Raw genomic sequence first — 57,671 nt, forward strand, 5'->3', positions numbered from 1 at the left:
CAAAATTTGGGAAAACCCCCGCATCGAAAGATGCGGGGGTTTTCTGCGTTCCGGGGATATATCCGCCCCGAGGGGGCGGCAGGCGGATTCGATTCAGAGTCGGCCGGCCGCCTTCAGAGCGAGGTACGCATCCGCCAGGGCCGGGGCCAGCTCGTCCGGCGTAGCGTCCACGACCGTCACTCCATGACGACGGAGCTGTTCCGCCGTGCGTTGACGTTCGCTCTGTGCTTGAGCGGCCGCTGCGGCCTCGTACACCGCCTCGGCGTTCCCCCGGGCCTGCGCCATCTGTGCGACGTGCGGGTCGGCAACAGAAGCGACGAGGACGGTGTGGCGCTGAGTGAGCTGCGGGAGCACGGGCAGCAGGCCCTGCTCCACCGGTGCTGCGTCGAGTGTCGTGAGCAGCACGATCAGAGAACGTCGAGGGGCCGTACGCAGGGCCGTCGCTGTGAGGCCGCGGGCGTCGGTCTCCACGAGTTCCGGCTCCAGCGTCGCCATCGCGTTCACCAGGGACGGCAGGACATCGCCGGCAGACCGGCCCTGGACCAGGGCACGGACCCGGCGGTCGTAGGCCAGCAGGTCCACGCGGTCACCGGCGCGGGACGCCAGAGCCGCGAGGAGCAGGGCCGCGTCCAGGGAGGCGTCCAGACGTGGGATGTCGCCCACGCGGCCGGCCGAGGTGCGGCCGGTGTCGAGAACCACGAGGATGTGGCGGTCCCGTTCGGGGCGCCAGGTGCGGACGGCCACCGTGGACTGGCGGGCAGTGGCGCGCCAGTCGATCGAGCGGGTGTCGTCGCCGGGGACGTACTCGCGCAGGCTGTCGAACTCGGTGCCCTCGCCGCGGGTGAGCACGCTGGTGCGGCCGTCGAGTTCACGCAGTCGCGCGAGTCTCGACGGCAGGTGCTTGCGGCTGGTGAACGGCGGCAGGACGCGTACCGTCCAGGGAACGTTGTGGGTGCCCTGGCGGGAGAAGAGCCCGAGGGGGCCGTAGGAGCGGATCGTCACGCGGTCGGCCTGACGGTCGCCGCGGCGGGTGGGGCGCAGCCGGGTCGTCACGCGCCGGCGTTCGCCGGCCGGGATCGTGACGCGGTGGCGGGAGCCCTCGATCTCGGTGCCCGGCTGCCAGCTGCTGGGTGGCCACGCGTCACGCAGGCGGGCCCGCAGAAGACGGCGGGACGGGTTCGTGATCGTGAGCGTGACATCGGCACTCTCGCCGAGACGTGCGGACGTGTCGCCGGAGCGGGACAGGACGAGCCGTCGTACGGGTGCCGCGAGCGCGGCATCGCAGGCGCAGGCCAGGGCCAGGGGAGCGTTGACCGCGAGGATGCCCGTCCAGCCGGGTTCCAGGATGCCGACGGGGATCGAGCCGAGGGCCGCGAGCAGGGCGGCGCGTCCGGTGAGCGCCATCAGCGGGGGACCGGGACGTGGGCCAGGACGGCATTGATGACGGAGTCCGCGGTCACGCCCTCCATCTCGGCCTCGGGGCGCAGCTGGACCCGGTGGCGCAGGGTGGGCAGGGCGAGGGCCTTCACGTCGTCGGGGATGACGTAGTCGCGGCCCGTCAGCCAGGCCCAGGCCCGGGAGGTGGACAGCAGGGCGGTGGCACCGCGCGGGGAGACGCCGAGGGTGAGGGACGGCGACTCGCGGGTGGCGCGGCAGATGTCCACCACGTAGGCGGTGATCTCGGGAGAGACGGTCGTCTTGGCGACCGCGGTGCGGGCCGCGTCGAGGTCGGCCGGACCGGCGACAGGGCGAACACCGGCTGCGTGCAGATCGCGCGGGTCGAAGCCCGAGGCGTGGCGGGTGAGGATGTCGATCTCGTCCTGGCGCGCGGGCAGAGGGATCGTCAGCTTGAGGAGGAAACGGTCCAGTTGGGCCTCGGGGAGGGGGTATGTGCCCTCGTACTCGACGGGGTTCTGGGTCGCGGCGACCAGGAACGGCTCTGGGAGCGGGCGCGGGGTGCCGTCGACCGTGACCTGGCGTTCCTCCATGGCCTCCAACAGGGACGACTGGGTCTTGGGCGGAGTGCGGTTGATCTCGTCCGCGAGGAGGAGGTTGGTGAAGACCGGACCCGGCTGGAAGGAGAACTCGGCGGTGCGGGTGTCGTAGACGAGGGAGCCGGTGACGTCGCTCGGCATCAGGTCCGGGGTGAACTGGACGCGTTTGGTGTCGAGTTCGAGTGCGGATGCGAGCGTGCGGACGAGCAACGTCTTGGCGACGCCGGGAACTCCTTCGAGGAGAACGTGCCCGCGGCACAGGAGGGCGACGACGAGTCCGGTCACGGCGGGGTCCTGGCCGACCACGGCTTTGGCGATCTCGGCGCGCAGGGCTTCCAGAGAGGCCCGCGCGGCGGCCGAGCCCCCGGTGTTCCCGGCGTTGTCAGTGGTCGGGTCCATCATGGACGGCGTACCTCTCTTTCGAGGGTGTCGAGTTGGTCGGTGAGGGCGATCAGGGCCGCGTCGTCGCCGGGCGGCGGTCCGAAGAGGAGCGGGTGCAGGGTCTGTCCGTCGCCGTGGAGGTGGGTGGACAGGGCGGGGAGCAGGGCTTCGGGCGCGTGCGCCTGGGCTACGGGGACGCCGACGAGGGGGGCGAGGCGCGTGCGGGTGGTGGAGCGAAGAGCGGCGGCCGCGCGGTCGCGGGCGTTGGCCTTGCGGTAGAGGCGAGCGCGGCCTTCGACGGTTTCGGAGGCGCGGATCGCGACGGGGAGTTTTTCGGGCACGAGGGGGCCGAACCGGCGTGCCCGCCAGAAGGCGGCGAGAACTGCGGCGATGAACAACTGCAGGGTGCCCCAGAGCCAGCCCGAGGGAAGCAGGTCCAGGAAGCTCTTCCGTTCGCCGGTGCCGGCGGCGGAGGTGTCGGAGAGCGAGGGGAGGTACCAGACCAGATGGGGGCGGGAGCCGAGGAGTTGGAGGGAGAGCGAGGCGTTGCCCTGCTTGTCGAGGCGCTTGTTGAAGAGGATGTCGGGCGCGCCGAGCACGACGGTGTCGCCGCCTCCGGAGGCCGCCGGGAGGCGCAGCAGGGTGGCGAGGCGCTGGCTGAGGTAGCAGGAGTCGGCATTGAGGTGGGTGGTGGTGTAGCGGATGCCACCGGTGTCGGCGCTGCCCGCGCGCCGGGCCTCGGGCAGGGTGCAGTCGGGGGCGAGCGTCGAGTCGAAGCTGGTGGCGGGGTCCGCGGTGACACCGGGTGCGAGTCGCTCGACGGACGAGCTGCCGGCGGCGACGAGGACGGTGCGGCCGCCGGCTTCCGCCGTCGCCGAGTGCAGCCTGGTCTGTTGACGGGGGGTCAGGAGGTCGGGGGCGGCGACGAGGAGCGTGGTGTCTGGTCCGGCGGCGGCGCGTGCCGCGTCGAGCGAGGTGACCACGCGCGTGGACACGCCCCGGTCGGCGAGGAGTTCGGAGACGGCGCGGCTGCCATAGGGGTCGGCGGAACGCGGGTCGAGTTCGCCGTGCCGGGCCTGGGAGCGGACGGCGGCGATCGCGATGGCCGCGACCAAGATCAGCACGACGGCGAGGACGATGCCCCGCGCGCGGGTCCACACCTGGCGGGCGCTGGGCGACGCCGAGGTGGTGGGCAGCGTGGCCTCGGCGGTCATTCGGCGGCCCCCTGGTCGGTGTGGTGGGCCGTGCTGGTGGCGCTGCTCGTGAGTGTCGGCCGGCTGCGCTCCAGGTCGCGGTCGAGTTCGGCGATGCGCCGGTACGACTGCTCGCTCGCCCTGCGTCCGCCGTATGTGACGTCGTCGAACTCCCGGGCGGCGGAGCCCAGTCGGTCCGTGTGGGCGGGGAGGGTGCGGCCGGCCTCGGCGGCCGCTTCGTCGGCGGTGCGGCCGGGCCGGACGTCGAGCAGGGTCCGCTCCTCCAGGGAGCGGACGATGGCCCGCATGCGTTCCTGGACGGCCTGGTTCCAGTGGCCCTGGGCAGCGTGTGCCTCGCTGGCCGCGCGGTGCTCGGCGGCGCTGCGCGGGCGGTCCTCGAACAGGGCCGCCGCGGAGACCGGTTGGCGGCGCGGGGTGCCCAGGCGCCACCACAGGGCAGCCAGGACGGCGACGATGAACAGGACCACGACGAGCAGGCCGAGTGTGCCGCCGGGTGTCGCCGATGCGGCCGTGCTGAACAGCCTGTCCAGCCAGTCCCAGAAGGCGTTCAGGGCGCGCTGGATCAGGCTGGGGTCGTTCTCGTGGTACATCCGCTTGGACAGCTCACGGCGCGCCGCTTCCCGCGCGGGATCGCGCGGAATGGTCACGGGCGGCTCGTCGCCCGAGCCGCCGACTGCCAGGACGGTGGTGTGCGCCGCGCCCAGCAGTCCTCGTACGGCCGATCCGGCGGGGCCCGGCAGGGCCGGTGCCGCCGTGAGAACTCCCCCCGTCAGGCTCACCGCATCAGCTCCCGGGGACGGGGCCGGGGGCACCGGTGCCGTAGCCCTGGACGCCGGCGGCGCGGGCCAGTTCGAGGTCGAGGGCCTCGCGGCGGATGCGCTGGTCGATGTACAGGAGCACGGTGACGCCCGCGTTGATCGGGAGCGTGAGCATGGAGCCGATCACCGAGCCGATGCCGCTGATGATCAGGAAGGTCCAGCCGGGGTTCTGGGCGTCGGCGGCGAACAAGCTCGCCGTGCCGTCGCCGCTGACGGCGGCCGCGATGAGGGCGAAGGGGATCACGACGAGCGACGAGACGATGTTGGCGATGATCCCGGCGAGCAGCTGGATGCCGAGGACGCGCCACCAGGAGCCGCGCACCAGCTTCACGGAGCGGCCCATCGACTTCACGATGCTCTGCCGCTCCAGCATCAGCGCGGGCGAGGCCAGGGAGAAGCGGATCGCCAGCCACACCGCGACGACGACGGCAGCGAGGATGCCGAGGACGAGCAGCGCGATGCTGGCTCCCTCGTTTCCGCCGGCGACGGCGACGATGATGCCGGGGAGGGCGCCGCAGAGCACGACGCCGACGGAGATGAGGCCCAGCAGGATGAGCAGACCGAACAGCTTCGGCACCTGCGGGCGGGCGTCCCGCCAGGCCTCGCCGGCGCTGACCGGCTTGCCGAGCACGGCGCGGCTGGTGACCGTCGTGAGCAGGGCGGTCGCGATGATGGTGCCGACGACGGTGATCACGGCGACGACACCGGCGCCGGCCATGAGCGCGCCGAAGGCCCGGAGTACCTCGCTCGCCGAGGCGCTGGGGTCGTTGAGGGCGTCGGTGGTCTCGCTGTCGTTCAGCAGGAAGCCCTGGAGGAGGATCACGCTCAGCTCGGTGAGGACCGCGACCGTGAGCGAGATACCGAGGACCGTGCGCCAGTAGGTGCGCATGGTGGAGACGGCGCCGTCGAGGATCTCGCCGACACCGAGCGGGCGCAGGGGGATGACGCCGGGCTTGGCCGCAGGCGGGGGGCCGCCCCAGCCGCCGCCCCAGGCCCCGTAGCCACCGGGGGTGCCGTAACCGCCGTGGCCGCCGGGAGGACCGCCGTACGGGCCGCCTACCTGCCCGCCGGGCTGCACGCCGCCCCAGCCCGGGCCGGGCGGTGGGGGCGGCGGGGCCTGGCCGGGGCTCGGCGGGCCCGTGGGCGCGGACCACTGACCGGGCGGGGGCTGCTCGTTGGACCACTTCGTGCCTGGGCCCTGTGGGTCTATGCCAGGCTGTGCGGCCGGTTCGGCGGGGCCAGGACGGTCGGCGGGCCCGGCGGGGCCGGACGCGCCGGGTTCCCGCCCGTCGGACGACGGGTCGGATCCGGGCGAGGCCCAGCCCGGAGTGTCTGTCATCGAAGCTCCTTCACGGTGCCCGTCCGCGGTCGCGACGGCAGGTTGGCAGACATCGTGCCATGGGGTGGTCATCGCATGACCGGCCGCGGTAGGGGCTGCACTCCTTCAATTGTCCGCCGGATACGGGGCAGACTGACCGCATGGCTGATCAGCACGCGCAATCCGGCGAGGACAAGCGGCCGACCGAGATCCCCGTGATCCGATGGGAGGAACCACCCGAAGGTCCCGTAGTGGTCCTTCTCGATCAGACGAGGTTGCCTGCCGAGGAGGTCGAGCTGGTGTGCACGGACGCGTCGGCGCTGGTGGAGGCGATCCGTTCGCTCGCCGTGCGCGGTGCGCCGCTGCTCGGGATCGCGGGTGCGTACGGCGTCGCGCTCGCCGCCGCGCGGGGCTTCGAGGTCGAGGAGGCCGCGCGGGCGCTCGAGGGTGCCCGGCCCACCGCGGTGAACCTCTCCGTCGGGGTGCGCAGGGCCGAGTCCGCCTACCACGCGGAGCTGGCCAGGACCGGCGACTCCGGTGCGGCGGCGACCGCGGCTCTGGCCGCGGCGCGGACGCTGCACCGGGAGGATGCCGAGGCCAGCACCCGGATGGCCGCACACGGCCTGGCGCTGCTGGACGAGCTGCTGCCGGGTGGCGGGCAGCGGATCCTGACCCACTGCAACAGCGGATCGCTGGTGTCGGGCGGGGAGGGGACGGCGTTCGCGGTGGCTCTCGCCGCGCACCGGGAGGGGCGGCTGCGGCGGCTATGGGTGGACGAGACGCGTCCGCTGCTGCAGGGGGCCCGCCTGACGGCGTACGAGGCGGCTCGCCACGGCATGGCCTACACCTTGCTCACCGACAACGCGGCCGGTTCGCTGTTCGCGGCGGGTCAGGTGGATGCGGTGCTGATCGGGGCGGACCGGATCGCGGCCGACGGTTCGGTGGCGAACAAGGTGGGGAGCTATCCGCTCGCCGTGCTCGCGCGCTACCACCATGTGCCGTTCATAGTGGTGGCGCCGGTGACGACGGTGGATCCGCAGACGCCGGACGGCGCGTCCATCGAGGTCGAGCAGCGCCCCGGCTTCGAAGTGACCGAGGTCACAACACCCCAGGGGGCGGCGACGGGAGCAGGAGGCGGGATTCCGGTGGCGCCCCTGGGGACCCAGGCCTACAACCCGGCGTTCGACGTGACGCCTCCCGAGCTGGTGACGGCGATCGTCACCGAGGAGGGAGCCGTTTCGCCGGTGACGGCCGAGGCGCTCGCGGAGCTGTGTGCGCGGTCGCGTCAGGTGACGACAGGCTAGTCATGGGCCCCGGACCCATGGGGCGACAACCGACGTAGCGCGGCAGGGCGGTCACCGACAGCATCGGCGGGCCCCGACTCTCAGGGGCAGACAGTGACGGCCCCGTACGACTATCGTCACCGGCCAGTGACCTCGCTCACCAGCGCCTCTGTCACTGTTACGAGAATGGGATGATGTCGTTTATGAAGGGACGAGTCCTTGTCGTCGACGACGACACCGCACTGGCCGAGATGCTCGGCATCGTGCTGCGTGGTGAAGGTTTTGAGCCGTCTTTCGTAGCCGACGGCGACAAGGCGCTGGCCGCTTTCCGTGAGACCAAGCCCGACCTGGTGCTGCTGGACCTGATGCTGCCCGGCCGGGACGGTATCGAGGTGTGCCGCCTGATCAGGGCGGAGTCCGGGGTGCCGATCGTGATGCTCACGGCCAAGAGCGACACCGTCGATGTCGTCGTGGGCCTGGAGTCGGGCGCCGACGACTACATCGTCAAGCCGTTCAAGCCGAAGGAGCTGGTGGCCCGGATCCGGGCGCGGCTCAGGAGGTCGGAGGAGCCGGCGCCGGAGCAGCTCACCATCGGTGACCTGGTGATCGACGTGGCCGGGCACTCGGTGAAGCGGGAGGGGCAGTCGATCGCGCTGACCCCCCTGGAGTTCGACCTGCTGGTCGCGCTCGCGCGCAAGCCGTGGCAGGTGTTCACGCGTGAGGTGCTCCTGGAGCAGGTGTGGGGCTACCGGCACGCCGCCGACACCCGCCTGGTCAACGTGCACGTTCAGCGGCTGCGCTCCAAGGTCGAGAAGGACCCGGAGCGGCCGGAGATCGTGGTGACCGTCCGTGGTGTCGGTTACAAGGCCGGACCGAGCTGACATGTCCGGGGACAGGACCGCTTCGGCCCCCGGCGCGTCCGGGGCCCGTCCGGGGCGGTCCGTCGGCCGGACGGCGGCGGGTTCGCGCTGGGGACGCCTCTTCGAGGGCGGGTTGCTGCAGGGCGGGGTCCAGGGCAGCCCGGTCGTCCGCCTGTTCATGCGCTGGGTCCGCCGTCCGCTGCTGCCCGTGATGCGGCTGTGGCGGCGGAACATCCAGCTGCGGGTCGTCGCCACGACCCTGCTGATGTCCCTGGGCGTCGTTCTGCTGCTGGGATTCGTCGTGATCGGGCAGGTGCGCAACGGCCTGTTGGACGCAAAGGTGAAGGCGTCGCAGAGCCAGGCCACCGGCGGGTTCGCGGTGGCCAAGCAGAAGGCCGACGAGGCCGCCAGCGGCACGGGCGCGGGTACCGGCGGCGGTGACGGCACCGCCACGGCCGACGGACGGCAGTCGCAGAACGTCATCCAGTGGATGAGTGACCTCGTCGAGTCGCTCTCCAGCGGCGGCGCCGGCGCCTTCGACGTCGTGACGCTGCCCGTGGGCGACGACAGCGGCGGCGGGCGCAGCCCCCGCGGCTCCGGAAACGTCAACCCCTCCTCCAGCGTGCCCGCAGACCTGCGCGACCGGATCAACAGCAGTACGACGGCCGCTCAGAACTACACGCGGATCGTCTACTACAACGGCAAGGAGTCCCAGCCGGCGCTGGTCATCGGCAAGCAGGTCAACGACCCCAACGGGCACCCGTACGAGCTGTACTACCTCTTCCCGCTCACGCAGGAGGAGAAGTCCCTCAGCCTGGTCAAGGGCACGCTCGCGACCGCCGGGCTCTTCGTCGTCGTACTCCTGGGTGCCATCGCCTGGCTCGTGGTGCGGCAGGTCGTCACGCCGGTGCGGATGGCGGCCGGGATCGCGGAGCGGCTGTCCGCCGGGCGGCTGCAGGAGCGGATGAAGGTCACCGGCGAGGACGACATCGCGCGGCTCGGCGAGGCCTTCAACAAGATGGCGCAGAACCTCCAGCTGAAGATCCAGCAGCTGGAGGACCTCTCGCGGATGCAGCGGCGGTTCGTCTCGGACGTGTCGCACGAGCTGCGGACGCCGCTGACGACCGTGCGCATGGCCGCCGACGTCATCCACGAGGCGCGTGAGGACTTCGATCCGGTGACCGCGCGCTCGGCCGAACTGCTCGCCGACCAGCTGGACCGGTTCGAGTCGCTGCTCGCGGACCTGCTGGAGATCAGCCGCTTCGACGCGGGCGCGGCGGCGCTGGAGGCCGAACCGATAGACCTCAGGGAGGTCGTGCGGCGCGTGGTCGGCGGGGCGGAGCCGCTCGCCGAGCGCAAGGGGACCCACATGCGCGTCATCGGCGACCAGCAGCCCGTGGTCGCCGAGGCCGACGCCCGGCGGGTGGAGCGCGTACTGCGCAATCTCGTCGTCAACGCCGTCGAGCACGGCGAGGGCAAGGACGTCGTCGTCAAGCTCGCCTCCGCGGGAGGCGCGGTCGCCATCGCGGTGCGCGACTACGGCGTCGGGCTCAAGCCCGGCGAGGCGACCCGGGTCTTCAGCCGCTTCTGGCGGGCCGACCCGGCACGCGCGCGTACGACCGGCGGTACGGGCCTCGGGCTGTCGATCGCCCTGGAGGACGCCCGGCTGCACGGCGGCTGGCTCCAGGCCTGGGGCGAGCCGGGAGGCGGCTCCCAGTTCCGGCTGACGCTGCCGCGGACCGCGGACGAACCGTTGCGCGGCTCGCCGATACCGCTGGAGCCCAAGGACTCGCGGCGCAACCGCGGACTCGACGACGCCGGCCTGCCCCGAGGGGGCGAGGAGAAGCGGGCGACCGTTCCGGTGCAGCCGGGCGGCGGTCAGGGACCGCCGCTGCCGGCGCGCGCCCCGATCGCCCCGCGCCTGGCCGCCGTCACCCCCGCTGCCGACCCGACCGCCCTGCCCGGCAACGGCAACGGCGCACGCGTGGTCCCCCGGCCCACCGGCGGTGCTCGGCGCCCCGACGACAGGCCCGCGGCCGGTCCGGCACCCGACACAGACGCAGGCCGTCCGGATCCGGCCGGGCCGAAGGACTCGACCGAGCCAGGGGAGGCATTTCGTGGGCGCTGACCGCGAGGGGGGCGTCCGGCGCAGGCCGGGACGCGCGGTGGCCTACGCGGCCTGCGGGGTCGTCCTGCTGGCCGGGTGCGCCTCGATGCCCGACAGCGGAGACCTGCGGGACGTCGAGTCCACGCCACGGCAGGACACCGGGGTGCGCGTGTTCGCCATGCCGCCCGCCGACGACGCCCAGCCCGGCGAGATCATGCAGGGCTTTCTGGAGGCACTGACCAGCGACGATCCGCAGTACGACACCGCGCGCAAGTATCTGACCGCCGACGCCGCGCGCGTGTGGCAGCCGGAACAGTCGGCCACCGTCCTCGCGAACGGGCCGAGCATCGTGACCGACGACCACCAGCCCGCCGGCCGAGAGCCGACCGACAGTCTCACCTTCGTGCTGACGGGCAACAAGGTGGCCACCGTCGACGGACAGCAGGCGTACGCGCCCGCCGACGGGTCGTACCGCAACAAGGTGCACCTCACGAAGGACGCGAAGAGCGGGCAGTGGCGCATCGATTCGCTGCCCCAGGGCGTCGTCATGGCCAAGTCGGACTTCCAGCGCAACTACACGTCCGTCAACAAGTACTACTTCGCCTCCACCACGACCGTCAGGGCCACCGGGCAGCCGATCGCGGTCGCCGACCCGGTGTTCGTCCGCGGCAAGGTGGACCCGATGACCCAGGTGGTGCGGTCGCTGCTGAGCGGGCCCACCAGCTGGCTCGGGCCGGTGGTCAGGTCCAGCTTCCCGACCGGAACGGCCCTGCAGAAGGACGTGCCGGGGCTGACGCCGGACGACCAGAACCGGCTGACGGTCCCGCTGAACTCCAAGGCTGCCCGGGTCGGGGCTGCCAAGTGCACGGAGATGGCGACCCAACTGCTGTTCACGCTGCGGAACCTGACGCCGACGCTGGAGTCGGTCGAACTGCAGGGGCCCGGCGGACACCGGCTGTGCGACCTCACCGAGGAGCGTGCCGAGTCCGCCGCCTGGCACGCCTCGGCGCAGCGCCCCGAGTACCTGTACTTCCTCGACGGTAAGCACCGGCTGGTGCGGTTGCCGACCGGGAGCGCCGGGACCAGCGCCGTTCCGGTGCCGGGCCCGCTCGGGGAGGGCCAGAGGGAGCTGCAGTCGGTGGCCGTCTCACGGGACGAGCACACCGTGGCCGGGGTCGGCGCCGACGGCAGGGGGCTGTACGTGACCTCGCTGGCGACCGGCGGCTCGCCCGGGGATGCGGTGGTCACCAGCCATGGGGCGACCGCGACCGACCGGCTGACCACGCCGAGCTGGGACGCCCGCGGCGACCTGTGGGTGGCTGACCGCGACCCACGCCATCCGAAGCTGTACGTCCTGGACCAGGGCTTCGGCAAGCCGGTGGAGGTGACCATCCCGGACCTGGCCGGACGCATCCAGGACGTGCGGGTGGCCGCCGACGGGGTGCGGGTGGCGCTGGTCGTGGAGAAGGACGACAAGCAGTCGCTGCTCCTCGGCCGGATCGAGCGCGGGGACAGGTCGGGGGCGCGTCCCGCGGTCGTCGAACTGCGCTCGTCCGCCCCTGACCTGGAGCAGGTCACCGCCATGTCCTGGGCCGGGGACAGCCGGCTCGTCGTGGTCGGCCTGGAGCAGGGGGGCGTGCATCAGATGCGGTACGTCCAGGTCGACGGCTCCACGCTGGACGGTCCGGCGCCCGCCGCCCTGTCCGGTGTCAAGGCGATCGCCGCGTCCGAGGACGAACGGGTGCCGTTGGTGGCCTACTCGGAGGACGGGATCGTACGACTGCCGTCCGGGGCTCAGTGGCAGAAGGTGGACAAGGACGGGACGGCACCGGTCTATCCGGGCTGAGCCTGTCCGAGGCCGGGAGGCCCGGGCGGGATGTCCGCATCGCTGTCACCCGTGTGGGTGATGAGCCACGAGCGTTCTTCCGGGGTATCCACAGGGCGTTTTCCACAGGGGTGGTCGGTCGTCCCGGGGGTTGGCACAGTGGTGGGCATGCGGAGGTGGTGGCAGGACCTCACCGACCTGGTGCTGCCGGCCGAGTGCGCAGGCTGCGGGGCACTTCGTACGGAGCTGTGTCCGCGGTGCCGCAGGGCCCTGGGCGGAGCCGCGCCGCGGCGGGTTCGGCCGGTCCCGGAGCCGGCCGGGCTGCCGGTGGTGCACGCGGCGGCCGCGTACGCGGGTGAGGTGCGGGCGCTCCTTCTCGCCCACAAGGAGCGGGGTGCCCTGGCGCTCGCGAGGCCCCTGGGCACGGCCTTGGCGGGGGCCGTACGCGCGAGCCTCCGGCCCGGCGGGCCCGATGGCGTACGGGCCGGACGGCTGGGGCCCGATGGCCTGCCGATGGGACAGCTGGGGCTCGATGACGCGGCGGCGGGCGGTCGGGGGCCAGGTGCCGTGGCGGGACGGCAGGCGCCAGGGGCCGTGGTGCTCGTCCCTGTGCCCTCCGCCCGGTGGGCCGTGCGGGCACGCGGGCACGATCCGGTGCGCCGCATGGCACTCGCGGCGGCCGGGGAGCTGCGGCGCACCGGGACACCGGCCCGGGTGGCCGCCGTGCTGCGGCAGCGGCGGGCCGTGGCCGACCAGGCGGGGCTGGACGCCCGGCAGCGCCTGGAGAACCTCGCGGGCGCGCTGGAGGTGACGGCGGGCGGGGTCCGGCTGCTCGGCGGGGGCCGGGTCGTGGTCGTCGACGACCTGATGACGACCGGCGCGAGCCTTGCGGAGGCGGCGCGGGCCCTGCGGGAGGGAGCTGGATTCCGCCGTGATGGGGGTACGACCGTGTATGAGGCCGCTTCTCGGGAAGGAAGGGGGGAACGACGGATCGGAGTACGGTCGGGGAGAGAGAAGTGGGTGCATGGTGCACCGGAAAAGACGGTGCCGAACGCCATCGGAGAGGTGCTCCATGCGGCCGTGATCGCTGCTCCGTGGGATTCTTTCGAAATAGGCAGGAACTGAGCCTGCACGTGCATCGTTGCAGGTAGTGAGAGGGTTAATTCACCTGAACGGAGGTACGCCGCAGTAGAGGGTGACGACATCCGTCCGGGCGAGATATGTTCGGTTGTGAGGAAAGGCGCAGGCCGCACCTCTCATATCCGAGTGCTGTGCTGCGGGTTTTCCGAATCATCCGCGGCCTCGGGGTGGAGATCTTGCCCATGGGGGAGGAGGAGGTGGAAGTCACCGAGTCCGAGGTTCCGGGGCTCACCGGAACCTGGTGCAAAAGGGAGACGCTCCGCCGCTGGAGCGGAGCGATCCGGGAACGGAGTTCTGCGTGGACATCGTCGTCAAGGGCCGCAAGACCGAGGTGCCCGAGCGGTTCCGCAAGCACGTGGCCGAGAAGCTGAAGCTGGAGAAGATCCAGAAGCTCGACGGCAAGGTGATCAGCCTCGACGTCGAGGTGTCCAAGGAGCCCAACCCCCGTCAAGCCGACCGGTGCGACCGAGTGGAGATCACGCTCCGCTCCCGCGGCCCGGTGATCCGGGCGGAGGCAGCGGCCAGCGATCCGTACGCGGCACTCGACCTGGCGGCGGAGAAGCTGGACGCTCGGCTGCGCAAGCAGCACGACAAGCGTTTCTCGCGCCGCGGCGCACGTCGGATCTCGGCGGCCGAGGTTCCCGACCACGTCCCGGGCGCGGCGACGCTCAACGGCAACGGCCTCCCCGTCCACGAGGACGAGACGGACGGAGTGCCGACCAAGAAGATCGGCTCGCTGGAGGTCAAGGGCGAAGGTCCCCTGATCGTCCGCGAGAAGACCCACGTCGCCTCCCCGATGAGCCTCGACCAGGCCCTCTACGAGATGGAACTGGTCGGCCACGACTTCTACCTGTTCGTCGACTCGGAGACCAAGGAACCGAGCGTCGTCTACCGGCGACACGCCTACGACTACGGCGTCATCCACCTCAGCACGGACCCGATGGTCACTGAGGCGCAGCCCCCGGCGGCAGGGGGCACGCTGGGTGGCTGATCCACCCGGCCGAAGCTGAGCCTGTGCCCCTGGAAGCGCGTGTGCGCCCCCAGGGGCACCGGTGTGCGACCAGTTCGCGCCCCGCTCGTCACCTCGGTGTCGTCCAGGCATGAAATCATGGCCGGACCGGCCCAACCGGTGGGCCGCTGCCTTGGGTTGGCGATGGCACAGAACCACAGGCCACAGCCTTCAGGGGGAGGAACGATGGCGGACACCTTCGGACCGATGCGAGACGCTGACGCCGACGACGGTGTCATCGGCACAGGCCCGGACCCGGGCTCCTCGCGCAAGGAGCCGATCAGAGTCCTGGTCGTGGACGACCACGCCCTCTTCCGCCGTGGCCTGGAGATCGTGCTCGCGGCCGAGGAGGACATCCAGGTCGTCGGCGAGGCGGGCGACGGCGCCGAAGCCGTCGACAAGGCAGCGGACCTGCTGCCCGACATCGTGCTGATGGACGTACGGATGCCCAAGCGCGGCGGGATCGAGGCCTGCACCTCCATCAAGGAGGTCGCGCCCAGCGCAAAGATCATCATGCTGACGATCAGCGACGAGGAGGCCGACCTCTACGACGCCATCAAGGCGGGCGCGACCGGATATCTCCTCAAGGAGATCTCCACGGACGAGGTGGCCACCGCCATTCGCGCGGTGGCCGACGGGCAGTCGCAGATCAGCCCGTCCATGGCGTCCAAACTGCTCACCGAGTTCAAGTCGATGATCCAGCGCACCGACGAACGCCGGCTGGTGCCCGCGCCGCGGCTGACCGATCGCGAGCTGGAGGTCCTCAAGCTCGTCGCCACCGGGATGAACAACCGGGACATCGCGAAGGAGCTGTTCATCTCCGAGAACACCGTGAAGAACCACGTCCGCAACATCCTGGAGAAGCTGCAGTTGCACTCCAGGATGGAAGCGGTGGTCTACGCGATGCGGGAGAAGATCCTCGAGATCCGCTAGGCCTAGGGCGGCCTAGCCGATGAGGGTGGCGAGTTCCCGGGTGAGGGGCTCGCGGAGTTCGGGTGCGTCCACGCGTTCCACGCGGACGTCCGTGCAGTTCACCCAGGTCGCCGCCTCGACCAGAGCCTGCGCCACCGCAGGGACCGCCTTCGGCCCGTCCAGGGTGACCTGCTTGGCCACCAGGGTGTGGCCCTCGCGGGCCGGGTCGACTCGGCCGACCAGCAGGCCGCCGGCCAGGACCGGCATCGCGAAGTAGCCGTAGACCCGCTTCGGCTTGGGGACGTAGGCCTCCAGACGGTGGGTGAAACCGAAGATCCGCTCCGTGCGCGCACGCTCCCAGATCAGGGAGTCGAACGGGGACAGCAGTGTGGTGCGGTGACGGCCGCGCGGCGGTGCGGCGAGCGCCTCAGGGTCCGCCCAGGCCGGCTTGGACCAGCCCGCCACCTCGACCGGCACCAGACCCGAGTCGGCGATCACCGCGTCGACCTGTTCGCCCTTGAGACGGTGGTAGTCCGCGATGTCCGCGCGCGTGCCGACCCCGAGGGACTCACCGGCCAGCCGGACCAGACGGCGCACGCACTCGGTGTCGTCCAGGTCGTCGTGCAGCAGCGTGTCCGGGATCGCGCGCTCGGCGAGGTCGTACACCCGCTTCCAGCCGCGGCGCTCGACGCACACCACCTCGCCGTACATCAGCGCGCGCTCGACGGCGACCTTGGTGCCGGACCAGTCCCACCAGTCGTTGGTCTTCTTCGCACCGCCCAACTCCGTGGCCGTCAGGGGGCCTTCCGCGCGCAGCTGCTTGACGACCTGGTCGTAGGCGCCGTCGGGAAGCTCGTGGTTCCAGTGGGGGCGGTTGCGGTAGGCGCGACGGCGGAACGCGAAGTGGGGCCACTCCTCGACCGGGAGGATGCACGCCGCGTGCGACCAGTACTCGAAGGCGTGAGTGTCCTTCCAGTAGGCGGCCTCGACGGTCTTGCGGCCGACCGAGCCGAGGCGGGCGTACGGAATCAGTTCGTGGGAGCGGGCCAGGACCGAGATGGTGTCCAGCTGGACCGCGCCGAGGTGGCGGAGCACCCCGCGAACACCGGCCCGCCGGTCGGGCGCCCCCAGGAAGCCTTGGGCCCGCAGGGCGATACGGCGGGCGTCGTCCGCGGTGAGGCTGGTGGTGGGACGCGGAAGGGTCGTCATGCGTCGGACGATAGAGGGTGGCACTGACAATGGCGGATGACCTGGGGTTTCGTCCGGATGGGGTCAGGTCCGGGCGGGCAGGTACGGTGCTGTCGACGGCAGGCTCAGGTCCGACGGGAGCAGGGAGCCGACCCAGCAGTCCCGGCGCACTCCGTTGTTGTTGATGGCCGAGCGCAGGGTGCCCTCGACGGTGAAACCGGCGCGCTCGGCCACCGCGCGCGAGGGGCCGTTGCCGACCTCCGCACGCCACTCCAGACGGTCGACGGACAGCACGGTGAAGGCCCAGCGGGCAGCGGCGAGGGTGGCCTCGGTGATGTAGCCGCGGCCACGGTGCTCCTTGACGGCCCAGAAGCCGACCTCGCCGACACCCAGCGCACGCATCGTGATGCCGAGCATCCCCGCCAGCTCTCCTCGGGCCAGGAACACGCCGAAGGTGTACATCGAGTCGTGCGCCCAGCCGTCGGGCACCGTCTGCCCGGTGAAGCTCTCGGCGTGCTCGCGGAGATAGGGCGACGGGAACTGGGAGATCCAGCGCTGCATGTCGGGGTCCTGGGCGGCCGCGTACACCGCTTCGGTGTCGTCCGGGCCGACGGTGCGCAGCACGAGGCGTTCGGTGGCGAGCGTGACGGGTTCCATCGGCCGATTCTGCGCGGGTGGCCGGTGCGCCGCCAGGGTTTTTCGCGGTGCGTGAGCGAGTGATCACGATTCGCGCAATTCCTTGCGCCGACGCGGCACTATCCGTGCGCCCCGCCCGTTTGACCGAGTGAAGCAGCCGTCGAGCCGCCAGGCCTCCCGGCGCGGCCGGGTCCTCGCATACGATGGCCGTTGCTCAGTATGTCCAAAGGAAAACCGACCGTCCCAGGCCCGACCGGCAAGGAGACCAGCCCCCGTGTCCGTCCTCTCGAAGATCATGCGTGCAGGCGAAGGCAAGATCCTGCGCAAGCTGCACCGCATCGCGGACCAGGTCAACTCCATCGAAGAGGACTTCGTCGACCTCTCCGACGCCGAGCTGCGGGCTCTCACCGACGAGTACAAGCAGCGGTACGCCGACGGTGAGAGCCTGGACGACCTGCTCCCCGAGGCGTTCGCCACCGTCCGGGAGGCCGCCAAGCGCGTCCTCGGCCAGCGGCACTACGACGTGCAGCTGATGGGTGGCGCCGCCCTCCACCTCGGCTATGTGGCCGAGATGAAGACCGGTGAGGGCAAGACCCTCGTCGGCACGCTGCCCGCGTACCTGAACGCCCTCTCCGGAGAGGGCGTCCACCTGATCACGGTCAACGACTACCTGGCCGAGCGCGACTCCGAGATGATGGGCCGCGTCCACAAGTTCCTGGGCCTGAACGTCGGCTGCATCCTGGCCAACATGACGCCGGCCCAGCGCCGCGAGCAGTACGAGTGCGACATCACGTACGGCACGAACAACGAGTTCGGCTTCGACTACCTGCGCGACAACATGGCGTGGTCCAAGGACGAGCTGGTGCAGCGCGGCCACAACTTCGCCATCGTCGACGAGGTCGACTCCATCCTGGTCGACGAGGCCCGGACGCCGCTGATCATCTCCGGCCCGGCCGACCAGGCCACCAAGTGGTACGGCGACTTCTCCAAGCTGGTCACGCGCCTGAAGAAGGGCGAGGCGGGCAACCCGCTCAAGGGCCTCGAGGAGACCGGCGACTACGACGTCGACGAGAAGAAGCGCACGGTCGCCATCCACGAGGCCGGTGTCTCCAAGGTCGAGGACTGGCTGGGCATCGACAACCTCTACGAGTCGGTGAACACCCCGCTCGTGGGTTACCTGAACAACGCCATCAAGGCCAAGGAACTCTTCAAGAAGGACAAGGACTACGTCGTCATCGACGGCGAGGTCATGATCGTCGACGAGCACACCGGCCGTATCCTCGCCGGCCGCCGCTACAACGAGGGCATGCACCAGGCGATCGAGGCGAAGGAAGGGGTGGACATCAAGGACGAGAACCAGACCCTCGCCACGATCACCCTGCAGAACTTCTTCCGCCTCTACGGCAAGCTCTCCGGCATGACCGGTACGGCGATGACCGAGGCCGCCGAGTTCCACCAGATCTACAAGCTCGGCGTGGTCCCGATCCCGACGAACAGGCCGATGGTCCGCAAGGACCAGTCGGACCTGATCTACCGCACCGAGGTCGCGAAGTTCGAGGCGGTCGTCGACGACATCGCCGAGAAGCACGAGAAGGGCCAGCCGATTCTCGTCGGCACGACGTCCGTCGAGAAGTCGGAGTACCTCTCGCAGCAGCTCTCCAAGCGCGGCATCCAGCACGAGGTGCTGAACGCCAAGCACCATGAGCGTGAGGCGTCGATCGTCGCCCAGGCCGGCCGCAAGGGCGCCGTGACCGTGGCCACCAACATGGCCGGCCGTGGTACGGACATCAAGCTCGGCGGCAACCCCGACGACCTCGCGGAGGCCGAGCTGCGTCAGCACGGCCTCGACCCCGAGGAGCACATCGAGGAGTGGGCGCAGGCACTGCCCGCCGCTCTGGAGAAGGCCGAGCAGGCGGTCAAGGCCGAGTTCGAGGAGGTCAAGGACCTCGGCGGGCTGTACGTGCTGGGCACCGAGCGGCATGAGTCGCGTCGTATCGACAACCAGCTGCGCGGTCGCTCCGGCCGTCAGGGTGACCCGGGTGAGTCCCGCTTCTACCTGTCGCTGGGCGACGACCTGATGCGCCTGTTCAAGGCCCAGATGGTCGAGCGCGTGATGTCGATGGCGAACGTGCCGGACGATGTGCCGATCGAGAACAAGATGGTCACGCGCGCGATCGCGTCCGCGCAGTCGCAGGTCGAGCAGCAGAACTTCGAGACCCGTAAGAACGTTCTGAAGTACGACGAGGTGCTCAACCGGCAGCGCGAGGTCATCTACGGCGAGCGCCGCCGCGTCCTGGAAGGCGAGGACCTGCACGAGCAGGTGCAGCACTTCATGGACGACACCATCGACGCGTACATCGGTGCGGAGACCGCCGAGGGCTTCCCCGAGGACTGGGACCTGGACCGGCTGTGGGGTGCCTTCAAGCAGCTCTACCCGGTGAAGGTCACCATCGAGGAGTTGGAGGAGGCAGCCGGTGACCGGGCAGGTCTGACCGCCGAGTTCATCTCCGAGTCCATCAAGGACGACATCCGCGAGCAGTACGGGACGCGCGAGACGCAGCTCGGCTCCGAGATCATGCGGGAGCTGGAGCGGCGGGTCGTGCTGTCGGTCCTCGACCGCAAGTGGCGCGAGCACCTCTACGAGATGGACTACCTCCAGGAGGGCATCGGCCTGCGCGCGATGGCGCAGAAGGACCCGCTGGTCGAGTACCAGCGCGAGGGCTTCGACATGTTCACCGCCATGATGGAGGGCATCAAGGAGGAGTCCGTCGGCTACCTGTTCAACCTGGAGGTCCAGGTCGAGCAGCAGGTCGAGGAGGTTCCGGTCGAGGAGGCCCAGCCGGTGCCGGAGGGTGTCCAGGACACCGTGCCGGCGCAGGCGGGCGCGCGTCCGGAGATCCGGGCCAAGGGCCTGGATGTTCCGCAGCGCCGGGAACTGCACTTCTCCGCGCCGACCGTGGACGGCGAGGGCGGCATCGTGGAGCGCGACCTCGAGGACGACGAGCCGGTGCGCTCCGAGTCGGACGGGCTGACGCGGGCTGAGCGGCGTCGGCAGGCCAAGGGCGGGCGTCGCCGCAAGAAGTGAGCTGCGGTGGCTTAGCCGTTGCTTTCGGGCCGGGTCTCCTTCGGGGGCCCGGCCCTTTTGCGTGGGCACGGGGGAGTGCAGCTACGCAGGTTCTTCCGGTGGGCTAGTCCTCGGAAGTGTGCGGGGGCCTGGCGCCTTCCAGTTCCACTGCCGTGCAGCGCCAGCGGTGGTCCGGGCCCTGTTCCAGGCGGAAGGCCATGGCGCGCAGCTGGTTGCCGGCGGCGATGCGGGCGAAGACCTCCAGGGCTCCGGCGCGGGCGACGTAGTAGCCGATGTCGTGGACGACGGGGCGGGTGCCACGGGTGCGCAGGAGGCCCCGCTCGGCGAGGCGGGCGAGATTGTCGTAGGCGGGGCCTGCCGTGTGCCGGAGCATCCAGTGGACGGGGCGCTGGCCGCTGAGGACGGCCAGCAGACGGTCGGCGAAGACGTCGGTGGGGCGTGGCTGCCTCACGGCCGCCGTCGGCGTCGTAGCGGCCCTCCCGTGGACGGGATTGCGGGGTGGCGTGCTGCCCGGACGGCGGGAGTCGCGGCGGGTCGGAGGGCGGTGGTGCGGGCGGGGCTGGGCGGTGCGGCTCATGACCTTGTTCATGGGGGTCCCCGTTCGGCGGGCCCGGAACGTACCGGGCGGTAACTCGCTGGTGGGGATCTTGTACGGGGGTCGGGGCGGCCGCTGCAAGGAAGGCGGGGCGGGCGGCGAGGGCCGGATACGTTCACCTATCCGGGTGGCGAGGGACCCGTGATGCCCCGTGGCTGAGCGGTGGGACAGGGTGAGGTGCGGGGCGCGGGGTGGACGCGGCCGGGGGTGCGGGTGGGGGCTCGAAAGGGGACGGCCGCACGTATCCTGAAGGCCCGTCGGTGACCAGGAAAGAGCGGCCAGCCATGCGCGTCTACGTCCCCCTGACCCTCCCCGGTCTCGCCGAGGCGCACAGGACGGGCGAGCTGGGGACCGGCCCCTTCGTCGCGTACGCCGTCACGCCCGCTCTGCGTGAGTGGTACCTCTCCGACGACATCGAGGAGCTGGAGTACGCGGCGCTCAGCAGGGCCGCGCTGGCCTCGCTGCGGCTGCTGGCGGCCGATGCGGGTGCGGTACGGCGCCGGGTCGTGGTCGCCGTCGACGTGCCCGACGGCGCCGCCATGGCGGACCCGGACCGTGGGCTCGACCCGGCCGCGCTCGGCGAGGTGACGGTGGCCCGTACGGTGGCGCTCGCGAAGGCGGCGGCGGTGCACGTCGACGCCGACGAGGCGGAAAAGGACGTGGCCGCGGCGGCCCAGGCGCTGGAGGCGGCCGACGGCGGTGACGACGACGCGCAGTTCGTCGTGGACGAGGCCGACGATCATGAACTGCTGTGGTTCGCCACGCAGGAGATCCCGAATCTGGTGGACCGGGCCTGAGCGGTCCTGACCTGACCCGACCCCTGACCTGACCCGACCCCAGACCTGACCCGACCCCCGACCTGGCCTGACCGGGCCTCGGGGCGGCTGCCGGCCGCGAATGTCAGTGGGGGCGGGTACGGTTTTCGGCATGGGGATGCACGGAAGCGCGCACATTGTCTGGGACTGGAACGGGACGCTGTTCCACGACAATGCCGCGATCATCGGGGCGACGAACGCGGCCTTCGCCGAGCTGGGGCTGGCGCCGATCATGCTGGAGCAGTACCGGGCGCTGTACTGCGTGCCGGTGCCGAAGTTCTACGAGCGGCTGCTCGGCCGGCTGCCCACGGACGCCGAGTGGGAGCTGATGGACGTGGTCTTCCACCGGTACTACGCGGAGCAGAGGGCCCTGTGCGGGCTCACCGAGGGCGCGGTCGAACTGCTCGCGGGGTGGCGGTCGGCGGGGCACAGCCAGTCGCTGCTGAGCATGTACGGGCACGAGGAGCTGGTGCCGCTGGTGCGCGGCTTCGGGATCGAGGCGCACTTCATACGTGTCGACGGGCGTACGGGGCCGTCCGGCGGCAGCAAGGCCGAACACATGGTGCGGCATCTGGAGGCGCTGTCCGGGGCGGTGGAGGCCGCGCGGACCGTCGTGATCGGTGATGCCGCGGACGACGCGGTGGCTGCACGGCACGTGGGGGCGCGGGCCGTGCTGTACACGGGGGGTTCGCACAGCCGGGCCAGCCTGGAGGAGGTCGGGGTGCCGGTGGTGGACACGTTGGCCGAGGCGGTGGCGGAGGCGCAGCGGCTGGCGGCGTGAGCGGAGCGGCCCGTGCCGTTCCAGCGGCACGACAGCCCGCAGCTGCGCCGGTTGGCTCACATGGCCACGTCGCCGGTCGACTTGGCTCGCAGCACCTTGAGGAACTCCCGCATCCACGCCGGATGGTCCGGCCAGGCGCGGGCCGAGACCAGGGTGCCGTCCACCACCGCCTCGGCGTCCTCGAAGTGCGCTCCCGCGGTCTGCATGTCCAGTTCCAGGGCCGGGTACGCCGTCACCCGGCGGCCGCGGAGGCCGTCGATCGCGGCGGTGAGCAGGGGGCCGTGGCAGATCTGGGCGACGGGCTTGTCGGCGTCGAAGAAGGCCTTGAGGATCTTGCGTAGCTCGGGATCGTTGCGCAGATATTCGGGGGCCCGGCCGCCGGGGATGACGATGGCCGCGTACTGACCCGGGTCGACCTCGGAGAAGGCGAGGTCGGCGGGGAAGGTGTAGCCGGGCTTCTCGGTGTAGGTGTCGTAACCGGGCTCGAAGTCGTGGACGACGAAGCGGAGCGTCTTGCGGGTGGGGGCCGCGACGTCGACCTCGTAGCCTTCCTCGCGCAGGCGCTGGTAGGGATAGAGGACTTCCAGGGACTCCGCTGCGTCGCCGGTGATGATGAGGATCTTCGCGGGCATGTCGGTTCCTCCCGGGCGGCACGGTCCCCTCCACGGGGGACGGGCACTGTTGTGGGCCAACGTGCCTTCCAGGGGCGCGCCTGCCAAGAGGGCCCGTCGCTTTCAGGGTGCGGCCCGGGCCGTCCGCGCGCGACCCGATGGGCCGCGGACACCCGACCGGACCCCCGACCGTGTTCGGACCCCGGCATTCCGCCGCATCCTCACCGGTACATGACCGGATCCACGCGGGTGTGTGGCTGGATACGTCACCTGCCCCCGCGTTGCCGCTGTGCAGAACGTCAAACTTCACCCCCTGGTTTTGTACACATACGGCTCATGACGGGCCCCGGGTAGGGAGCGATAGCCTTGTGGCGTGATCAGCGCGATATCTCGCGGGGGCACTTCTGCTCCTGCCCTGCGCCCGGGTTGCACGGAACACCTCCGTGACCGGGCGGCGGTCGCTGGTCTTCGCGGGCGGGACGGGGGCACAGAAGCCCCCAGGACGCCGAGGACGGCCCGGGAAGCGACGGTGCCGAGAGCAGCGTCACAACTGACGGGCGTGCCAAGAATGGCCGAATACCCCCCGCTCATCTCACCTCGCGGCATAGCGTCGGACCGGACCGGACACCCCGGGCCGTGGCGTCGAGCCGGAGGGGAAGAGACCGTTTTTCCTTCTACGTCACGCAACGGCGCGCGACAGGAGCCAGAGGACAATGCAGACCAAGCTGGACGAAGCCAAGGCCGAGCTGCTCGAACGGGCCGCCCGGGTAGCTGAGAACAGCCCGGTCGGGGGGCACCTACCGACCGGGACGACGGGCGAGGGCACGGCCGGCGCTCCCGACACCGAATCCGTGCTCGCGTTCCTCCAGCGCTACTACCTGCACACCGCCCCGGAAGACCTCTCCGACCGCGACCCGGTCGACGTCTTCGGCGCCGCGGTCTCGCACTACCGGCTCGCCGAGACCCGCCCCCAGGGCACCGCGAACGTCCGGGTGCACACCCCGACCGTGGAGGAGAACGGGTGGACCTGCAGCCACACCGTCGTGGAGGTCGTCACCGACGACATGCCCTTCCTCGTCGACTCGGTCACCAATGAGCTGACCCGGCAGGGACGCGGCATCCACGTCGTCATCCACCCGCAGATCGTCGTCCGGCGCGACCTCACCGGCAGGCTCATCGAGGTCCTGCCCACCGCGCCCAGCGGCGACCTCCCGCACGACGCGCACATCGAGTCCTGGATCCACGTCGAGACCGACCGCGAGACCGATCGCGCCGATCTGAAGCAGATCACCGCCGACCTGCTGCGCGTCCTGTCCGACGTCCGCGAGGCCGTCGAGGACTGGGAGAAGATGCGGGACGCGGCGGTCCGGATCGCCGACGGCCTGGAGAGCGAGCCCCGGCCGGGCGACCTTCCCACGCCCGAGGTCGAGGAGGCACGCGAGCTGCTGCGCTGGCTGTCCGCCGACCACTTCACCTTCCTCGGCTTCCGCGAGTACCAGCTGCGCGACGACGACACGCTGGCCGCCGTCCCCGGCACCGGCCTCGGCATACTGCGCGCCGACCCGCACCACTCCGAGGACGACCAGCACCCGGTCAGCCCCTCCTTCGAGCGGCTGCCGGCCGACGCCCGCGCCAAGGCCCGCGAGCACAAGCTGCTCGTGCTGACCAAGGCCAACAGCCGGGCCACCGTGCACCGGCCGTCGTACCTGGACTACATCGGCGTCAAGAAGTTCGATGCGGACGGCAACGTCGTCGGCGAGCGCCGCTTCCTCGGCCTGTTCTCGTCCGCCGCCTACACCGAGTCCGTCCGCCGGGTCCCGGTCATCCGCCGCAAGGTCGACGAGGTCCTGGAGCGCGCCGGGTTCTCGCCCAACAGCCACGACGGCCGCGACCTGCTCCAGATCCTGGAGACCTACCCGCGCGACGAGCTGTTCCAGACCCCGCCCGCCGAGCTGCAGTCCATCGTGACGAGCGTCCTCTACCTGCAGGAACGCCGCCGGCTCCGGCTCTACCTGCGCCAGGACGAGTACGGCCGCTACTACTCGGCCCTCGTCTACCTCCCGCGCGACCGCTACACCACCGGCGTCCGGCTGCGGATCATCGACATCCTGAAGGAGGAGCTCGGCGGCATCAGCGTCGACTTCACCGCCTGGAACACGGAGTCGATCCTGTCCCGGCTGCACTTCGTCGTCCGCGTCCCGCCGGGCACCGAGCTGCCCGAGCTGTCGGACGCCGACAAGGACCGCATCGAGGCCCGCCTGGTCGAGGCCGCCCGCTCCTGGGCGGACGGGTTCGCCGAGGCGCTGAACGCCGAGTGCGGCGAGGAGCGCGCCGCCGAACTGCTGCGCCGCTACTACAACGGCAACTCCTTCCCCGAGGGCTACAAGGCCGACCACACGCCGCGCGCGGCGGTCGCCGACCTGGTCCACCTGGAGCGGCTGAGCTGCGAGAAGGGCAACGACTTCTCGCTGAGCCTGTACGAGCCGGTGGGCGCCGCCCCCGGCGAGCGCCGCTTCAAGATCTACCGCAAGGGCGACGCGGTCTCCCTGTCCTCCGTGCTCCCGGTCCTCAACCGGCTCGGTGTCGAGGTCGTGGACGAGCGGCCGTACGAGCTGCGCTGCGCGGACCGCACCATCGCCTGGATCTACGACTTCGGCCTGCGCATGCCCAAGGCGCTGGGCGGCGGCAACGGCGACTACCTCGGCGAGGACGGCCGTGAGCGGTTCCAGGAGGCGTTCTACGCGACCTGGACCGGCCAGGCGGAGAACGACGGCTTCAACTCCCTCGTGCTGAGCGCCGGACTGACCTGGCGGCAGGCGATGGTGCTGCGTACGTACGCCAAGTACCTGCGGCAGGCCGGCTCCACCTTCAGCCAGGACTACATGGAGGACACCCTCCGCAACAACGTCCACACCACCCGGCTCCTCGTCTCCCTGTTCGAGGCGCGGATGTCCCCGGACCGGCAGAAGGCCGGTCTCGAGATCACCGACGCCCTGCAGGAGGAGCTGGACGCGGCCCTGGACCAGGTGGCGAGCCTGGACGAGGACCGCATCCTGCGCTCCTTCCTGACCGTCATCAAGGCGACCCTGCGCACGAACTTCTTCCAGGAGGCGCTCGGCGGCCAGCCGCACGAGTACGTGTCCATGAAGTTCGACCCGCAGGCCATCCCGGACCTGCCCGCGCCGCGCCCGGCGTACGAGATCTGGGTGTACTCGCCGCGTGTCGAGGGCGTGCACCTGCGCTTCGGCAAGGTTGCCCGAGGCGGTCTGCGCTGGTCGGACCGCCGTGAGGACTTCCGTACCGAGATCCTCGGCCTGGTCAAGGCGCAGATGGTGAAGAACACCGTCATCGTGCCGGTCGGCGCCAAGGGCGGCTTCGTCGCCAAGCAGCTGCCGGACCCGGCCGTCGACCGGGACGCATGGCTGGCCGAGGGCATCGCCAGCTACAAGACGTTCATCTCGGCGCTGCTCGACATCACCGACAACATGGTGGCCGGCGAGGTCGTGCCGCCGCAGGACGTGGTGCGGCACGACGGCGACGACACCTACCTGGTGGTCGCGGCGGACAAGGGCACGGCGACGTTCTCGGACATCGCCAACGGGGTCGCCGAGAAGTACAACTTCTGGCTGGGCGACGCCTTCGCCTCCGGCGGCTCGGCCGGTTACGACCACAAGGGCATGGGCATCACCGCGCGCGGCGCCTGGGAGTCCGTGAAGCGGCACTTCCGCGAGCTGGGCGTGGACACGCAGACCGAGGACTTCACGGTCGTCGGCATCGGTGACATGTCCGGTGACGTGTTCGGCAACGGCATGCTGCTGAGCGAGCACATCCGCCTGGTCGCCGCCTTCGACCACCGGCACATCTTCATCGACCCGAACCCGGACGCGGCCACCTCCTACGCCGAGCGCCGCCGCCTGTTCGAGCTGCCCCGCTCCAGCTGGGAGGAGTACAACACCGAGCTGCTGTCGGCAGGCGGCGGGATCTTCCCGCGGACCGCCAAGGCGATCCCGCTCAACGCGCACATCCGGGAGGCGCTGGGCATCGAGGAGAAGATCTCCAAGATGACCCCGGCCGACCTGATGAAGACGATCCTCCACGCGCCGGTGGACCTGCTGTGGAACGGCGGCATCGGCACCTACGTGAAGTCGTCCGCCGAGTCCAACGCCGACGTCGGCGACAAGGCCAACGACTCCATCCGCGTCGACGGCCGCGACCTGCGCGTCAAGGTCGTCGGCGAGGGCGGCAACCTGGGCCTGACCCAGCTCGGCCGCATCGAGTTCGCGCTGCACGGCGGCCGGATCAACACCGACGCGATCGACAACAGCGCGGGCGTGGACACCTCCGACCACGAGGTGAACATCAAGATCCTGCTCAACGGCCTGGTCGCGGACGGCGACATGACCGTCAAGCAGCGCAACAAGCTGCTCGCCGAGATGACCGACGAGGTCGGGTCGCTGGTGCTGCGCAACAACTACGCGCAGAACGTGGCGCTCGCCAACGCGCTGGCCCAGTCCAAGGACATGCTGCACGCGCAGCAGCGGTTCATCCGCCACATGGTCCGCGAGGGCCACCTGGACCGGGCGCTGGAGTTCCTTCCCACGGACCGTCAGATCCGTGAGCGCCTGGGCCAGGCCCAGGGCCTGACCGGCCCGGAGACGGCCGTGCTGCTGGCCTACACGAAGATCACGGTCGCCGAGGAGCTGCTGCACACCACGCTGCCGGACGACCCGTACCTGCGCAGCCTGCTGCACGCCTACTTCCCGACGGCGCTGCGCGAGCGGTTCGCGGACGCGGTCGACGGTCACCCGCTGCGCCGCGAGATCACCACGACGGTGCTGGTCAACGACACGGTCAACACGGGCGGTACGACGTACCTGCACCGGCTGCGCGAGGAGACCGGCGCCTCGCTGGAGGAGATCGTCCGCGCCCAGACCGCGGCCCGCGTGATCTTCCGCTCGGCGCCGGTGTGGGACGCGGTCGAGGAGCTGGACAACAAGGTCGACGCGGCCGTCCAGACCCGGATCCGGCTGCACTCGCGCCGCCTGGTCGAGCGCGGTACGCGCTGGCTGCTGAACAACCGGCCCCAGCCGCTGCAGCTCGCGGAGACCGTCGAGTTCTTCGGCGAGCGGGTCGAGCAGGTCTGGCAGGAGCTGCCCAAGCTGCTGCGCGGCGCGGACCTGGAGTGGTACCAGCACGTGTACGACGAGCTGTCCGAGGTCGGCGTCCCGGACGAGCTGGCCACCCGCGTGGCCGGGTTCTCCTCCGCCTTCCCGGCGCTGGACATCGTCTCGGTGGCCGACCGCATGAGCAAGGAGTCGCTGGACGTCGCCGAGGTCTACTACGACCTCGCCGACCGCCTCGGCATCGCCCAGCTCATGGACCGCATCATCGAGCTGCCCCGCGCCGACCGCTGGCAGTCGATGGCCCGCGCCTCCATCCGGGAGGACCTGTACGCGGCCCACTCGGCTCTCACGGCGGACGTCCTGGCGGCCGGCAACGGCACGTCGACTCCCGAGCAGCGCTTCGGTGCCTGGGAGCAGACGAACGCGGCGATCCTGAGCCGGGCGCGCACCACACTGGAGGAGATCCGCGGTTCGGACGCCTTCGACCTCGCCAACCTGTCGGTGGCGATGCGCACGATGCGGACGCTGCTGCGCTCGCACTCGTAGCCGTACGGCGATGAGGGCGCCCCGGGCCGGTCGCGGCCCGGGGCGCCCTCTTTCTTGCGCGCGACTTGCCGACGGCTTGCCCGCATTTAGGGAAAACCCTGCGGCGAATTTACCGTTTCCTGCTTATCGGTGCGTTTCGGATAGGGTCGGGGCTGTGACAGTGATCCTCACCGAGACCCGCCCGGCAACACCCGTGCCGGCGCCGCAGGATGCGCGCCTCGCCCCCGCCTAGCACCGCCGCCGCGGGACGGTCGCTGCCCCAGGCCGCCGCCGCGGGACGGTCGCTGCCGCAGGCCGCCGCCGTGCTGGTCCTGGCCCTGCTGCTGCTGGTGATCGTCCGTCTGCCGTGGGCGGGCGATCTCGGGATGCACGCGGCGACCGTGCAACGGCTGCGGCACAGCCTGCTGGACCCCGGCAACCCGCTGGTCGACGCCGATACGCCGAGCCCGTACTACTCGCCGTGGATGCTGCTGCTGGGCTGCCTCGCCAGGATCACCAGCCTGTCGGTGTTCGACGTGCTGCGGATCGGTGCGCTGGTCAGCCTCGGGCTGCTGGTCACCGGCGTGTGGCGGTACGTCCGCACGCTCAGCGCCCATCGCGCCGCGCCGGCACTGGCGATGCTGTGCCTCGTCTTCCTGTGGGGTCCGCTGCTGTTCAACTGGAGCGGCTTCCTCGGCCTCAACTCGCTCGCGCTGACGGTCGCGTACCCCAGCGTGCTGGCCCTCGGCCTCTCCTTCCACTTCTGGGCCTGGCTCACCCGGGCGCTGCGTGCCGAGACCGGATGGGGGGCGTGGCTGGGGCTGGGGCTGCTGTGGGGGCTGATCCTGCTGTGCCACCAGTTCACGGGGGTGGTGGCGTCTCTTGGCGCGCTGGCCATGGTGATCGCCGCACGGCCCGGCCGTGCGGTGCTGGTCCGGCTCGGCGCCGCGCTCGCCCTGGGCGTGGTGCTGCTGTGGCTCTGGCCGTACTACGACTTCTTCGCGCTCTTCTCCGCGGGCGTGGATCTCGAAGCGATCCACCGGCCGCTGTACGACCACCTGGCCGGGCGGTTCGGGCTGGTCCTGCTGGGAGTCGTCGCTCTGGGCCTGCGGTGGCGGCGGGACCGCTGGGACCCTCTGGTCCTCTTCTTCCTCCTCGGTGCGCTGGTGTTCGTCGCGGGTGGATTGACCGGGCACTACTCGTGGGGCCGGGCCCTGCCCGCCGTGCTGATCCCGGCGCAGCTCGCCGCCGCGCTGGAGCTCGTGTCGGCGGGGCGGCGGGCGGTGCGGGCGGGGTGGGCGTGTGTGCTCGGCGCCGCGCTGGCCGTGGGGGCGTGGGCGCAGGTGGGGACGCTCGGGTACGTGGTCGGGCGGGACGCGCTGCCGAGTGCGGTCGCGGCGAAGTACCGGCCGCCGTGGGTGGGCTACCAGTGGATCACGCCCTGGGTGAAGTACGGGGATGTGGTCATGGCGCGGACGCTCGCGGCCCGGCAGATTCCCGCGTACGGGCCGTACACCGTGGCTCCCGGCTATCCCGATGTGTTCCTGCCGGACGAGGCGGGGCGGGATGCGGCGGTGCGACGGTATTTCGCGGCGGGCACGCCGGCCGAGGGCCGGCGGGCCGTGTTGCGGGAGTACGGGGTGCGGTGGGTCGTGGCCGGCAGGTCGTCCGCGCAGCCGTGGCTGCGCCAGGTGGCGACGGGGCCGGACGGGCAGGTCCTGTACGAGGTCCTGCCCTGACAGGTGCTCAGCCGGTGGCAGCGCCGAACCACTGGGGGAGCCGGCTGAGCAGATCCTGCTGGTCGTCACCGACCCACGCCACGTGACCGTCCGGCCGCAGCAGCACCGCGGGCGCGTCCAGTTCCTCGCTGACGTCGACGACGTGGTCGACCCGGTCTGCCCAGCCCGCCACCGAGAGCCGGCCGGCCTGGTCGAGCAGCAGCCCGCGGCCGGCGTGCATCAGCTCGTAGAGGCGGCCCTGCTTCAGCTGTACGTCCCGGAGCCGCCGGCCGAGGAGTTCATGCCCCTCGCCGAAGTCGTAGCGGATCCCGATCGCGATGATCTTCTCCAGCAGGTGCCGGTTCACCTCCTCGAAGTCCATCAGCTCCGACACCAGTCGGCGCACTGCCCGGGCACCCGGTTCGAGGGACATCAGTTCCATCTGGGCGCGGGTGTTCTCCAGCACGTCGGCGGCCACCGGGTGCCGTTCGGTGTGGTAGCTGTCCAGCAGCCCCTGCGGCGCCCGGCCGCCGACCTCGGCAGCCAGTTTCCAGCCGAGGTTGAACGCGTCCTGGATGCCGAGGTTGAGCCCCTGCCCGCCGGTCGGCGGGTGGATGTGCGCGGCGTCGCCGGCCAGCAGCACCCGGCCGACGCGATAGCGCTCGGCCTGCCGGGTGCCATCGCCGAAGCGGGACAACCAGCGCGGTGAGTGGATGCCGAAGTCGGTGCCCGCGGTCGCCTGCAGCTGCTGCCTGACCTCTTCGAGGGTCGGCGGGACCGAGCGGTCCTGAGCCACCCCCTCGGCGGGCACGACGACGCGGTACGTCCCGTCCCCGAGGGGCATGGCGCCGAACCGCAGCTGGGTCTTGCGGACTTCGGCCATCACGGCGGTCAGCGTCTCCGGCGACGCGGTCAGCTCGACCTCGCCCAGCAGCGTGTCGACCCTGCTGGGCTCACCGGGGAAGCCGACACCGAGCAGCTTGCGCACCGTGCTCCGGCCGCCGTCGCAGCCGACGAGGTAGCGCGCACGCAGATGCGTGCCGTCGGCCAGCTCGGCGGTCACCCCGTCCTCGTCCTGGCTCAGCCCGACCAGCTCGCAGCCGCGCCGGATCTCGGCGCCCAGTTCGGTGGCGCGCTCGGTCAGCAGACGATCGGTCGTGGGCTGCGGGATGCCGAGGACGTACGCATGCGCGGAGTCCAACCGGACCGGCGACGGCTTGCTGATGCCGGCGAAGAAACCGAAACCGCCGAGCGGGTACTGCCGGCCGAGCGCGTGGAACCGGTCCAGCAGACCGCGCTGGTCCATCACTTCGATGCTGCGCGCGTGCAGGCCGAGCGCGCGGACCACGCTGGTCGGCTCCGACTCCCTCTCCAGCACGACCACGTGCACGCCGTGCAGCCGCAACTCGCCGGCCAGCATCAAGCCGGTCGGTCCGCCGCCGGCAACGATCACGTCGATCATCAAGAATCCCCCATGTCCGCAGGTACTGGCTTCGGCGGGTGATTCTGCGCTACGACCCGGGCCTTGCCGCAAGGCCCCCCATGCGCTATACGTTGAGAAGGGCAAGGAGTGGGAGATCTCCTTGCCTTTGTCTTTTCTCGGCCCGTGTCTTGTTCCGGCCTCTCTACTTCAGCAGGCTCGACACCAGTCGCATCGCCCTGCGGACCTTCGGGCGGGCCAGCTTCTGTGCCGCCGGGCGGATCACCCGGGCCGTCACGCCGGTCGGCTGCCAGCGGATCTGCAGACGGCCGGGGGTGCGGCCCTCCGGTTCGACGGTGACCTGGTGGGGGGCCGTGCCCGAGCGGTAGGCGACGGGGGCCGTGATGGACGGGAAGTCCAGGGGGGCCAGCAGGAGGCCCGAGTGGGCCAGGCCCTGCTGCTCCAGGCGCAGGAGAGGATGGCGGACGCCGTCGAAGCCCTGGAGCGGGATGCGGGCCGCGGCGAGGTCCAGGCGGACCCGGCCCTCGAAGAGGCCGGGGCGGACCGGGTCCAGGCGGAACGGGACCGTCATACGGCGCCGGCCGGGTGCCAGCAGGAGTGCGGCGCGCTGCGGGCCGACGGGGAGGCGGAGGCCGGGGTCGTAGGTGCGGATCGCGAGGGTGAGAGAGGCTCCGGGGCCTTGCGTCAGCTCCGTGATCTCGTGGCGGAAGTGCGCGGTGGGGAAGGGACGGGTGTCCAACTCCAGGTCGGAGACGTCCAGTTCGCGGCGGGCCGGGTCGGAGGAAGGGACGGTGTCGCCCCAGTAGGTGGCGCCGGAGGAGTCGGACGTCACGTGTCTCGGGGCCACCCCGTGGCCCAGGCCGCGCGCCGCCAGCCGGACGTCGGACAGACGGCCGTCGCGCAGGAGCTGGAGGACCACCCGCTCGGAGCGCGGCAGGCGGGCGTACGCGCCCGGGGAGAGCGCCTCCAGGTACGGGTTCATGATCTCGGCGAAGGACTCCAGCCACTCCTCGTCCCGGTAGGGCAGGTCGCCCGCGTACATCCGGAAGTCGTGCTTGAGGAACTTGTAGTCCTTGTCCTCCCGTAGCGCCGCATGCCCGCTCTCCACCAGGAAGTCGTCGATCAGGTGCTGCACGTGCACCCGGTCGCGGACGTTGGAGATCTTGTGCCGCTGGTTGGAGATGGAGGCCGACGCGGCCGCCGCGAACGGCTCGATGTACCAGACGTACACCGGATCGGGGATGATCGTGAACGCCTTCGCCAGGCAGTACGCCTGCGCCGAGAACAGCTGGTCCTCGTAGTGGATGCCCTCGGGGAAGCGGAGTTGGTGGCGGTCCAGGAACGTGCGGGCGTACATCTTGCTGGTCGACAGGTGCTCGAACAGCAGCCGGGGGTCGGCCTCGATGCCGTCCAGCGTGCGGTGCTCGGCCACCAGGTGCGGCATCCAGGTCGAGCGGCGTCCGTTGTCCACCCGGACCCGGCGGACCGCGCCCATCGCGAAGTCCACCTCCCGCTCGCGGTGCGCGGCCAGCAGCAACTCGACCGCGCGCGGCGGGAGTTCGTCGTCGCTGTCGAGGAACATCAGGTACGGCGCCCGGGCGATCTCGATGGCCCGGTTGCGCGGCGCGCTGCACCCGCCGCTGTTCTCCGGCAGCCGCAGGTAGTGGATGCGGTGGTCCTGGGCGGCCAACTGCCGAGCCACCGCGGGAGTGTCGTCGGTCGAGTGGTCGTCGCTGATGACGATCTCGATGTTGGCGTGGGTCTGGGCGCGCAGGGAGGCGACCGCCCTCGGGAGACGGGCCGCGTCGTTGTAGACGATGACGGTGACCGTGACGTCGGGGGTCGTCATGCCGTGGCCTCCTCGGGGGTCGGGGCGGGGGTGCGTTCGTCGACGGGGATCACCGGCGGCAGGGCCTCCTCGGGTTCGCCGAGGAACACCCGCCGTACGACCCGCTCGGCGGCGCGCCCGTCGTCGAACTCGCAGAACCGGCGCCGGAAGGCGGCCCGTGACTTCGCCGCGCTCTCGTCGCGCCAGGCGCCCGAGGTGAGGATCTCCGTCAGCTCCTCCTGGGTGCGGGCGACGTGGCCCGGCGCCTCGGCCATCAGGTCGAAGTAGACGCCCCGGGTGGTCCGGTACGTCTCCCAGTCGTCGGCGTAGACGATGACCGGGCGGTCCAGGTTGGCGTAGTCGAACATGATCGACGAGTAGTCCGTGACCAGCGCGTCGGCGGCCAGACACAGCTCCTCGACCGGGTCGTAGGAGGAGACGTCGATGATCCGGCCGGAGCGGCGCAGGCCGGTCAGCGGGGAGGCGGAGCCGCCGCCGTAGAAGTAGTGGGCGCGGACCAGCAGGACGGTGTCCTCGCCGAGGCGGTCGGCCAGCGCGGCGAGATCGAGGCGGGGGGTGAAACCGGCCTCGTAGTCGCGGTGGGTGGGGGCGTAGAGGACGGCGGTCCTGCCGGGGGCGATGCCCAGGCGTTCGCGGGCCGCGCGGACGTCGGCCGCCGTGGCGGTGTGGAAGACGTCGTTGCGCGGATAGCCGTAGTCCAGCGAGGTGTAGCGAGCCGGGTAGGCGCGCTCCCACATGCGGGTGGAGTGGCTGTTGGCGCTGACGCTGTAGTCCCACTTGTCGATGCGGGCCAGCAGCGCGGCGAAGTCCAGGCCCTTGGCGGCGGCCGGGTGGTCCATCTGGTCCAGGCCCATGCGCTTGAGCGGGGTGCCGTGGTGGGTCTGGAGGTGGATCGCGTCGGGGCGTTTGACCACCGCGTTGGGGAAGTTGACGTTGTTCGTCAGGTACTTGGCGGTGGCCAGCGTCTCCCAGTATCGGCGGGTGCCGGGGACCACGTGGTCCGTGCCGGGCGGCAGGAGGGCCGCGTTGTCCTTGCCGACCACCCACACCCTGTGGATGTGCGGGGCGAGTTCGGCGAGCTTGGCGGCGATCGCGGCGGGGTTGCAGGCGACCCCGCGGTCCCAGTACGCGGTGAACACGGCCAGGTTCGGGTCGACCGGGCGGCCGAGCGCCCTGTGGTACTGCTGGTCGCGGAGCTTCGCGCCCACCTGGCGCTTGCGGGTCCGTACGGCCTTGCGGGCCGCGCGGCGGGCACGGTTGCCGGCCTGGAAGGCGCGGTACTTGGTGTAGGCGCCCTCTTCGAGCAGGGCGTGCCGGACGCCTTCGAGGCCGGCCGGGCGCCGGTGGCCCTCGGGGCGCCAGCGGACCGCGGCCTGGGAGGCCCGGCGAAAGAACTCGCGGGCCACGGCGTCGGGCAGGTTCTCGCCGGCGAAGGTGCGCACCAGGTCGCGGACCATCAGGTCGTACAGGACCGCGCGGGCGGTACGGCGGTCCCCGGCGAGCGCGAGCAGCGACTCGTAACGGTCGACGAGCGCGAACCGGTCCTCGGGGGCGAGGGGCGGCAGGCTCTCGGGGCGCAGCACGCGGTTCTCGTACGCCGCCTGGTTCAGGCAGGCGACGCGGCCGGCGTGCAGCAGGGCCGCGCGCGCGGCGTACGGCTCGTCCTCGGTGGTGAGCTGCTCCTCGTGCGCGTGCCAGAACGCTGCGCGCAGGACGCGGGTGCCGAGCAGCGGGGTGAGGCGCAGCAGGTCGGCCGCGTCGTCCAGGGCGAGGTCGGCGCGGCCGGCGCCGGCGAGGAGGCGGCCGTCGCGGGAGGGGGCGGCGGCGGTCTGCCAGGTGGTGGTGACGTGGTCGAGGAGGAGTACGTCCACGGGGGTGCCGGTGGTGTCGGAGCCGTCCAGTTCGGCGGCCCGCTCGGCGATCAGCCGGGGCGTTCCGGCGGGCAGGCCGTCCTTGGCGTGCACGAAGTGCAGCCAGCGGCCGGACGCCCGCGCGGCCCCCGCGGCCCGGGCCGCCGCGTCACCGGTGCCGTCGGGCAGGGTCACCACGATCGTCTCGGGGGCGTGGCCCTCGGCGGTCTCCCTCGCCCACTCGCCGACCGCGGCGACGATCACCTCGGCGTCCGGGAGCGGGCGGGCCTCCAGCGAGTCGAGCAGTTCGGTCAGATGCCCCTGGGCGTTCGGCCCGTAGACGATGACACTGAGTTGGGGCATCGCAGAGTACTCCTTCGGCTCGTCGTCTCAGGGGGTACCTTACTTAACATACTGTCACTTGATGGATGAAAGGGATAACCACGCCTGAGTAAGAGCAATGCTCACGAAGGAAGAGGGGCTTTCGGCGTCCCCGGTTGCGGCACCTCGGCCTTTTTGGGTGCGGGCTTCTTCGCCGACTTGTCGCTCTTGTCGCCGGTGAAGGCCTCGTACTCCTTCAGGACGTCCTCGGTCGGCCCGTCCATGCGCAGCTCGCCGCGCTCCAGCCACAGCACCCGCTCGCAGGTGTCGCGGATCGACTTGTTGTTGTGGCTGACCAGGAAGACGGTTCCCGCGTGCCGGCGCAGCTCGCGGATCCGCTCCTCGGAGCGCTTCTGGAAGGAGCGGTCTCCGGTGGCCAGGGCCTCGTCGATCAGCAGGACGTCGTGGTCCTTGGCGGCGGCGATGGAGAAGCGCAGGCGGGCGGCCATGCCGGAGGAGTACGTCCGCATGGGCAGCGTGATGAAGTCGCCCTTCTCGTTGATCCCGGAGAAGTCGACGATGTCCTGGTAGCGCTCCTTGACCTGCTCCCGGGACATGCCCATGGCGAGGCCGCCGAGGAAGACGTTGCGCTCGCCGGTGAGGTCGTTCATCAGGGCCGCGTTGACGCCCAGCAGGGAGGGCTGGCCGTCGGTGTAGATGTGGCCGTTCTCCACCGGGAGCAGGCCGGCGACCGCCTTGAGCAGGGTCGACTTGCCTGAGCCGTTGGTGCCGATCAGGCCGATCGCCTCGCCCTTGTAGGCGACGAACGACACCTCCTTCACCGCGTGCACCTTGCGCACACCGGCCGCCTTCTCGGCATGCTTGCGGCGCAGCATGCGGTTGAGGGCGGCGGTGGCGGTGCCGCGGCCCGCGCCGGTGCCGTTGACCCGGTAGACGATGTCGACGCGGTCGGCGACGACGGTGGGGATCATGTCGTTCACGGTGTCAGCCACGGCCGTACGTCTCCTCAGCCTTCCAGAAGTAGATGAAGCCGCCGATTCCGGCGAGCACGGCCCAGCCGGTCGCGGCCGCCCACACATGCGGGGGCAGCGACTTGGCGTGGAAGCTGTCGATCAGCGCGTACCGCATCAGGTCGATGTAGACCGCGGCCGGGTTGATCTCCAGCATGACCGTGACGATGTGCGGCAGGTGGTCCTTCTTGGTGAGCTTGTCGATGCTCCACATCACGCCGGACACGTACATCCACGTGCGCAGCACGAACGGCATCAGCTGCGCGATGTCCGGGGTCTTGGCGCCCATCCGCGCCATGACCATCGACACGCCGGTGTTGAAGACGGACTGCAGGACGAGAGCGGGGATCGCGAGCAACCAGGAGGCGGCGACGGGGATCCCGAAGCAGAGCAGGATGACGATCAGTGCGGCCATCGAGAACAGCAGCTGCTGGAGCTGCTGGAGCGCGAAGGAGATCGGCAGGGCGGCGCGCGGGAAGTGCAGGGCGCGGACCAGGCCGAGGTTGCCGGAGATCGCGCGGGTGCCCGCCATGATCGAGCTCTGCGTGAACGTCCAGATGAACACGCCCGTGACCAGGAACGGTACGTAGTCGGGGACGTTGTGCTTGGTGCCGAGCAGCACGCCGAAGATGAAGTAGTAGACCGCCGCGTTCAGCAACGGGGTCATGACCTGCCAGACCTGGCCGAGCTTCGCCTGGCTGTACTGGGCGGTGAGCTTGGCGGTGGCGAAGGCGGTGATGAAGTGGCGGCGGGCCCACAGCTGGCGGACGTACTCCGGCAGGGAGGGGCGGGCGCCGCTGACCGACAGGCCGTGCCGGTCGGCCAGCGCCGCGAGGTCGTCGTCGGCCGGGGCCTGGGTCGGGGGCGGTGTGTGGAGGACCTGGCTCACATCCGCTGCTTTCGCTCGGGGGAGGGGGGTGCGTCCGGCTGCCGCCGGGCCTGAGTGGTCCCCATCCGTAGTCCGGCGTTTCCTTACGCTTCTCTTCACGTTCTCTTACGTCGGGACGGGACCGTATCGTCGCAACGTGAGCGTAGAACCATCGACCGTCGGAACGCAACCGTTTCGTCGTAACGCCCTATGCTGGTTCGCATGACGACCAACGCCGACGAGCCCTCGACACGTCCGCGCCGACGAGCCCCCGCCGGGGCCGCCGTGCTCCGTGAGGACGTGACCGAGGCCATCCGCGCGGCCGTCTTCGAGGAACTCGCGGCGGTCGGCTACGCCCGGATGTCCATCGAGGGCATCGCGCGCCGGGCGGGGGTCGGCAAGACGGCGGTGTACCGCCGCTGGCGCTCCAAGCTGCATCTGGTGCTGGACGTGGTGTCGGCGATGGCGGTGCTGGGCCTGCCCGTGCCGGACACCGGCTCCCTGGAGGGGGATCTGCGGCTGTTGTACGAGGTGACGTCGCGCGCGCTACGGCATCCGGTCGCCTCGCAGATCATTCCCGACCTGCAGGCGGAGGCGGCCCGCAATCCCGAGATCGCCGAGGCCATGCAGAAGGCTCTGCGGGACGGTCAGGAGGGCGTGGCCAGCAAGATCGTGGCGGCGGCGGAGCAACGGGGTGAGGTGCGCGCCGGGCTCGACGCCGACCTGGCCCTCGACCTGATCTCCGGCCCCCTGTACTGGCGCTCGGTGGTGATCCGCTCCCCGAAGCTCCCGAAGGGCTACCTGGAAAAGCTGGCCCGGGCTACGGCGGGGGCACTCAAGGCGCTGTGAGGGTGGCCGGGCGGGCGGGAACGCCTGCCCGCCCGGCCATGCACGGTGCGTTTGCGGGCGGCGGCGCCGCAAGAACCCAGGGGCACGGGGCTGTATCGATGTGCGGCTCCGCCGCGTGGGCGCGACCAGCCCCCACGCACCCGCACTCGGGAATCCACCGTCAGTGAAACGGCGGCTGCCCGCTGCGCCGGCCGCAGGAGCCTACGACCGCGCCGCCTCCGGGTGCAGGCGTACCCAGCCCTCCCAGGCCGAGGTGATCATGTCCTGGACGTCGTACTTGGCCTGCCAGCCCAGTTCCTCGGCGATGCGGTCGGCGGAGGCGACGACGCGGGCGGGGTCGCCGGGGCGGCGCGGCGTGACCGTCGGGGGGCGGTCGTAGCCGGTGACCGCGTTGATCCGGTCGATCATCTCGCGGACCGAAACGCCCTCCCCGCGGCCGATGTTGAGGGTCAGGTCGCGGCCGGGGGCGGAGCGCAGTGCGCGGGCGACCGCCACATGGGCCTCGGCCAGGTCGACCACGTGGATGTAGTCGCGGACGCAGGTGCCGTCGGGGGTCGGGTAGTCGTCGCCGAAGACGCGCGGGGCCGCACCCTCGGTGAGCTTCTCGAAGACCATGGGGACGAGGTTGAAGACGCCGGTGTCGGCCAGGGCGGGGGTGGCCGCGCCGGCCACGTTGAAGTAGCGGAGCGAAGCGGTGGCGAGGCCCGTGGCCCGGCCCGTCGCGCGGACCAGCCACTCGCCCGCCAGCTTGGTCTCGCCGTAGGGGGACAGGGGCAGGCAGGGGGTCTCCTCCGTGACCATGTCCACGTCCGGCATGCCGTAAACGGCCGCCGAGGAGGAGAAGACGAAGGACCGGACGTCCGCCTGCGTCACCGCCTCCAGCAGGACGCGCAGGCCCTCCACGTTCTCCCGGTAGTAGTGCAGCGGGAGGTCCACGGACTCGCCCACCTGTTTCTTCGCCGCCAGGTGCACGACCCCGGTCACCTCGTGCTCGGCGAGGGTGCGCGCCACCTGCTCGCCGTCCAGGGTCGAGCCCCGCACCAGCGGGACCTCGTCCGGCACGCGCTCGGCGACGCCGGTGGACAGGTCGTCATAGACCACGGTCCGCTCGCCCGCCTCCGTCATCGCGCGGACGACGTGCGCCCCGATGTATCCGGCACCGCCGGTGATCAGCCAGGTCATGGTGTAACGGACGTCCCCTCGTCAGTGGCCCTTCGGCGGCCGGTGGTCCTCGGTTCCGTGGCTCTCAGTGAAGCAGGCGGCGGAGCCGACCGCGGGCCACTGTCATGACTCCGCGTATCCCGGTCGCCACCCGCAGTGCCAGCGCGCCGGAGTGGGTGGCGTACGGCTGCACGAGGAGTACGGCGTACCTGGCGCTCGGGACGGCGTGCCGGCGCAGCCGGCCGGCGCCCGCGAGGGCGTGCGCCGTGACGTCCCGGGACGCGCCGTCCGCGAAGCGCACGGTCAGGTGCAGGTCCCAGGTGCCCGCGCCGAGCGCGGCCAGGTCGACGGGCACCTCGGCCGACCAGCCGTCCGCGCCGGAGGGCGTGAACACGGTCGTCGCGCGCTGCGCCGCGCGCCCGTCCTCCCGCCGCTGCCACTCCACGTCCACCGCCTGCGGCCCGGCCTCGGCCATCCGCCCGTACAGCTCGTGCAGCCGAAGGCGCAGCCGTGCGTCACGCACGCGTGGGCGCAGTTCCGCGTCCAGCGCGAGCGGCAGAACACCCGTGGGACCGGTCAGGAAGGGAGCGAGGGTGACCTGCGGGAGGTCGGCGGACCATACGGGCGTGCCGTCGGGGGTGCGGGCGTAGGGCGGGAGCAGCCGGGCCGGGCGCGCGGCCAGTTCCTTCAGGCGCGCCAGGTCGCGGGGCTCGGGGGACTCCAGGACGATCCGCGCGAGCAGTCGGCCGGGCGCCGTCGGGTCCGGCTCCCAGTCGGCGATGTCGTAGCGTGCGAGGTACTCCCGGGTGTACGCCCACCACGCGCGCCGGTAGTGCACGTCGCGCAACCCCAGTTCGCGCGCGTACATACGCACGTCGTGGTCGAGGAACTTCGCCCGCGCGGCGCGCGCCAGCTCCTTCTGCCCGGCGCCCAGCAAAATGTCGTACGCCAGCGCGCACGCCTCTGTACGCGCCTGCCAGTTGCCTATCTGCTCCCGGTCCAGGGAGAGCGACAGCCGCTCGGCGGACCGGCGCACATGCCACACGTACACGCGGTCCGGCACGAGCGCGATGCGCGGCGCGGCGGCGAGCACGCGCGCGGTGAAGACGAAGTCCTCGTAGAGGAAGCGTCCTTCGGGGAAGCGGATGCCGTGTCGGCGCAGGAAGGAGGTGCGGTACAGCTTGTTGACGCACAGCGTGTCGTGGACCAGGGGTGAGCGCTCGGAGGGGCTCGTGAGGACGGTGTGCGCCGTGTAGAGAGGCTCCTGCCACGGCTGTTCACGCCCCGAGGGCAGTTCCCGGCGCACGCACAGCCCGCTCGCGACCTCGGCGCGCGCCCCTGTGGCGGCCGTCAGCAGTGCGTCCACCGCACCGGGCGGCAGCACGTCGTCGCTGTCCAGGAACATCACGTACGGCATCGTCACCGCGTCGATCCCGGTGTTGCGTGGGCTGCCGCACCCGCCGCTGTTGACGCTTCGGCGCACCACCCGCAGCCTCGGCTCGTCGGCGGCCAGGCGGTCGAGGAGGTCGACGCTGCCGTCCGTCGAGCAGTCGTCCACGGCGACGACCTCACCGACGGCGGCCCCCTGGTCGAGCGCCGAGCGTACGGCGTCGGCGAGGTGGGCGGCGTCGTTGTAGCCGATGACGACGACGCCGACCTGCGGTGTCGGGTGCGGGTCTCGCGGGTCTGGATGCATGGGGTCCACGGGCCGGGAGCTTAGAAATGATAGGTAATATTCCGTTAAGAGATGCTTAGTGCTCGATCCGGAAGACGGTCGGAATCGGGTCGGGGTTGCGTTTCGGGCGCCGGTTTTCCGGCCGGCGGCCGCGTGGCGCGCCACAGCCGGACGAAGGACAGCACCGCAGCGGCCGCCAGCAGTCCGTTGCGGGCCACCATGAGCAGACAGCCGGTCCAGGTGCCGGCGACCACGTCGCGGTAGTACATCGGGAAGACCACGGAACTCATCGCGCTCGCCGCGAGGATCAGCAGGGCCACCGGACGCTGGCTGGTGTGACGCGAGGTCAGACAGACGGCGGCCAGCCCGATCAGCCAGATCATGTACTGGGGGCTGATGACCCGGCTGGTGACGGTGAACAGCAGTACCGCCGCGAGCGCGGCGTCGTACGGCGTGGCCGGGCTCCAGTGCCGGGCCCGCAGCCGCCACAGCAGCAGCAGCCCGAACGCGGCCGCCGTGAGCGCGAGCGAGGCGGTGGCGACGGCGTGCACGTGGGGGCCGACCATCTCGATCGCGCCGTACTGGTAGCGGGACCGGCCGGACCAGCCGGCGTGCCGCGCCAGGTTGAGCGCCGTGCCGCCGAGCGACTCGATCTGCACTCCCCGGCCCCCCTGCTCCCGAAGGAAGGCCAGCGGATTGTTGAACGAAACGGCGAGCAGTGCGAGACCGGCAGCCCCGGCGGCCACCGCCGAGCCCCACGCCCTCCGCGTCGCGGACCCCCGGGGCGTGCCCAGCAGCACCAGCGCCGGCCACACCTTCACCAGGGCGCCCAGCGCCCCGAGAACGCCGCCCGCGCGCGGGGAACGCCCCGCCGTCAACAGGGAGATGACCGCGAGCGCGGTCACCTGGACGTCGTACCGGGCGAGCGGCACATGCAGCAGCAGCGGCAGACCACAGGTCCACAGGGCCGCGCCGAACAGGCTCCGCCCGGGGCGCGTTCCCACGCGGACCAGGGCCGCCGCGATCAGCGCGTCCGCGGCCAGGGTCAGCGCCACGAACGCCTGAAAGTACGTCAACCACGGCAGCAGGCCCGGCGCCAGCAGCACCGCGCCCGCGCCGGGCGGGTACTGCCAGGTGCTGTCGTGCGCGGGGAACGCGCCGTGCGACAGGACGCCGTACCAGCGGAAGTACAGCCGCCACACCTCTCGCGGCACCGAACCCCCGCCCAGCAGGGGCGAGCTGTCGTGCGTGAGCAGCCACGACATCAGGGCGCGGGTGGCGAGCCATAGGGCGGTGAGGGCGAGGACCGGGCCGGGGGTGACACGGAGACGGTTCATCACGTGGGAGCCTAATCCGCGCGGATGGTGTATCCATGCCGATACGCCGTCAATGACCGGCAAATGTTGGCTAATCGCAAAAGATCGGGCCATGGTGAATGTCGGGCCTCTTGTGAAACCGCAGTCGCGCAGGGCGGCTGACACAGCAGCCGTCGCCCCGGCCGACGCGCCGGGTGCACCTGATGCAACGACGCGCGCGGCGCCAGGTGCGCCGAGTGCGCCCGATGCGCCGGGCCGCGTCCCGGCGCGCGGCCGGCGCGCCCTCGCCGTGTCCGCCCCCGCGCTGGTGATGCTCGCGCTCGGTCTCTGGGGCCTGGACCGCGGCGGGATGTGGCGGGACGAGGCCGTCACCTTTCAGGTCGCGCGCCGCACGGTGCCGCAGATCTGGCGGCTGCTGCACGGCGTGGACGCGGTGCACGGCCTGTACTACCTCCTCATGCACGCCGTCCTCACCGTCCACCCCGGCGAGGTCGTCCTCAGGCTGCCGTCCGTGTGCGCGGCTGCGCTGACCGCGGGCCTGGTGGCGGCGCTCGGCGCCCGGCTGGTCCGGCCGCGCGTCGGGCTGTGGGCCGGACTGCTCTACGCGGTCACGCCGATGGCCGGCCACTACGCGCAGGAGGGCCGTTCGTACGCGCTGGTCGCCGCCGGGGCCACCGGGGCCACGCTGCTGTTCGTGAGGGCCGTCGAGGGCGGCTCCTGGCGGGCGTACGGCGTCGTCCTCGGTCTCACCTGCTGGCTGCACGAGTTCGCGGTCCTGCTGCTGCTCGCCCACGCGGTGTCGCTGGCGTTCGCCCGGGTGGGGGCGCGGGTGTGGCGGGGGTGGGGGTGTGCGGCCGGTGCGGCGGGGCTCGCGCTGGTGCCGATGGTCCTCGTGTCGCGCGCTCAGTCGGCGCAGGTGGCGTGGGTGCGGGAGCCGACGCTGGAGACGGCGCAGGGCTTGCTGCGGACGTTTCTGGGGCCCACGGACGAGGTGTACTGGGCGTGTCTGGTGCTGGCCGTGGTCGGGCTCGTGGGGTTGGTGGGACGGCGGGGGGAGCTGACCTGCGCGGGGGTTGCCCTGCCGGTGGTGGTGGTGCCGCCGGTTGTGCTGATGCTGGTGTCCCTGGTTTCGCCGTTGTACGTCGACCGGTACGTGCTGTATGCCCTGTCGGGGATGCCGTTGCTGGTGGCGGCAGGGGCGGAGCGGGTGGCCGGGGCGGTCGGCCGCCTCCGGGTCGGTGGCCGTCGTGTGCCCGCCCTCCCCGACTCTCGGCTTCGCTCGAGCGGCGGGACCTCTGTCGCCCTGCGCAACGACTGCCCGCACGACGACGCCACGTCGGAAAGGCGCCCGCAGCCGGCGCCCGCCGACGCGCTGTCCTCGGCCCCCGCCGAAGCCGGCCCCCTCCTCGGCTCCCCCCTCCTCTCGCTCACCGGTGTCCTGGCCGTCCTCCTGGCCTTCACCCACCAGCTGCCCCTCCTCCGCCACGACCGCGACCCGGGTCACCGGCCCGACGACCTCGCCGTCGTCGCACGGGTTGCCGCGCGGGAGGTACGGGCCGGGGATTCCGTGCTGTTCCTGCCGGCGCAGACGCGGAACGCGGCCCTCACCTATCCGGGGGCGTTCCGGGGGGCGCGGGACGTGGCGCTGGCGGAGCCGGGGGCCGGGTCCGGGAGCCTGTACGGGCGGGAGGTCGGCGCGGAGGCCCTGCGCCGCCGGGTGGCGCGGCTCGACCGGGTGTGGGTCGTCGCCGACCGGGATCTGCTGTCCGGACGCTGGAGGCCGGGCAGCTCGACCGAGCGGGCGAAGCTCGCCGTCCTCGCGCGGCACTTCGTGCCCGGTGAGGAGTCTGTGCAGGGCGATGTGACCGTGCGGCTCTACGTCCGCCGGTCCGCCGTCAGCGGCAGCTCTCGACCTCTTCCAGGGCCGCCGCGTCCAGCGCGGTGGTGAGCCGGTCGAGGCGTTCGCGCAGTTCGCCGATCTCCGCCAGCTCGAAACCCGTGGCCGCCGCTATGCGGCGCGGCACCTCCAGGGCCCGCTCGCGCAGCGCCGTTCCCTCCTCGGTCAGCCGCACCTGCACCGAGCGCTCGTCCTGCGCGCTGCGCTCGCGCCGGACCAGACCGGCCCCCTCCAGCCGCTTGACCAGCGGGGAGAGCGTGCCCGAGTCCAGGCGCAGATGTGCGCCGAGCTTCTTGACCGGCAGGTCGCCCTGTTCCCACAGCACCAGCATCACCAGGTACTGCGGATAGGTGAGCCCGAGATCCTTGAGGACCACGCGGTAGACGCTGTTGAAGGCGCGGGACGCCGCGTGCAGCGAGAAGCAGATCTGGCGGTCGAGACGGAGCCAGTCCGGGTCGGCGGCGGTGGTGGTCGGCGGGGTCGGCGAGGTGGTCATGACTCCAGGGTAGCTCTAGCGAGCCATTTAGTTGTGCACAACTTAATTGTGTGCTCTACTTGTGGTCGTGAAGGCGGCCGGACAGGAGCCGCCGGACCGCACAGAACTCCGAGAGGGATGGTTTTCCATGGACGCGCTCTACACCGCAGTCGCCACCGCCACCCACGGCCGTGACGGTCGCGCCGTCTCCTCCGACGGCAAGATCGACCTCAAGCTGGCCCCGCCGGTGGAGCTGGGCGGCAACGGCGAGGGCACCAACCCGGAGCAGCTCTTCGCCGCCGGTTACGCCGCCTGTTTCGGCAGCGCCCTCGGCCTCGTCGGCCGCCAGGCGAAGGTGGACGTCAGCGACGCCGCCGTGACCGCCGAGGTCGGCATCGGCAAGCAGGGCGAGGGCTTCGGCCTGAAGGTGACGCTGCGCGTCGAGCTGCCCGAGAGCGTGGACGAGGCGACCGGCCGCAAGCTGGTCGAGACCGCCCACCAGGTCTGCCCCTACTCCAACGCCACCCGTGGCAACATCGAGGTCGACCTCGTCATCGAGTAGGACCCAGGCTCACCGGCCCCGGCTCGCGGATGACCTGTGCCGGCCTCACGTCGAGGCCAGCAGGTCGTCCCCGACGGGCTGACCCGGGATCCGCACGGCCGGGCACTCGGGCATCGACTCGCCGAGCAGCAGCATCCGTACGACCCGCTCGGCGGCCCGGCCGTCGTCGAACTCGCAGTACCGCGTACGGAAGTCCGCCCGCAGCCGCGTCGATTCCTCGTCCCGCCATGACCCGGAGGCGAACAGCCAGGCCAGCTCCCGGTAGGAGCGGGACACATGGCCCGGCGCCTCGGCGGTGATGTCGAGGTAGGCGCCCCGGCTCGCGGTGTACGCGGCCCAGTCGTCGGCGTGGACCACGATCGGCCGGTCCAGGTTGGCGTAGTCGAACATCAGGGCCGAGTAGTCGGTGACCAGCACGTCGGAGGCGAGCATCACCTCCTCGACGTGCGGTTCGTCCGTCGCGTCGACCACGACCCCGCGCCGGGCCAGCTCGGTCAGGCCCATGCCCCGCGCGGGACCGGTCGCGAGGGTCGGGTGCAGCCGGATCACCAGGGTGTGGCCCTTGCCCAGGTCGGCCGCGAACCGGGCCAGGTCGATCCGGTCCACGTGCCCGACCCGCCGGTAGTCCCGGCGGGTCGGTGCGTAGAGCACCACCGTGTGGTCCTCGGGGATGCCGTGCCGCAGCCGGAAGGCGGCGCCGGCTCCTCCGTCCGCCGCGCCGACCAGCACGTCGTTGCGCGGGCTGCCGGTGCGCACCGAGCTGAAGTGGCAGGGGTAGGCACACTCCCACACCAGCTCGGAGTGGCGGTTGGCGACCAGGCTGTAGTCCCAGCGGTCGGCCCGGCGCAGCATCTGCGGCACGTCGAAGCCGAGCCGGGCGCCGGGCTTGTCCAGCAGGTCGGCGCCCATGTACTTCAGCGGAGTGCCCTGGTGGGTGTGGATGTGCACGCTGCCGGGCCGCTTGGCCAGCGAGCCGGGCCAGTTGACGTCGTTGACGAAGAACGTCGCCCGCGCGGTGACCTCCAGATAGCGCCGGGAGCCCACGAGCACGTGCTCGGTCCCGGGCGGCAGCCGGTCCGCGGTCTCCTCGTCGCGGACCACCCACACCCCGCGCAGCTGCGGGGCGATCTCCCGCGCCTTGCGGTGGACGGCGGCCGGATCGCCCAGCACACCCCGGTGCGAGGACGCCGAGTACACCACCAGGTGCGGGTCCAGCGGCCTGACGGCATGGATCCCGGCCCAGCCGCGCCGGGCCCGTACGACGGCCTCCCGGCGCGCCGGCAGCGCCCGCCGCGCTGCCTGGCGCCCGGCCCGCGCGGCCTGCCGCCTCAGCCGGTACGCCGGATAGCTGCCCTCCAGCAGGGCGACCTCACCGTCCACGAGAGCGTCTTCGGGCCGGTGCCTGCGGAACATCTCCGCCGTACGCCGGAAGAACTCGGCCTTGTCCGCGGGCGGCAGCCGGTCCGGCTTGGCGAGGATGTCCAGGCAGTGCTCGCCCATCTTGCGGTGCAGATACGGCCGCCAGCCCACCAGTTCCGTGCGCTCGTCCACGAAGGCGAAGACCCGTTCGTACTGGTCGTGGATGTCGAAGTGCTTACGGCTCGTGGTGGACAGGATGTTGCCCTGCCGGCGCTGCCGGTAGTTCAGGCAGATCCGGTCCAGGGCGGCGATCCGGCGGGCGCTGAGCATGACCGGGAAGGTCCAGGGGGTGTCCTCGTAGTACCCGGGCGGGAACGCGAAGCCGTTCTCCTCGACGAAGTCGCGCCGGTGGACCTTGTTCCACACCACCATCAGCAGGTCCAGGACCTCCGGCCGGTCGGCGACCGTGAAGGTGTCCGCACCGGCCTCGGCGAGCACGCGGGCGAGCGCGTTGCGCCGGGTGCCGCCCCACCAGTAGGTGCGCGCGTAGTCGAAGACCAGCACGTCCGGGTCGCCGGTCTCGGCCAGCCGGTCGGCGACCGCGCGTAGTGCGCCCGGGGTGAGCGTGTCGTCGCTGTCAAGGAAGAAGAGGTAGTCGCCGGTGGCGTGCGGCATACCGGCGTTGCGGGCCCGGCCGAGGCCGACGTTCTCCGGCAGGTGCAGCACCTTCACGCGCGGGTCGCGGTCGGCGTACTCGTCCAGGATCGCGCCGCAGCCGTCGGGCGAGCAGTCGTCCACGGCGATCAGCTCCAGGTCGTTGAAGGACTGGAGCAGCACCGAGTCGAGGCACTCGCGCAGGAACCCCTGCACCTTGAAACAGGGGACGATGACACTGAAGCGGGGCACGGCGGGTCAGCTCCTCACGAGGGTCGCGGCGGCGGGTGCGGGGATGCGCTCGGCGAGCGGGATCACCGGCGGGATCGCCTCCGGCGGCTCGCCGAGCAGGACCCGCCGTACGACGCGTTCGGCGGCCCGCCCGTCGTCGAACTGGCAGAACCGCTCGCGGAAGGCGGTCCGCAGCGCCTTGGCCTGCGGCCCCGCGTACGAGCCGTCCCGGAAGACGCGGGCCAGCTCCTCGGGGGTGCGGGCGACCGGCCCCGGCGGCTCGGCCATCAGGTCGAAGTAGACGCCCCGCGTCTCCTGGTACACCTCCCAGTCGTCGGCGTAGACGACGATCGGCCGGTCCAGGTTGGCGTAGTCGAACATGATGGAGGAGTAGTCGGTGACCAGCGCGTCCGCCGCCAGGCACACGTCCTCCGAGGAGCGGTGCGCGGACACGTCGATGATCCGGCTGATCCGCCCGGAACCCTGTGCGCGTCCCCGGTCGTAGAAGTAGTGGGCGCGCAGGAGTACGACCACGTCCTCACCGGCCGCCTCGCAGAAGGCCTCCAGGTCCAGGCCGGGCTCGAAGCCGGTGTGGTGGTCGCGGTGGGTCGGCGCGTACAGCACGGCCGTGCTGCCCTCGGGCACCCCCAGCTCCCGCCGGATGCGGGCGACGTCGTCGGCGGTCGCCGTGTAGTAGACGTCGTTGCGCGGATAGCCGTACTCCAGCTGCTCGTACGAGCCGGGGAAGGCCCGCTCCCACATCTGTGTGGAGTGGCGGTTGGCGGAGAGGTTGAAGTCCCAGCGGTCCACCCGCCCCAGCAGCCTGGTGAAGCTGCCGGACTGCGCGGCCACCACCGGGTACGTGGACTGGTCCACGCCCATCGTCTTCAGCGGGGTTCCGTGCTGGGTCTGCAGATGCACGCTGCCCGGCCGCTTGACGACGCTCTCGGCGAAGTTGGCGTTGTTGACCAGGTACGTGGCGCGGGCCAGCACCTCCCAGGAGCGGCGGGAGCCGATCACCGCGTGGTCGACGTCCTTCGGCATGGCATGGGCCTGGTCGGCCTCGACCAGGAACACCGAGCGGATGTGCGGGGCGAGTTCGCGGGCCTTGGCGTGGATCGCGGCCGGGTTGCAGGCGTAGCCGCGGCCCCAGTAGGCGCAGTACACGGCCAGATCGGGGTCGAGGGGGCGGCGCAGGTCGCGGACGTAGCGCAGCCGGGTGCGCAGCATGCGCGGGCGCGGCAGGCCCTCGGCGGCCCTGGCGGCGGCCTGGTTGGCACCGCGCAGCGCGCGGAAGGCCGTGTACGCGCCGGTCGCCAGCAGCCGGTGCTGCACCCCGAGGCTGCCGCCCGGCGCGTGGTACCCGGCGGGCCGGTACTGCCGGTACAGACGGCCGGCCCGGCGGAAGAACGCCCGGCGCCCGGAGGGCAGCCGGCCCGGCCGGGACGCCGTCTTCAGCACATGCGTGAACAGGTGCCCGAAGAGTGCCCGCGCCCGCTCGGCGGACAGGCCGCTCCCGGCCGCCCGGGCCAGGACCAGCTCCACCTGGTCCAGCAGGGCGTGCTGGTGCGGTCCGGGCAGGTTGAGCCGGCTGCCCTGGCGACGCAGCCGGTGCCGTACGACGACCCGGCGCAGCACCGCGGTCCGCTCGGCGGCGATCATGACCAGTCCGCCCCAGCCGAGGTCCGTGAAGTGGCTGTCGGGAAAGGCGAGTGCGTGCCCGGTGAGGAAGGCGCGGCGGTAGACCGCACCCCACGCCGGCAGTTGTACGCCCGTCAGCTCGGGGAACGCGTCCGGAGCGAAGGCCCCCTTCGGCGCCCCGGCCAGCAGCGGGGCCGCCGGGTTGCTCGCCTGGCCCTCCCACCAGGGGGTCCGCTCGTGCTCGACGTGGAGCACGTCGACACCGGCGGTCTCGGTCAGCCGCGCGTCCAGCGCCGCCAGAGCGCCCGGCAGCAGCAGGTCGTCGCCGTCGAGGAACAGCACGTACGCGCCGGTCGCCGCCCGCAGCCCGGTGTTGCGCGCCCCGCTCAGACCGGCGGACGGCGGTGAGTCGACCGGTGTCACCCGGGAGTCCCGCTCGGCGTATCCGGCGGCCACCGCCGCGGCCGGTGCGTCGGGGGCGTCGCAGACCGGGATCAGTTCCAGGTCGCCGAAGGACTGGCCGAGGACCGAGTCCAGTGCCTGGGACAGCCGACCAGCGACCCCATGGGAAGGGACGATGATGCTGAAGCGGGGCATTCTGCTCTTTCTGTCGTCTTGCGGACGCGGCTGGGCCGTCCGGCGGGACGCCAGGTGGACGGTCGGACCGGAGTGGGCCGCGTCGTGCTGAGGGGCATGGGAACTCCCGGTAGGACCAACGCTGTTCAGCGGCTCTCGGTGACGGGAAGGGGGCCGGAAGGTTGCTGCACGGTGGCGAGCGGGGAGTGTTCGAGCGCCGCGGCGGCCGACGGTACGGGCCGGCGCCCGGCGAGCGGGATGACCTCCGGCCGCCCCTGCGCCTCGCCCAGCACGACATGCCGTACGACGCGTTCGGCGGCGCGTCCGTCGTCGTACGGGCAGAACCGCTCCCGGAAGGCCGCCCGCAGCTGGGCCGAGCGCGAGCCGCGCCAGTGGCCGGTGGCGAAGATGTCGATCAGCTCGTCCTCGCTGCGGGCGACCGCGCCCGGCGGGAAGGCGCGCAGGTCGAAGTAGACGCCCCGGGCTGCCTCGTAGGCCTCCCAGTCCTCGGCGTGGACCACGATCGGCCGGTCGAGGTTCGCGTAGTCGAACATCAGAGACGAGTAGTCCGTGAGCAGCGCGTCCGAGGCCAGGCACAGGGACTCCACGCTCGGGTGCCCCGAGACGTCGATGAGCCGGGGGCCCCGGCCCGGTGAGCCGGCGAGCGCATGGTGCCCGCGGGCCAGGATCACGAAGCGCGGGCCGAGACGGCGCAGGACGCGCTCCAGGTCGAGCACCGGGCGCTGGGTGCGGCGGTGGTCGCGGGGCGTGGGCGCGTACAGGATCGCGACCGTACCCTCCGGGACACCCAGCGACTCGCGCAGCCGGGTCACGTCCGCCGAAGTGGCCCGCTGGAAACGGTCGTTGCGCGGGTGGCCGTACTCCAGTGTGGTGTAGCGGCCCGGGTAGACCCGCTCCCAGGTCAGAGTGGTGTGCCGGTTGCCGGAGAGCACGTAGTCCCACTGGTCCACGCCCCGCAGCAGCTCCTCGAAGTCGGTGTCCCGGGCGGCCGCCGGGCGCTCCTGGAGGTCGAGGCCCATGTGCCCCAGCGGGGTGCCGTCCTGGGTCTGGACGAAGACCTGGCCGGGGCGCTTTCGCAGGCTGCGGTCGAAGGCGACGTTGTTCACCAGGTACTTGGAGCGGGCCAGCGCCGTCCAGTAGGCGGCCGTTCCGGGGCGCACCCGGCGCGGGCCCGGCGGGATCGCCTGCTGGTGCTCGGGGCGGGCGATCCAGGCGGTGCGCACGTGCCTGGCGTGCGTACGGAACGCCTCCTCCAGCGCGCCCGGGTTGCAGCCGTGTCCCCGGCCCCCGTGGGCGGCGAACACCGCGCGGTCGGCGCGCAGCGGCAGCCGCAGCTGGATCCGGTAATGCAGCTGGAGCGAGGCGACGCGCAGGGCGCGGGCGAACTTCACCGCGGACTTCAGCGTGCGCCGACGGACGGCCGAGGCCAGGCGCAGGGCGTGGAAGGTGCGGCGCAGCCCGAAGCGGACCAGGGTGTGCCGCAGCCGGGAGCGCAGCGGGGCCTTGACGCCGGGGGCGCGGTAACGGCGGTGGTGGGCGCGGGCCATGCGCAGGAACTCGGCGTGGCTGCCGCGCGGCAGCCGGTCCCGGCGGGTGAAGACCGTGAGGTAGTGGTCGATCATGCGCCGGAACAACTCCGGCCGCCAGCGGGCGAGTTCGGACCGCTGCTCGACGTAGGCGAACACCCGGTCGTACTGCTCGAAGATGTCGAAGTGCCGGCGACTGGTCGTGCTCAGGATGTTGCCCCGCCGGCGCTGCCGGTAGTGCACGCACACCCGGTCCAGGGTGGCGATCGACTCCGCCGCCATCAGCACCGGGAACGTCCAGGGCGTGTCCTCGTAGTAGCCGGGCGGGAACGTGAAGCCCTGCGCCGTGACGAACTCCCGCCGGCACACCTTGTTCCAGGCGACCATCAGGACCCGCAGCAGCCCCGGACGGTCCTCCAGGCGGAACGGCGCGGGACCCTGCTGGGTCAGCGGGAGGGTCGTCCGGTTGCGGACCGTCTCGCCGTTCCAGTAGGTGCGCGCGTAGTCGACGACCAGGACGTCCGGCTCGCCGGTCTCCTTGATCCGGTCGGCGATCGCCTGCAACGCGCCCGGGGTGAGCGTGTCGTCGCTGTCCAGGAAGACCAGGTAGTCGCCCGTCGCCTCGGCCATACCCGCGTTGCGGGCGCGGCCGAGGCCCTGGTTCCGGTCCAGGTGTACGGCCTTCACGCGTCCGTCGCGGGCGGCGTACTCGTCGATGAGCGCACCGCAGGCGTCCGGCGAGCAGTCGTCCACGGCGATCAGTTCGAGATCGGGATACGACTGCGAGAGCACCGAGTCCAGGCACTCCGACAGGTACGCCTGGACCTTGTACGCGGGGACAATGACACTGAACCTGGGCAAGGGACATCCATGGGTCGGTCGGCGCGGGCGTTCTGCCCGGGAACGGCCGATGGAGTGATTTGGTTACGGTTCGTACGGCATGTGGGGGACGCCGGGTGAACGGGGAGGGGCGGGCCCCTGAAGACCCGCCCCTCGGAAAGTGTCCTGTCCGTGACTACTTGACCGCGCCCGCCATCACCCCGGACACGAACTGCCGCTGGAACGCGAAGAACACGGCCAGCGGGATCACCATCGAGATGAACGCGCCCGGTGCCAGCACGTCGATGTTGTTGCCGAACTGCCGTACCTGCGTCTGCAGGGCGACCGTGATCGGCTGCGAGTCGGACTTGGTGAACACCAGCGCGACCAGCATGTCGTTCCACACCCACAGGAACTGGAAGATGCCGAGGCTCGCGATCGCGGGCCCGCCGAGCGGCATCACCACCCGGGCGAACAGGCGCAGTTCACCGGCGCCGTCGAGCCGGGCCGCCTCCAGCAGCTCGCGGGGGATCTCCGCGAAGAAGTTCCGCAGCAGGAACACCGCGAACGGCAGTCCGAAGCCCACGTGGAAGAGGATCACCCCGAAGATCGTCCCGAACAGGCCGACCTTGCCGAACAGTTCGGCGATCGGGATCAGCGCCACCTGCACCGGCACCACCAGCAGGCTGACCACGCCGAGGAACCACCAGTCCCGGCCCGGGAACTCCATCCACGCGAACGCGTAGCCCGCCAGTGAGCCGATCACCACGACCAGGATCGTCGCCGGGACCGTGATCAGCACGGTGTTGACCAGGGAGTGGGTGATGTCGCTGTTCTCCAGCAGCTTCTGGTAGCTGTCGAAGGTCAGCTGGGACGGCTGGGAGAACACCTTCCACCAGCCGCTCGCGCTCATCTCGTCCGGCGCGCGCAGGGAGGAGATGAACAGGCCGATGGTCGGCACCAGCCAGAACAGGCCCACGAGGATGAGGAAGAAGCGGACCAGACCGCCGCTGAGCTTCTCGGCGATCCTCGAACCGAGCGACTGCCGGGCCTTCACCGTCATGTCGGCGGGTGCCACCTTTCCGATGCTTCCGGCGGCGGTCGTCATCGCCGCACCTCCCGCCTCAGCCTGCGAATGTTGAACAGCATCACCGGGATCACCAGAAGCAGCAGGAACACCGCGATAGCGCTCGCGATGCCGGGCTGGCTCTCCGCGAAGCCCTTGCGGTACAGCTCCAGGGCCAGGACGTTCGCGTCGTCCTGGGAGGATCCCGGCGCGATGATGTAGACGAGGTCGAACACCTTGAGCACATTGATCATCAGCGTGACGGTGACGACCGCGAGGACCGGGGCCAGCAGCGGCACGGTGACCCGGCGGAACACCTGCCACTCGTTGGCGCCGTCCACACGCGCGGCCTCCAGCAGCTCCCGGGGCACGCCCGCGAGTCCGGCCGCGATCAGCACCATCGCGAAGCCCGCCCACATCCACACGTACGACCCGATGATGGCCGGGGTGACCAGCGCCGGGCCGAGCCAGTCGACGCCGTTGTACGGCGCCTTGAAGTTGCTCGCCGGAAGCCGGAGCCGGGCGCCGTCGGCCGAGGCGGGGAGCGTGAACGTGCCGTCGCCGGCCGCCTTGGCCGTGGCCACCACCCTGCCGTCCTTCACCGCCTCGATCCGCATCCCGGCGTAGCCCAGCTCGGACGGGTCGGGCGCACCCAGCTTTCCGACGCCCTTGCCGCGGGTGAAGTCCTGCCAGGTGGTGCCGGTGATCTTCCCCGGCTCCGCCGTGGCCGCCACGGCCTCCTTCGCGCCGTCGGGCATCTGGTCCGGGGCGACGCCGACGAGCGGAAGCGTGACGGTCTGGCCGGTGTGCACCGTGCCCGTGGTGATGAAGCCGCCCTGGTCGGGCTTGAGCGGCGACTCACGGCCCGGGTGCGCCTTCGGGAACGCCGACGACTGCGCGAAGGTGTCGTGGACGCCCACCCACACCGCGTTCGCCACACCCTTGTCCGGGTCCTGGTCGTACACCAGCCGGAAGATGATCCCGGCCGCCAGCATGGAGATCGCCATCGGCATGAAGACGACCAGCTTGAACGCCGTGCCCCAGCGCACCCGTTCGGTCAGCACCGCGAAGATCAGACCGAGCGCGGTGGAGACGGTCGGCGCGAACACCACCCAGATGATGTTGTTCTTCAGCGCCGTACGGATGCCGTCGTCGGTGAACAGCGCCTTGTAGTTGTCGACCCCGGCGAAGCCGTCGCCCGAGGCGTTGAAGAAGCTGCGGACGATCGAGTACCCGATCGGGTAGACCACGAGCGCGCCGAGCAGCACCAGGGCGGGCAGCAGGAAGAGGGCCGCCACCGTCCTGCGGGTACCGGTCACGCTCTTGCGGCTCTTCGGTGCGGCGGGGCCCGGAGGAGCCCCGGCCGCCGATGCCGACGCCATCGCCGGCTCAGCTCCCGTTCCCGTAGGCCGCCGCCGCGTCCTTCTCCAGCTTCGCCTGGGTGCCCGCCACGGCCTTCGGGTTCTTCAGGAAGTCCTGCAGGTCCTTCCACTCGCCCTTGCCGGGCGTGCCGCCGAAGGCCTGCGGGGCCTGGTCGGACATGTCGAAGCGGAAGCCGTCGCCGGACGCGATCAGCGCCTTGGCGATGGTCTGCTGCACCTTGTTCGGGTACGCCGAGTCCGGCACGTTCTTGTTCGGCGACAGGTAGCCGCCGAGCCTGGCCTGGATGGTCGCCGCGTCCGGGGAGGCCAGGAAGGTGGCCAGTGCCTGTGCCGCCTTCGAGTCCTTCAGGATCACGGCCGCGTCACCGCCGGAGACCACCGGCGCGGCGGAGCCGACCGCCGGGAAGGGGAACACCTTCGCGTCCGTGCCCACCTTCGCCTTGGTGTCGCCGATGTTGACCTGCGCGAAGTCGCCCTCGAAGACCATCGCCGCCTTCGGCTGGTCGCCGCCGGTGAAGGTCTGCGTGACGGAGGCCGGGAACTCGGTCTGCAGGGCGCCGTCCGCCCCGCCCGCCACATAGTCCTTCTTGCCCCACACCTGGGCGAGCGTGGTCAGGGCCTCCTTCACGGAGGGATCGGTCCACTTGATCTTGTGCTGGGCGAGCTGGTCGTACTTCTCCGGCCCGGCCTGGGAGAGATAGATGTTCTCGAACCAGTCCGTCAGCGTCCAGCCGTCGGCGCCGCCGACCGAGAACGGGGTGACACCCGAGTCGTACACCGCCTGCGCGGCGGTCAGCAGCTCCTGCCAGGTCTTCGGTTCCTTGGCGCCCGCGTTCTCGAACGCCTTGGCGTTGTACCAGATCAGCGACTTGTTGGCGGCCTTGTAGTAGACCCCGTACTGCTTGCCGTCGACCTTGCCGATGTCCTGCCAGCCCTGCGAGTAGTTCTTCTGCAGCTCCTTGAGCGCCTCCGCGCCGAGGGGCTTGGCCCACTTCTTGTCCACGGCCTGCTTGATCGCGCCCGGCTGCGGCAGCAGGGCGACGTCCGGCGGCTGACCGCCCGCGATCTTCGAACCGAGGAAGTTGATGATCGGGTCCTGGGCGGGCACGAACGTCACCTTCGCGCCCGTACGCTTCTCGAACTCCGCCAGGACCTTCTTGAAGTTCTGCTGTTCGGTGCCGGTCCAGACGGCGGCGACCTCCAGGCTCGTGCCGTTCAGCTTCGGCAGGGTGAGGGTGGAGCCGGGGGCGGTGGCCCCGCTGCTCTTGTCACCGTTGTCCTTCTTGTCGTCGCTGCTGGAACAGGCGGTGAGCGCGAGCGCTCCCGCGAGCAGGGCGGCCAGTGTGGCGACGGCCCTGTGTGTCCGGATCGTGCTGCTGTTGCTACGCATCACTTCCCCGTTCGTCGTTCTCCGTTGAACGTCAGAACTCTGTCCCGTGCGGTCCGGTCTACGCCGGGCCGCACAAGGGCGGCAAGAGCGCCTGCGCCGTCCGGCGGTTGATCGTGACCGGCTCGTGATCAGGGAAGTATGCGTACGGATTCCGGCCGACTGCGGCTGCTGATCCCGACTAGAGCAGCGAGGGCACCTCCGCCGCGGCGACCTCACGGGCCGCGCGCTCCACCGCACTCGCCAACAGGGCCAGGTCGGTGGGGCCGTTGCCCAGTTCGCGCACGGGCCGCCGGGTCGGCGGATCGCCCATCCGCTGCCACTCCAGCGGCACGACCGTGGGCCGCTGGGTCGCGGTGCGCGGGATACGGCCTGTCACCCGGCCGCCCTGGAAGCCGACGGCCCGCCCGTCCGCGTACGTGAGCCTGCCCCGCCCCGGCGCCGGCTCGTCAGGTCCTGCCGCGGGCCCTGCCGCCGGTGCGTCCAGCGCGACCCGCAGGGCGGCCCGCCGGGCCGGTTCCGTCTCCGCCGTGCGACCGCCCGACCCGGCCGCGGTCACCAGGTGGACGCCGAGCCGCTCGCCCTCCCTGGCCACCGCCTCCAGTGCCCGCATCACCGATCCGGCGGCGGGCCGGCCCGGCGAGCCGAGCGCGGGGGAGACCAGCGCGTCCAGGTCGTCCACGACCACGACGAGCCGGGGCAGCGGCGGTGCGGCCTCGGTGCGCCGCCGTGCGGCGCCGCCGGGCCGCAGCCGCAGCGTGGAGCTGGGCGGCGTCTCTATGTCTCCGGTACCGGAGACCGCCGGCCGCCCGTTCGGGGAACGCTGGGCGACGATACGGCCCGACACCTCGTGTCCCGCGTGCCACTGGGCGAAGTCCGTCCGGCCCAGCAGCTCCGCGCGCCGCTTCAGCTCGGCGCTCAGCGACTGCGCGAACTCCCGCATGCGGACGGGGTCGTTGGCGATGAGGTGGGTCGTCACATGCGGTATGTCCGTGCAGACGCGCAGCCCCTCACCGCGGCCCGCGCCGGTGCCGACGCCGTCCCGGCCGTCGATCAGCACCATGCCCAGCCGGTCGGGCCGCTCGGCGGCGGCCAGCGAGGCGACCACGGCCCGCAGCAGCTCCGTACGGCCGCTGCCGGCCGGCCCCTCGATCAGCAGATGCGGCCCGTCGGCCACCAGGTCGGCGGTGAGCGGGCCGCGCGGACCGGCGCCGAGCACCGCCCGGGCCCGGCCGCCCAGCGACTCCGTGTCGTCGGCCGCGTCCGCCCAGCGGGCCATCAGCGAGGCAGGGGTGGCCCGGGCCAGGCCCAGCTCGTCCAGCAGCCGTGCCGACTGCGGCAGCGGTACGGCCACGCGCGCGTGCCGCTCGCCGACGGGGCCGTCGGGCCTGAGCGGCGCCAGCGCCCGCGCGAACCGCTCCGCCCAGGCCGGGGAGACGGCGTCCACGGTGGCGAGCGCACCCGCGCCGACGGGGCCGGTCGGCGCGACGCGCATCAGGTGCAGCGTGCCGGCGACCTCACCGCTGAGCAGGGCCACGGCACCGCAGTGCCGCAGGGTGGGCGTGACCGCGCAGGCCGCCTCGTAGGCCTGCGCCACGGGCGAGGCGGGGGTCACGGCCGTGGTCTCGGCGAGGCAGACGACATGGATCCCGGCCCGCGGGCCGGCCACGGCCAGCCGTGCCAGGGACTCCTGCAGGGAGGACCCGCCGGGGTCCCCGTCGACCACGACGACGGTGTACGGGCCCGGGAAGCCGCCCATTGCGTCCAGCTCGGCGC

Annotated in this window: 40 protein-coding genes (1 of these 40 running past the window's edge); 15 read left to right on the forward strand and 25 right to left on the reverse strand. The window is 71.5% G+C overall.

Annotation, left to right across the window (positions count from 1 at the left end; genetic code table 11):
* Positions 1-93 precede the first annotated feature (93 nt).
* The 5 genes from ABZ471_RS29640 to ABZ471_RS29660 are packed head-to-tail and all read right to left on the reverse strand — an operon-like array spanning position 94 to position 5,746.
* Complete coding sequence (locus ABZ471_RS29640) at positions 94-1,404, reverse strand: DUF58 domain-containing protein (protein WP_359070618.1); 1,311 nt, start codon at positions 1,402-1,404, stop codon at positions 94-96.
* Positions 1,404-2,393, reverse strand: a complete 990-nt coding sequence (locus tag ABZ471_RS29645) for a MoxR family ATPase (RefSeq protein WP_359070682.1) — start codon at positions 2,391-2,393, stop codon at positions 1,404-1,406. Before ABZ471_RS29645 ends, ABZ471_RS29640 begins: the two co-directional genes overlap by 1 nt.
* A complete protein-coding gene (locus tag ABZ471_RS29650) occupies positions 2,393-3,589 on the reverse strand; it encodes a DUF4350 domain-containing protein (RefSeq protein ID WP_359070619.1) in 1,197 nt (398 codons plus the stop codon). The genes ABZ471_RS29645 and ABZ471_RS29650 overlap by 1 nt, the downstream gene beginning before the upstream one ends.
* On the reverse strand, positions 3,586-4,368 hold the full coding sequence (locus ABZ471_RS29655) for a DUF4129 domain-containing protein (RefSeq protein ID WP_359070621.1): 783 nt from the start codon (positions 4,366-4,368) through the stop codon (positions 3,586-3,588). The genes ABZ471_RS29650 and ABZ471_RS29655 overlap by 4 nt, the downstream gene beginning before the upstream one ends.
* 4 nt (positions 4,369-4,372) lie before the next feature.
* On the reverse strand, positions 4,373-5,746 hold the full coding sequence (locus tag ABZ471_RS29660; RefSeq protein ID WP_359070622.1) for a glycerophosphoryl diester phosphodiesterase membrane domain-containing protein: 1,374 nt from the start codon (positions 5,744-5,746) through the stop codon (positions 4,373-4,375).
* A 140-nt stretch (positions 5,747-5,886) separates the two neighbouring features.
* Between ABZ471_RS29660 and mtnA the strand changes: the two genes are divergently transcribed.
* From mtnA to ABZ471_RS29695, 7 genes are all read left to right on the forward strand, one after another.
* A complete protein-coding gene (mtnA, locus tag ABZ471_RS29665) occupies positions 5,887-7,029 on the forward strand; it encodes an S-methyl-5-thioribose-1-phosphate isomerase (protein ID WP_359070623.1) in 1,143 nt (380 codons plus the stop codon).
* Positions 7,030-7,199: 170 nt separating this feature from the next.
* The gene (gene mtrA / locus ABZ471_RS29670) at positions 7,200-7,889 is read left to right on the forward strand and encodes a two-component system response regulator MtrA (protein ID WP_220784158.1); all 690 of its coding nucleotides are present in this window, start codon (positions 7,200-7,202) and stop codon (positions 7,887-7,889) included.
* Position 7,890: 1 nt separating this feature from the next.
* Entirely contained in the window at positions 7,891-9,996 is a 2,106-nt protein-coding gene (gene mtrB / locus ABZ471_RS29675; protein WP_359070624.1) for an MtrAB system histidine kinase MtrB, read from the forward strand.
* Positions 9,986-11,821, forward strand: coding sequence for an LpqB family beta-propeller domain-containing protein (locus ABZ471_RS29680; protein ID WP_359070626.1), 1,836 nt, complete (start codon positions 9,986-9,988; stop codon positions 11,819-11,821). The genes mtrB and ABZ471_RS29680 overlap by 11 nt, the downstream gene beginning before the upstream one ends.
* Positions 11,822-11,968: 147 nt before the next feature.
* Positions 11,969-12,925: a ComF family protein gene (locus tag ABZ471_RS29685; RefSeq protein WP_359070628.1), complete on the forward strand. Its 957-nt coding sequence runs from the start codon at positions 11,969-11,971 to the stop codon at positions 12,923-12,925.
* 280 nt (positions 12,926-13,205) lie between these two features.
* Positions 13,206-13,931: a ribosome-associated translation inhibitor RaiA gene (raiA, locus tag ABZ471_RS29690; RefSeq protein ID WP_359070684.1), complete on the forward strand. Its 726-nt coding sequence runs from the start codon at positions 13,206-13,208 to the stop codon at positions 13,929-13,931.
* A 204-nt stretch (positions 13,932-14,135) separates the two neighbouring features.
* On the forward strand, positions 14,136-14,882 hold the full coding sequence (locus ABZ471_RS29695; RefSeq protein ID WP_359070630.1) for a response regulator transcription factor: 747 nt from the start codon (positions 14,136-14,138) through the stop codon (positions 14,880-14,882).
* Positions 14,883-14,894: 12 nt separating this feature from the next.
* On the opposite strand, the gene ABZ471_RS29700 is transcribed toward ABZ471_RS29695, so the two are convergent.
* Positions 14,895-16,070: a crosslink repair DNA glycosylase YcaQ family protein gene (locus ABZ471_RS29700; RefSeq protein WP_359070632.1), complete on the reverse strand. Its 1,176-nt coding sequence runs from the start codon at positions 16,068-16,070 to the stop codon at positions 14,895-14,897.
* 63 nt (positions 16,071-16,133) lie between these two features.
* Positions 16,134-16,706 carry a GNAT family protein gene (locus tag ABZ471_RS29705; RefSeq protein ID WP_359070634.1) on the reverse strand — a complete coding sequence of 191 codons (573 nt, stop codon included), beginning with the start codon at positions 16,704-16,706 and terminating at the stop codon, positions 16,134-16,136.
* Between the two features lie 253 nt (positions 16,707-16,959).
* On the opposite strand from ABZ471_RS29705, the gene secA reads away from it, so the two are divergent.
* The gene (gene secA / locus ABZ471_RS29710; RefSeq protein ID WP_359070636.1) at positions 16,960-19,770 is read left to right on the forward strand and encodes a preprotein translocase subunit SecA; all 2,811 of its coding nucleotides are present in this window, start codon (positions 16,960-16,962) and stop codon (positions 19,768-19,770) included.
* A 103-nt stretch (positions 19,771-19,873) separates the two neighbouring features.
* On the opposite strand, the gene ABZ471_RS29715 is transcribed toward secA, so the two are convergent.
* Positions 19,874-20,359: an Rv3235 family protein gene (locus ABZ471_RS29715; RefSeq protein ID WP_359070638.1), complete on the reverse strand. Its 486-nt coding sequence runs from the start codon at positions 20,357-20,359 to the stop codon at positions 19,874-19,876.
* Between the two features lie 290 nt (positions 20,360-20,649).
* Between ABZ471_RS29715 and ABZ471_RS29720 the strand changes: the two genes are divergently transcribed.
* Together ABZ471_RS29720 and ABZ471_RS29725 are read left to right on the forward strand one after the other, a co-directional pair.
* Positions 20,650-21,162 (forward strand): hypothetical protein, encoded by a 513-nt coding sequence (locus ABZ471_RS29720; protein ID WP_359070639.1) that lies wholly within the window; start codon positions 20,650-20,652, stop codon positions 21,160-21,162.
* A gap of 130 nt (positions 21,163-21,292) precedes the next feature.
* Complete coding sequence (locus ABZ471_RS29725) at positions 21,293-21,961, forward strand: HAD family hydrolase (RefSeq protein ID WP_359070641.1); 669 nt, start codon at positions 21,293-21,295, stop codon at positions 21,959-21,961.
* A gap of 56 nt (positions 21,962-22,017) precedes the next feature.
* Here the strand turns inward: ABZ471_RS29725 and ABZ471_RS29730 are convergent, their stop codons facing one another.
* Complete coding sequence (locus ABZ471_RS29730) at positions 22,018-22,593, reverse strand: DJ-1/PfpI family protein (RefSeq protein WP_359070643.1); 576 nt, start codon at positions 22,591-22,593, stop codon at positions 22,018-22,020.
* A gap of 692 nt (positions 22,594-23,285) precedes the next feature.
* Between ABZ471_RS29730 and ABZ471_RS29735 the strand changes: the two genes are divergently transcribed.
* A complete protein-coding gene (locus tag ABZ471_RS29735; protein ID WP_359070645.1) occupies positions 23,286-28,241 on the forward strand; it encodes an NAD-glutamate dehydrogenase in 4,956 nt (1,651 codons plus the stop codon).
* Positions 28,242-28,450: 209 nt separating this feature from the next.
* Positions 28,451-29,959: a hypothetical protein gene (locus ABZ471_RS29740; protein ID WP_359070646.1), complete on the forward strand. Its 1,509-nt coding sequence runs from the start codon at positions 28,451-28,453 to the stop codon at positions 29,957-29,959.
* A 7-nt stretch (positions 29,960-29,966) separates the two neighbouring features.
* Here ABZ471_RS29740 and rox read toward each other — a convergent pair whose 3' ends face one another.
* The 5 genes from rox to ABZ471_RS29765 all read right to left on the reverse strand — a co-directional run bounded on the left by rox (position 29,967) and on the right by ABZ471_RS29765 (position 37,319).
* Positions 29,967-31,400 carry a rifampin monooxygenase gene (gene rox / locus ABZ471_RS29745; RefSeq protein WP_359070648.1) on the reverse strand — a complete coding sequence of 478 codons (1,434 nt, stop codon included), beginning with the start codon at positions 31,398-31,400 and terminating at the stop codon, positions 29,967-29,969.
* 163 nt (positions 31,401-31,563) lie between these two features.
* The gene (locus ABZ471_RS29750; RefSeq protein WP_359070649.1) at positions 31,564-33,228 is read right to left on the reverse strand and encodes a glycosyltransferase family 2 protein; all 1,665 of its coding nucleotides are present in this window, start codon (positions 33,226-33,228) and stop codon (positions 31,564-31,566) included.
* Positions 33,225-35,441 (reverse strand): CDP-glycerol glycerophosphotransferase family protein, encoded by a 2,217-nt coding sequence (locus tag ABZ471_RS29755; protein ID WP_359070650.1) that lies wholly within the window; start codon positions 35,439-35,441, stop codon positions 33,225-33,227. Before ABZ471_RS29755 ends, ABZ471_RS29750 begins: the two co-directional genes overlap by 4 nt.
* A gap of 101 nt (positions 35,442-35,542) precedes the next feature.
* A complete protein-coding gene (locus ABZ471_RS29760; protein ID WP_359070651.1) occupies positions 35,543-36,412 on the reverse strand; it encodes an ABC transporter ATP-binding protein in 870 nt (289 codons plus the stop codon).
* Positions 36,405-37,319, reverse strand: coding sequence for an ABC transporter permease (locus ABZ471_RS29765; protein ID WP_359070653.1), 915 nt, complete (start codon positions 37,317-37,319; stop codon positions 36,405-36,407). Before ABZ471_RS29765 ends, ABZ471_RS29760 begins: the two co-directional genes overlap by 8 nt.
* Before the next feature lie 201 nt (positions 37,320-37,520).
* Between ABZ471_RS29765 and ABZ471_RS29770 the strand changes: the two genes are divergently transcribed.
* Positions 37,521-38,147 (forward strand): TetR/AcrR family transcriptional regulator, encoded by a 627-nt coding sequence (locus ABZ471_RS29770; RefSeq protein WP_359070654.1) that lies wholly within the window; start codon positions 37,521-37,523, stop codon positions 38,145-38,147.
* 201 nt (positions 38,148-38,348) lie between these two features.
* Here ABZ471_RS29770 and galE read toward each other — a convergent pair whose 3' ends face one another.
* From galE to ABZ471_RS29785, 3 genes are all read right to left on the reverse strand, one after another.
* The gene (gene galE / locus ABZ471_RS29775) at positions 38,349-39,329 is read right to left on the reverse strand and encodes a UDP-glucose 4-epimerase GalE (protein ID WP_359070655.1); all 981 of its coding nucleotides are present in this window, start codon (positions 39,327-39,329) and stop codon (positions 38,349-38,351) included.
* A 64-nt stretch (positions 39,330-39,393) separates the two neighbouring features.
* Positions 39,394-41,004 (reverse strand): glycosyltransferase family 2 protein, encoded by a 1,611-nt coding sequence (locus tag ABZ471_RS29780; RefSeq protein ID WP_359070656.1) that lies wholly within the window; start codon positions 41,002-41,004, stop codon positions 39,394-39,396.
* A gap of 44 nt (positions 41,005-41,048) precedes the next feature.
* Positions 41,049-42,320, reverse strand: a complete 1,272-nt coding sequence (locus ABZ471_RS29785; RefSeq protein WP_359070658.1) for a glycosyltransferase family 87 protein — start codon at positions 42,318-42,320, stop codon at positions 41,049-41,051.
* Positions 42,321-42,588: 268 nt separating this feature from the next.
* Here ABZ471_RS29785 and ABZ471_RS29790 point away from each other — a divergent pair, with 268 nt between their 5' ends.
* Entirely contained in the window at positions 42,589-44,247 is a 1,659-nt protein-coding gene (locus tag ABZ471_RS29790) for a glycosyltransferase family 39 protein (protein WP_359070660.1), read from the forward strand.
* On the opposite strand, the gene ABZ471_RS29795 is transcribed toward ABZ471_RS29790, so the two are convergent.
* Positions 44,195-44,692: a MarR family transcriptional regulator gene (locus tag ABZ471_RS29795; protein WP_359070662.1), complete on the reverse strand. Its 498-nt coding sequence runs from the start codon at positions 44,690-44,692 to the stop codon at positions 44,195-44,197. The two genes, ABZ471_RS29790 and ABZ471_RS29795, sit on opposite strands and share 53 nt — an antisense overlap.
* Positions 44,693-44,819: 127 nt before the next feature.
* Between ABZ471_RS29795 and ABZ471_RS29800 the strand changes: the two genes are divergently transcribed.
* The gene (locus ABZ471_RS29800; protein ID WP_359070663.1) at positions 44,820-45,233 is read left to right on the forward strand and encodes an organic hydroperoxide resistance protein; all 414 of its coding nucleotides are present in this window, start codon (positions 44,820-44,822) and stop codon (positions 45,231-45,233) included.
* Positions 45,234-45,278: 45 nt separating this feature from the next.
* Here the strand turns inward: ABZ471_RS29800 and ABZ471_RS29805 are convergent, their stop codons facing one another.
* The 7 genes from ABZ471_RS29805 to ABZ471_RS29835 all read right to left on the reverse strand — a co-directional run.
* Positions 45,279-47,498, reverse strand: coding sequence for a CDP-glycerol glycerophosphotransferase family protein (locus ABZ471_RS29805; protein WP_359070664.1), 2,220 nt, complete (start codon positions 47,496-47,498; stop codon positions 45,279-45,281).
* A gap of 6 nt (positions 47,499-47,504) precedes the next feature.
* Entirely contained in the window at positions 47,505-49,715 is a 2,211-nt protein-coding gene (locus ABZ471_RS29810) for a CDP-glycerol glycerophosphotransferase family protein (RefSeq protein WP_359070666.1), read from the reverse strand.
* Positions 49,716-49,840: 125 nt separating this feature from the next.
* Complete coding sequence (locus tag ABZ471_RS29815; protein ID WP_359070668.1) at positions 49,841-52,102, reverse strand: CDP-glycerol glycerophosphotransferase family protein; 2,262 nt, start codon at positions 52,100-52,102, stop codon at positions 49,841-49,843.
* A gap of 154 nt (positions 52,103-52,256) precedes the next feature.
* The gene (locus tag ABZ471_RS29820; protein ID WP_359070670.1) at positions 52,257-53,168 is read right to left on the reverse strand and encodes a carbohydrate ABC transporter permease; all 912 of its coding nucleotides are present in this window, start codon (positions 53,166-53,168) and stop codon (positions 52,257-52,259) included.
* A complete protein-coding gene (locus ABZ471_RS29825; protein WP_359070672.1) occupies positions 53,165-54,508 on the reverse strand; it encodes a sugar ABC transporter permease in 1,344 nt (447 codons plus the stop codon). Before ABZ471_RS29825 ends, ABZ471_RS29820 begins: the two co-directional genes overlap by 4 nt.
* 7 nt (positions 54,509-54,515) lie before the next feature.
* The gene (locus tag ABZ471_RS29830) at positions 54,516-55,898 is read right to left on the reverse strand and encodes an extracellular solute-binding protein (RefSeq protein ID WP_359070674.1); all 1,383 of its coding nucleotides are present in this window, start codon (positions 55,896-55,898) and stop codon (positions 54,516-54,518) included.
* A gap of 178 nt (positions 55,899-56,076) precedes the next feature.
* Positions 56,077-57,671 carry the 3' portion of an FHA domain-containing protein gene (locus ABZ471_RS29835; RefSeq protein ID WP_359070686.1) on the reverse strand. 2,320 nt of this gene lie beyond the right edge of the window, so the window shows 1,595 of its 3,915 coding nt (coding positions 2,321-3,915); the start codon falls outside the window, past its right edge; it ends in the stop codon at positions 56,077-56,079.

This window comes from Streptomyces sp. NPDC005728, assembly GCF_040630895.1.
Classification (GTDB): Bacteria; Actinomycetota; Actinomycetes; order Streptomycetales; family Streptomycetaceae; genus Streptomyces.

Excerpts from the sequence above, each read along its gene's own strand:
- ABZ471_RS29780 (WP_359070656.1), bottom strand. The coding sequence starts at position 41,004 with ATGCATCCAGACCCGCGAGACCCGCACCCGACACCGCAGGTCGGCGTC.
- ABZ471_RS29735 (WP_359070645.1), top strand. The coding sequence starts at position 23,286 with ATGCAGACCAAGCTGGACGAAGCCAAGGCCGAGCTGCTCGAACGGGCC.
- ABZ471_RS29810 (WP_359070666.1), bottom strand. The coding sequence starts at position 49,715 with ATGCCCCGCTTCAGCATCATCGTCCCTTCCCATGGGGTCGCTGGTCGG.
- ABZ471_RS29800 (WP_359070663.1), top strand. The coding sequence starts at position 44,820 with ATGGACGCGCTCTACACCGCAGTCGCCACCGCCACCCACGGCCGTGAC.
- ABZ471_RS29770 (WP_359070654.1), top strand. The coding sequence starts at position 37,521 with ATGACGACCAACGCCGACGAGCCCTCGACACGTCCGCGCCGACGAGCC.
- ABZ471_RS29720 (WP_359070639.1), top strand. The coding sequence starts at position 20,650 with ATGCGCGTCTACGTCCCCCTGACCCTCCCCGGTCTCGCCGAGGCGCAC.
- ABZ471_RS29640 (WP_359070618.1), bottom strand. The coding sequence starts at position 1,404 with ATGGCGCTCACCGGACGCGCCGCCCTGCTCGCGGCCCTCGGCTCGATC.
- mtnA (WP_359070623.1), top strand. The coding sequence starts at position 5,887 with ATGGCTGATCAGCACGCGCAATCCGGCGAGGACAAGCGGCCGACCGAG.
- ABZ471_RS29650 (WP_359070619.1), bottom strand. The coding sequence starts at position 3,589 with ATGACCGCCGAGGCCACGCTGCCCACCACCTCGGCGTCGCCCAGCGCC.
- ABZ471_RS29830 (WP_359070674.1), bottom strand. The coding sequence starts at position 55,898 with ATGCGTAGCAACAGCAGCACGATCCGGACACACAGGGCCGTCGCCACA.
- ABZ471_RS29730 (WP_359070643.1), bottom strand. The coding sequence starts at position 22,593 with ATGCCCGCGAAGATCCTCATCATCACCGGCGACGCAGCGGAGTCCCTG.
- mtrB (WP_359070624.1), top strand. The coding sequence starts at position 7,891 with ATGTCCGGGGACAGGACCGCTTCGGCCCCCGGCGCGTCCGGGGCCCGT.
- ABZ471_RS29725 (WP_359070641.1), top strand. The coding sequence starts at position 21,293 with ATGGGGATGCACGGAAGCGCGCACATTGTCTGGGACTGGAACGGGACG.
- ABZ471_RS29695 (WP_359070630.1), top strand. The coding sequence starts at position 14,136 with ATGGCGGACACCTTCGGACCGATGCGAGACGCTGACGCCGACGACGGT.
- ABZ471_RS29750 (WP_359070649.1), bottom strand. The coding sequence starts at position 33,228 with ATGACGACCCCCGACGTCACGGTCACCGTCATCGTCTACAACGACGCG.
- ABZ471_RS29700 (WP_359070632.1), bottom strand. The coding sequence starts at position 16,070 with ATGACGACCCTTCCGCGTCCCACCACCAGCCTCACCGCGGACGACGCC.
- ABZ471_RS29755 (WP_359070650.1), bottom strand. The coding sequence starts at position 35,441 with ATGCCCCAACTCAGTGTCATCGTCTACGGGCCGAACGCCCAGGGGCAT.
- ABZ471_RS29825 (WP_359070672.1), bottom strand. The coding sequence starts at position 54,508 with ATGGCGTCGGCATCGGCGGCCGGGGCTCCTCCGGGCCCCGCCGCACCG.
- ABZ471_RS29645 (WP_359070682.1), bottom strand. The coding sequence starts at position 2,393 with ATGGACCCGACCACTGACAACGCCGGGAACACCGGGGGCTCGGCCGCC.
- ABZ471_RS29820 (WP_359070670.1), bottom strand. The coding sequence starts at position 53,168 with ATGACGACCGCCGCCGGAAGCATCGGAAAGGTGGCACCCGCCGACATG.
- galE (WP_359070655.1), bottom strand. The coding sequence starts at position 39,329 with ATGACCTGGCTGATCACCGGCGGTGCCGGATACATCGGGGCGCACGTC.
- ABZ471_RS29715 (WP_359070638.1), bottom strand. The coding sequence starts at position 20,359 with ATGAACAAGGTCATGAGCCGCACCGCCCAGCCCCGCCCGCACCACCGC.
- ABZ471_RS29705 (WP_359070634.1), bottom strand. The coding sequence starts at position 16,706 with ATGGAACCCGTCACGCTCGCCACCGAACGCCTCGTGCTGCGCACCGTC.
- ABZ471_RS29785 (WP_359070658.1), bottom strand. The coding sequence starts at position 42,320 with ATGAACCGTCTCCGTGTCACCCCCGGCCCGGTCCTCGCCCTCACCGCC.
- ABZ471_RS29795 (WP_359070662.1), bottom strand. The coding sequence starts at position 44,692 with ATGACCACCTCGCCGACCCCGCCGACCACCACCGCCGCCGACCCGGAC.
- ABZ471_RS29685 (WP_359070628.1), top strand. The coding sequence starts at position 11,969 with ATGCGGAGGTGGTGGCAGGACCTCACCGACCTGGTGCTGCCGGCCGAG.
- ABZ471_RS29740 (WP_359070646.1), top strand. The coding sequence starts at position 28,451 with ATGCGCGCCTCGCCCCCGCCTAGCACCGCCGCCGCGGGACGGTCGCTG.
- mtrA (WP_220784158.1), top strand. The coding sequence starts at position 7,200 with ATGATGTCGTTTATGAAGGGACGAGTCCTTGTCGTCGACGACGACACC.
- ABZ471_RS29660 (WP_359070622.1), bottom strand. The coding sequence starts at position 5,746 with ATGACAGACACTCCGGGCTGGGCCTCGCCCGGATCCGACCCGTCGTCC.
- rox (WP_359070648.1), bottom strand. The coding sequence starts at position 31,400 with ATGATCGACGTGATCGTTGCCGGCGGCGGACCGACCGGCTTGATGCTG.